At 54.4% G+C, this 56,305-nt stretch carries 55 protein-coding genes and 1 other RNA gene (2 of these 56 cut by a window edge); 25 read left to right on the top strand and 31 right to left on the bottom strand.

Annotation, left to right across the window (positions count from 1 at the left end):
- Positions 1-389, bottom strand: the beginning of a protein-coding gene (gene mscK / locus K5E19_RS17390) for a mechanosensitive channel MscK (protein ID WP_221552293.1). Its footprint begins 2,959 nt before the window's first position; the window shows 389 of its 3,348 coding nt (coding positions 1-389); its start codon is at positions 387-389; its stop codon lies off the left edge, out of view.
- 113 nt (positions 390-502) lie between these two features.
- Positions 503-1,156 (bottom strand): multidrug efflux transporter transcriptional repressor AcrR, encoded by a 654-nt coding sequence (gene acrR, locus K5E19_RS17395; RefSeq protein WP_221552294.1) that lies wholly within the window; start codon positions 1,154-1,156, stop codon positions 503-505.
- Positions 1,157-1,297: 141 nt separating this feature from the next.
- Between acrR and acrA the strand changes: the two genes are divergently transcribed.
- The 6 genes from acrA to K5E19_RS17425 all read left to right on the top strand — a co-directional run bounded on the left by acrA (position 1,298) and on the right by K5E19_RS17425 (position 8,136).
- On the top strand, positions 1,298-2,491 hold the full coding sequence (acrA, locus tag K5E19_RS17400) for a multidrug efflux RND transporter periplasmic adaptor subunit AcrA (RefSeq protein WP_221552295.1): 1,194 nt from the start codon (positions 1,298-1,300) through the stop codon (positions 2,489-2,491).
- Positions 2,492-2,513: 22 nt separating this feature from the next.
- The gene (gene acrB, locus K5E19_RS17405) at positions 2,514-5,660 is read left to right on the top strand and encodes a multidrug efflux RND transporter permease subunit AcrB (protein WP_172701375.1); all 3,147 of its coding nucleotides are present in this window, start codon (positions 2,514-2,516) and stop codon (positions 5,658-5,660) included.
- Between the two features lie 509 nt (positions 5,661-6,169).
- On the top strand, positions 6,170-6,544 hold the full coding sequence (gene tomB, locus K5E19_RS17410) for an Hha toxicity modulator TomB (protein ID WP_008499288.1): 375 nt from the start codon (positions 6,170-6,172) through the stop codon (positions 6,542-6,544).
- Positions 6,545-6,571: 27 nt separating this feature from the next.
- Positions 6,572-6,790, top strand: coding sequence for an HHA domain-containing protein (locus tag K5E19_RS17415; RefSeq protein ID WP_010428174.1), 219 nt, complete (start codon positions 6,572-6,574; stop codon positions 6,788-6,790).
- A gap of 209 nt (positions 6,791-6,999) precedes the next feature.
- Entirely contained in the window at positions 7,000-7,551 is a 552-nt protein-coding gene (maa, locus tag K5E19_RS17420) for a maltose O-acetyltransferase (protein WP_221552296.1), read from the top strand.
- Between the two features lie 117 nt (positions 7,552-7,668).
- A complete protein-coding gene (locus tag K5E19_RS17425) occupies positions 7,669-8,136 on the top strand; it encodes a YlaC family protein (protein WP_221552297.1) in 468 nt (155 codons plus the stop codon).
- On the opposite strand, the gene K5E19_RS17430 is transcribed toward K5E19_RS17425, so the two are convergent.
- Positions 8,108-9,568, bottom strand: coding sequence for a PLP-dependent aminotransferase family protein (locus K5E19_RS17430; RefSeq protein ID WP_221552298.1), 1,461 nt, complete (start codon positions 9,566-9,568; stop codon positions 8,108-8,110). The genes K5E19_RS17425 and K5E19_RS17430 overlap by 29 nt on opposite strands.
- Positions 9,569-9,671: 103 nt before the next feature.
- Between K5E19_RS17430 and K5E19_RS17435 the strand changes: the two genes are divergently transcribed.
- The gene (locus K5E19_RS17435) at positions 9,672-10,382 is read left to right on the top strand and encodes a GNAT family N-acetyltransferase (RefSeq protein ID WP_221552300.1); all 711 of its coding nucleotides are present in this window, start codon (positions 9,672-9,674) and stop codon (positions 10,380-10,382) included.
- Here the strand turns inward: K5E19_RS17435 and ykgO are convergent.
- The gene (gene ykgO / locus K5E19_RS17440) at positions 10,379-10,519 is read right to left on the bottom strand and encodes a type B 50S ribosomal protein L36 (protein WP_003859006.1); all 141 of its coding nucleotides are present in this window, start codon (positions 10,517-10,519) and stop codon (positions 10,379-10,381) included. The two genes, K5E19_RS17435 and ykgO, sit on opposite strands and share 4 nt — an antisense overlap.
- A gap of 2 nt (positions 10,520-10,521) precedes the next feature.
- Positions 10,522-10,782, bottom strand: coding sequence for a type B 50S ribosomal protein L31 (locus K5E19_RS17445; RefSeq protein ID WP_010428154.1), 261 nt, complete (start codon positions 10,780-10,782; stop codon positions 10,522-10,524).
- 231 nt (positions 10,783-11,013) lie between these two features.
- Between K5E19_RS17445 and K5E19_RS17450 the strand changes: the two genes are divergently transcribed.
- Complete coding sequence (locus K5E19_RS17450) at positions 11,014-12,579, top strand: EAL domain-containing protein (protein ID WP_221552301.1); 1,566 nt, start codon at positions 11,014-11,016, stop codon at positions 12,577-12,579.
- Here the strand turns inward: K5E19_RS17450 and K5E19_RS17455 are convergent.
- The gene (locus K5E19_RS17455) at positions 12,572-12,844 is read right to left on the bottom strand and encodes a metal-sensing transcriptional repressor (RefSeq protein ID WP_221552302.1); all 273 of its coding nucleotides are present in this window, start codon (positions 12,842-12,844) and stop codon (positions 12,572-12,574) included. The genes K5E19_RS17450 and K5E19_RS17455 overlap by 8 nt on opposite strands.
- A 130-nt stretch (positions 12,845-12,974) precedes the next feature.
- Here K5E19_RS17455 and K5E19_RS17460 point away from each other — a divergent pair, with 130 nt between their 5' ends.
- Positions 12,975-13,796: a nickel/cobalt efflux protein RcnA gene (locus K5E19_RS17460; protein WP_221552303.1), complete on the top strand. Its 822-nt coding sequence runs from the start codon at positions 12,975-12,977 to the stop codon at positions 13,794-13,796.
- Between the two features lie 36 nt (positions 13,797-13,832).
- On the opposite strand, the gene K5E19_RS17465 is transcribed toward K5E19_RS17460, so the two are convergent.
- The 3 genes from K5E19_RS17465 to K5E19_RS17475 form a co-directional block, all read right to left on the bottom strand.
- Positions 13,833-16,925, bottom strand: a complete 3,093-nt coding sequence (locus K5E19_RS17465) for a beta-galactosidase (RefSeq protein WP_221552304.1) — start codon at positions 16,923-16,925, stop codon at positions 13,833-13,835.
- Between the two features lie 103 nt (positions 16,926-17,028).
- Positions 17,029-18,099: a LacI family DNA-binding transcriptional regulator gene (locus K5E19_RS17470; RefSeq protein WP_221552305.1), complete on the bottom strand. Its 1,071-nt coding sequence runs from the start codon at positions 18,097-18,099 to the stop codon at positions 17,029-17,031.
- Between the two features lie 77 nt (positions 18,100-18,176).
- On the bottom strand, positions 18,177-18,788 hold the full coding sequence (locus K5E19_RS17475) for a YitT family protein (protein ID WP_221552306.1): 612 nt from the start codon (positions 18,786-18,788) through the stop codon (positions 18,177-18,179).
- A gap of 87 nt (positions 18,789-18,875) precedes the next feature.
- On the opposite strand from K5E19_RS17475, the gene K5E19_RS17480 reads away from it, so the two are divergent.
- Entirely contained in the window at positions 18,876-20,297 is a 1,422-nt protein-coding gene (locus K5E19_RS17480; RefSeq protein WP_221552307.1) for a PLP-dependent aminotransferase family protein, read from the top strand.
- Between the two features lie 69 nt (positions 20,298-20,366).
- On the opposite strand, the gene K5E19_RS17485 is transcribed toward K5E19_RS17480, so the two are convergent.
- The 3 genes from K5E19_RS17485 to ffs form a co-directional block, all read right to left on the bottom strand.
- The gene (locus tag K5E19_RS17485; protein WP_010428144.1) at positions 20,367-20,582 is read right to left on the bottom strand and encodes a hypothetical protein; all 216 of its coding nucleotides are present in this window, start codon (positions 20,580-20,582) and stop codon (positions 20,367-20,369) included.
- The gene (locus K5E19_RS17490; RefSeq protein WP_006176926.1) at positions 20,579-20,830 is read right to left on the bottom strand and encodes a hypothetical protein; all 252 of its coding nucleotides are present in this window, start codon (positions 20,828-20,830) and stop codon (positions 20,579-20,581) included. Before K5E19_RS17490 ends, K5E19_RS17485 begins: the two co-directional genes overlap by 4 nt.
- A gap of 266 nt (positions 20,831-21,096) precedes the next feature.
- Positions 21,097-21,193: signal recognition particle sRNA small type (gene ffs / locus K5E19_RS17495), an RNA gene on the bottom strand.
- A 170-nt stretch (positions 21,194-21,363) separates the two neighbouring features.
- Here ffs and K5E19_RS17500 point away from each other — a divergent pair.
- Positions 21,364-21,675 carry an MGMT family protein gene (locus tag K5E19_RS17500; RefSeq protein WP_221552308.1) on the top strand — a complete coding sequence of 104 codons (312 nt, stop codon included), beginning with the start codon at positions 21,364-21,366 and terminating at the stop codon, positions 21,673-21,675.
- Positions 21,676-21,708: 33 nt separating this feature from the next.
- On the opposite strand, the gene K5E19_RS17505 is transcribed toward K5E19_RS17500, so the two are convergent.
- Positions 21,709-22,236 carry a YbaY family lipoprotein gene (locus K5E19_RS17505; protein ID WP_010428141.1) on the bottom strand — a complete coding sequence of 176 codons (528 nt, stop codon included), beginning with the start codon at positions 22,234-22,236 and terminating at the stop codon, positions 21,709-21,711.
- Between the two features lie 203 nt (positions 22,237-22,439).
- Between K5E19_RS17505 and tesB the strand changes: the two genes are divergently transcribed.
- Positions 22,440-23,300 carry an acyl-CoA thioesterase II gene (tesB, locus tag K5E19_RS17510; protein WP_221552309.1) on the top strand — a complete coding sequence of 287 codons (861 nt, stop codon included), beginning with the start codon at positions 22,440-22,442 and terminating at the stop codon, positions 23,298-23,300.
- 190 nt (positions 23,301-23,490) lie between these two features.
- Here the strand turns inward: tesB and amtB are convergent, their stop codons facing one another.
- From amtB to K5E19_RS17535, 5 genes are all read right to left on the bottom strand, one after another.
- The gene (amtB, locus tag K5E19_RS17515) at positions 23,491-24,777 is read right to left on the bottom strand and encodes an ammonium transporter AmtB (RefSeq protein ID WP_221552311.1); all 1,287 of its coding nucleotides are present in this window, start codon (positions 24,775-24,777) and stop codon (positions 23,491-23,493) included.
- Between the two features lie 35 nt (positions 24,778-24,812).
- Positions 24,813-25,151 carry a P-II family nitrogen regulator gene (gene glnK / locus K5E19_RS17520; RefSeq protein WP_008503304.1) on the bottom strand — a complete coding sequence of 113 codons (339 nt, stop codon included), beginning with the start codon at positions 25,149-25,151 and terminating at the stop codon, positions 24,813-24,815.
- A gap of 222 nt (positions 25,152-25,373) precedes the next feature.
- The gene (locus K5E19_RS17525; RefSeq protein WP_221552313.1) at positions 25,374-27,155 is read right to left on the bottom strand and encodes a SmdB family multidrug efflux ABC transporter permease/ATP-binding protein; all 1,782 of its coding nucleotides are present in this window, start codon (positions 27,153-27,155) and stop codon (positions 25,374-25,376) included.
- Complete coding sequence (locus tag K5E19_RS17530; protein WP_221552314.1) at positions 27,148-28,902, bottom strand: SmdA family multidrug ABC transporter permease/ATP-binding protein; 1,755 nt, start codon at positions 28,900-28,902, stop codon at positions 27,148-27,150. Before K5E19_RS17530 ends, K5E19_RS17525 begins: the two co-directional genes overlap by 8 nt.
- Positions 28,903-28,932: 30 nt before the next feature.
- A complete protein-coding gene (locus tag K5E19_RS17535; RefSeq protein ID WP_010428130.1) occupies positions 28,933-29,391 on the bottom strand; it encodes an Lrp/AsnC family transcriptional regulator in 459 nt (152 codons plus the stop codon).
- A gap of 116 nt (positions 29,392-29,507) precedes the next feature.
- Here K5E19_RS17535 and K5E19_RS17540 point away from each other — a divergent pair, with 116 nt between their 5' ends.
- On the top strand, positions 29,508-30,554 hold the full coding sequence (locus K5E19_RS17540) for a PLP-dependent cysteine synthase family protein (protein WP_221552315.1): 1,047 nt from the start codon (positions 29,508-29,510) through the stop codon (positions 30,552-30,554).
- Between the two features lie 40 nt (positions 30,555-30,594).
- Here the strand turns inward: K5E19_RS17540 and cof are convergent, their stop codons facing one another.
- On the bottom strand, positions 30,595-31,413 hold the full coding sequence (gene cof / locus K5E19_RS17545; RefSeq protein ID WP_221552316.1) for an HMP-PP phosphatase: 819 nt from the start codon (positions 31,411-31,413) through the stop codon (positions 30,595-30,597).
- A 102-nt stretch (positions 31,414-31,515) separates the two neighbouring features.
- Between cof and K5E19_RS17550 the strand changes: the two genes are divergently transcribed.
- Both K5E19_RS17550 and queC read left to right on the top strand, forming a co-directional pair.
- Positions 31,516-33,216 carry an SgrR family transcriptional regulator gene (locus K5E19_RS17550; protein WP_221552317.1) on the top strand — a complete coding sequence of 567 codons (1,701 nt, stop codon included), beginning with the start codon at positions 31,516-31,518 and terminating at the stop codon, positions 33,214-33,216.
- Between the two features lie 66 nt (positions 33,217-33,282).
- Entirely contained in the window at positions 33,283-33,978 is a 696-nt protein-coding gene (queC, locus tag K5E19_RS17555; protein WP_214594464.1) for a 7-cyano-7-deazaguanine synthase QueC, read from the top strand.
- 2 nt (positions 33,979-33,980) lie between these two features.
- Here queC and K5E19_RS17560 read toward each other — a convergent pair whose 3' ends face one another.
- From K5E19_RS17560 to bolA, 11 genes are all read right to left on the bottom strand, one after another.
- Positions 33,981-34,310: an addiction module antidote protein gene (locus K5E19_RS17560; protein WP_221552318.1), complete on the bottom strand. Its 330-nt coding sequence runs from the start codon at positions 34,308-34,310 to the stop codon at positions 33,981-33,983.
- Entirely contained in the window at positions 34,267-34,647 is a 381-nt protein-coding gene (locus K5E19_RS17565; protein ID WP_221552319.1) for a type II toxin-antitoxin system RelE/ParE family toxin, read from the bottom strand. Before K5E19_RS17565 ends, K5E19_RS17560 begins: the two co-directional genes overlap by 44 nt.
- Positions 34,648-34,695: 48 nt before the next feature.
- Complete coding sequence (locus K5E19_RS17570; protein WP_025756175.1) at positions 34,696-35,094, bottom strand: YbgC/FadM family acyl-CoA thioesterase; 399 nt, start codon at positions 35,092-35,094, stop codon at positions 34,696-34,698.
- A 99-nt stretch (positions 35,095-35,193) separates the two neighbouring features.
- Positions 35,194-35,574: a helix-hairpin-helix domain-containing protein gene (locus K5E19_RS17575; RefSeq protein ID WP_221552320.1), complete on the bottom strand. Its 381-nt coding sequence runs from the start codon at positions 35,572-35,574 to the stop codon at positions 35,194-35,196.
- 148 nt (positions 35,575-35,722) lie between these two features.
- The gene (gene ppiD, locus K5E19_RS17580; protein WP_221552321.1) at positions 35,723-37,594 is read right to left on the bottom strand and encodes a peptidylprolyl isomerase; all 1,872 of its coding nucleotides are present in this window, start codon (positions 37,592-37,594) and stop codon (positions 35,723-35,725) included.
- 212 nt (positions 37,595-37,806) lie between these two features.
- A complete protein-coding gene (hupB, locus tag K5E19_RS17585) occupies positions 37,807-38,079 on the bottom strand; it encodes a nucleoid-associated protein HU-beta (RefSeq protein ID WP_010428111.1) in 273 nt (90 codons plus the stop codon).
- 210 nt (positions 38,080-38,289) lie between these two features.
- Positions 38,290-40,644, bottom strand: a complete 2,355-nt coding sequence (gene lon / locus K5E19_RS17590) for an endopeptidase La (protein WP_089599338.1) — start codon at positions 40,642-40,644, stop codon at positions 38,290-38,292.
- A gap of 183 nt (positions 40,645-40,827) precedes the next feature.
- Positions 40,828-42,102 (bottom strand): ATP-dependent protease ATP-binding subunit ClpX, encoded by a 1,275-nt coding sequence (gene clpX / locus K5E19_RS17595; RefSeq protein ID WP_010428107.1) that lies wholly within the window; start codon positions 42,100-42,102, stop codon positions 40,828-40,830.
- A 126-nt stretch (positions 42,103-42,228) separates the two neighbouring features.
- Positions 42,229-42,852, bottom strand: a complete 624-nt coding sequence (clpP, locus tag K5E19_RS17600) for an ATP-dependent Clp endopeptidase proteolytic subunit ClpP (RefSeq protein WP_010428105.1) — start codon at positions 42,850-42,852, stop codon at positions 42,229-42,231.
- Between the two features lie 259 nt (positions 42,853-43,111).
- Complete coding sequence (gene tig / locus K5E19_RS17605) at positions 43,112-44,410, bottom strand: trigger factor (RefSeq protein ID WP_089599339.1); 1,299 nt, start codon at positions 44,408-44,410, stop codon at positions 43,112-43,114.
- A gap of 330 nt (positions 44,411-44,740) precedes the next feature.
- Complete coding sequence (gene bolA, locus K5E19_RS17610; RefSeq protein WP_010428102.1) at positions 44,741-45,058, bottom strand: transcriptional regulator BolA; 318 nt, start codon at positions 45,056-45,058, stop codon at positions 44,741-44,743.
- 305 nt (positions 45,059-45,363) lie between these two features.
- On the opposite strand from bolA, the gene K5E19_RS17615 reads away from it, so the two are divergent.
- The 8 genes from K5E19_RS17615 to K5E19_RS17650 all read left to right on the top strand — a co-directional run bounded on the left by K5E19_RS17615 (position 45,364) and on the right by K5E19_RS17650 (position 54,306).
- On the top strand, positions 45,364-45,942 hold the full coding sequence (locus K5E19_RS17615; RefSeq protein ID WP_010428101.1) for a lipoprotein: 579 nt from the start codon (positions 45,364-45,366) through the stop codon (positions 45,940-45,942).
- A 47-nt stretch (positions 45,943-45,989) separates the two neighbouring features.
- Positions 45,990-47,465, top strand: coding sequence for a muropeptide MFS transporter AmpG (ampG, locus tag K5E19_RS17620; RefSeq protein ID WP_221552322.1), 1,476 nt, complete (start codon positions 45,990-45,992; stop codon positions 47,463-47,465).
- A gap of 478 nt (positions 47,466-47,943) precedes the next feature.
- A complete protein-coding gene (gene cyoA / locus K5E19_RS17625) occupies positions 47,944-48,891 on the top strand; it encodes a cytochrome o ubiquinol oxidase subunit II (RefSeq protein WP_089600911.1) in 948 nt (315 codons plus the stop codon).
- A 16-nt stretch (positions 48,892-48,907) separates the two neighbouring features.
- Complete coding sequence (cyoB, locus tag K5E19_RS17630) at positions 48,908-50,899, top strand: cytochrome o ubiquinol oxidase subunit I (protein ID WP_089600909.1); 1,992 nt, start codon at positions 48,908-48,910, stop codon at positions 50,897-50,899.
- Positions 50,889-51,506, top strand: coding sequence for a cytochrome o ubiquinol oxidase subunit III (locus K5E19_RS17635; protein ID WP_100167123.1), 618 nt, complete (start codon positions 50,889-50,891; stop codon positions 51,504-51,506). The genes cyoB and K5E19_RS17635 overlap by 11 nt, the downstream gene beginning before the upstream one ends.
- Positions 51,506-51,832 carry a cytochrome o ubiquinol oxidase subunit IV gene (locus K5E19_RS17640; protein WP_006809888.1) on the top strand — a complete coding sequence of 109 codons (327 nt, stop codon included), beginning with the start codon at positions 51,506-51,508 and terminating at the stop codon, positions 51,830-51,832. The genes K5E19_RS17635 and K5E19_RS17640 overlap by 1 nt, the downstream gene beginning before the upstream one ends.
- 11 nt (positions 51,833-51,843) lie before the next feature.
- On the top strand, positions 51,844-52,731 hold the full coding sequence (gene cyoE / locus K5E19_RS17645) for a heme o synthase (protein WP_010428092.1): 888 nt from the start codon (positions 51,844-51,846) through the stop codon (positions 52,729-52,731).
- Positions 52,732-52,944: 213 nt separating this feature from the next.
- A complete protein-coding gene (locus tag K5E19_RS17650) occupies positions 52,945-54,306 on the top strand; it encodes an MFS transporter (RefSeq protein ID WP_221552323.1) in 1,362 nt (453 codons plus the stop codon).
- Positions 54,307-54,338: 32 nt separating this feature from the next.
- On the opposite strand, the gene K5E19_RS17655 is transcribed toward K5E19_RS17650, so the two are convergent.
- Positions 54,339-54,830: a YajQ family cyclic di-GMP-binding protein gene (locus K5E19_RS17655; protein WP_042320808.1), complete on the bottom strand. Its 492-nt coding sequence runs from the start codon at positions 54,828-54,830 to the stop codon at positions 54,339-54,341.
- 125 nt (positions 54,831-54,955) lie between these two features.
- Here K5E19_RS17655 and panE point away from each other — a divergent pair, with 125 nt between their 5' ends.
- Together panE and yajL are read left to right on the top strand one after the other, a co-directional pair.
- The gene (gene panE, locus K5E19_RS17660) at positions 54,956-55,867 is read left to right on the top strand and encodes a 2-dehydropantoate 2-reductase (protein WP_221552324.1); all 912 of its coding nucleotides are present in this window, start codon (positions 54,956-54,958) and stop codon (positions 55,865-55,867) included.
- On the top strand, positions 55,830-56,305 hold the 5' portion of the coding sequence (gene yajL / locus K5E19_RS17665) for a protein deglycase YajL (RefSeq protein ID WP_221552325.1). It continues 115 nt past the right edge of the window; the window shows 476 of its 591 coding nt (coding positions 1-476); the start codon lies at positions 55,830-55,832; its stop codon lies beyond the right edge, outside the window. Before panE ends, yajL begins: the two co-directional genes overlap by 38 nt.

A 56,305-nucleotide genomic window follows, 5' to 3' on the forward strand; every position in this document is an offset into this window, starting at 1 on the left:
AGCTGGCGCAGTGAGAGCGACGCCAGCGTTTTGCGGGTTTCGTCATCGTTATCGACGTCACTCAGCGCGTTCAGCGCCTCTGTCGCCTTGCGCATGTTGTCCGGGGCCTGCGCGACCTTCTGGCGAAGCTGAGCCGTTTCTGCTTTTACGCGTTCAATTTTATCCAGCGTTTCCAGCGTTTCCGTCAGATCCTGTTGGACGAGTTTCTCCTGAGGCGAGAGTTCTTTTTGTTTATTCAGCGTATCCAGCTGCGCCTGAACATCGGCACGCGAAGGGATATCGCTGGCATTATCTGCGCGAGCATACGAAAGCGGCGCGGAAGCCAGGAAAAACAGCATAGCAAAAAATAGTGCAAGAACAGGATGTTGCGAGCGTTTGGTGTGCAGCATAGTCGTGAGTATGATGTGAGAAATGACCGAAAATAGTCCGGCGTGAAGAATATCACGCCCGCTGAAAGCAGAATAGCAAGAACATGAACCTCCAGGATAAATCCTGGTTACGGTCAGGCAGTAACGGAGTGGGTTTCGTCACGCAGCGTCGGGCAAAATTGCAACATCTCCAGCAAAATGGCGACGTAGCTACGAGCTTCGTTTTTAAGATCAAAGGATTGTGGCGCAAATAGCCAGTTTTCCATCAGCCCGGAGACATAGCTGCGCAACAGAATGGCGGCGCGTCGCGTCAGCAGGTTAGCCGGTAATGTTTTTGCCTGAATACATTGCGTTAGCGTCTGTTCGATACGGTCATAGCTCTCCAGACACAGGCTACGCTGCGCCTGCTGGACGACCGCCATTTCGCCCACGAACTCGCATTTATGAAAAATAATTTCCATCATTAGCCTGCGACGTTCTTCAACTACCGTTGCTTCAAGGATATATACTAGAATTTCTCTTAATACTGAGAGTGGATCGTCGGGGAATTTTGCCCGATACTCAGTCTCTAGATCGCTAATGTTGGATTCTGAAAGCTCCCAGATTTCACCAAACAGATCTGACTTGTCTTTAAAATGCCAGTAAATCGCTCCCCGCGTGACGCCCGCGGCCTGAGCAATCTGCGCCAGCGAGGTTGACGAGACACCCTGCTGAGAGAACAAACGAATCGCCACATCCAGAATGTGTTGTCGGGTTTCCAGCGCTTGTTGTTTGGTTTTTCGTGCCATATGTCAGTGAATTTACAGGAGTCAGATTTACATACATTTATGAATGTATGTACCATAGCATGACGATAATATAAACGCAGCAATGGGTTTTTAGACTCAGGACCCTTGATCAATTTGAAATCGGACACTCGAGGTTTACATATGAACAAAAACAGAGGGTTAACGCCTCTGGCGGTCGTTCTGATGCTCTCAGGCAGCTTAGCGCTAACAGGATGTGACGACAAACCGGCTCAACAAGGAGCTCAGCAGGCGCCAGAAGTAGGCGTCGTGACGCTCAAATCTGAACCTCTACAAATCACCACAGAATTACCAGGCCGTACAAGTGCTTACCGCATTGCGGAAGTGCGTCCTCAGGTGAGCGGTATTATCCTGAAACGTAACTTCACGGAAGGCGGTGATGTGAAAGCCGGTGAGTCTCTGTATCAGATTGATCCAGCAACCTATCAGGCGTCTTATGAAAGCGCGAAAGGCGATCTGGCGAAAGCTGAAGCTGCTGCCAAAATCTCCCAGCTCACGCTGAGCCGCTATAAAAAACTGCTCGGTACGCAGTACATCAGTCAACAGGATTACGATACTGCACTGGCGGATGCACAGCAAACCAACGCTGCGGTCGTTGCCGCGAAAGCTGCCGTCGAAACCGCGCGTATTAACCTGGCCTACACCAAAGTGACCTCCCCTATCAGCGGTCGTATTGGTAAATCTTCCGTCACGGAAGGGGCGCTGGTGCAGAACGGTCAGGCCACAGCGATGGCGACCGTGCAGCAGCTTGATCCAATCTATGTTGACGTCACACAGTCCAGCAATGATTTCCTGCGTCTGAAGCAAGAGCTCGCAAGCGGCAAGCTGCAACAGGAAAACGGCAAAGCCAAAGTGGAGCTTGTTACCAATGACGGTATCAAATACCCACAGTCAGGCACACTGGAATTCTCTGATGTAACGGTCGACCAGACCACCGGTTCCATCACCTTACGTGCGATTTTCCCGAACCCGGACAACACGCTGTTGCCTGGTATGTTCGTTCGCGCGCGTCTGGAAGAAGGGACGAATCCAACCGCACTTCTGGTTCCACAGCAGGGTGTGACCCGTACGCCACGCGGCGATGCGAGCGCACTGGTTGTTGGGGCAGATAACAAAGTCGAAACGCGCAATATCACTGCTACGCAGGCGATTGGCGATAAATGGCTGGTGACGGAAGGTCTGAAAGATGGCGATCGCGTGATTATCACTGGTTTGCAAAAAGTTCGTCCTGGCGCGCAGGTAAAAGCACAGGAAGTGAAGTCTGACGATAAACAACAAGCTTCGGCCGCTGGCCAGTCAGAACAAACCAAGTCTTAACTTAAACAGGAGCCGTTAAGACATGCCTAATTTCTTTATCGATCGCCCCATATTTGCGTGGGTGATCGCCATAATCATCATGCTAGCTGGGGGACTTGCGATCCTGAAGCTGCCCGTCGCGCAATATCCAACGATTGCGCCACCGGCGGTGACGATCTCCGCAACCTACCCAGGGGCTGATGCCAAAACGGTGCAGGACACCGTGACTCAGGTTATCGAACAGAACATGAACGGTATCGATAACCTGATGTACATGTCCTCCAACAGTGACTCAACCGGTACGGTTCAGATCACCCTGACCTTCGAGTCAGGTACCGATGCTGACATCGCGCAGGTTCAGGTGCAGAACAAACTGCAGCTGGCGATGCCGCTGCTGCCGCAGGAAGTACAACAGCAGGGTGTGAGCGTCGAGAAATCGTCCAGTAGCTTCCTGATGGTTGTCGGCGTTATCAACACCAACGGCACCATGACGCAGGAGGATATTTCCGACTACGTGGGCGCCAACATGAAGGACGCCATCAGCCGTACTTCAGGTGTGGGTGACGTTCAGTTGTTTGGTTCCCAGTACGCGATGCGTATCTGGATGGATCCGAACAAGCTGAACAACTTCCAGCTGACGCCGGTTGACGTGATCAGCGCGATTAAAGCGCAGAACGCCCAGGTAGCAGCCGGTCAGCTCGGCGGTACGCCGCCGGTGAAAGGCCAGCAACTTAACGCCTCGATCATCGCACAGACGCGTCTGACCTCCGCCGATGAGTTCAGCAAAATTCTGCTGAAAGTGAATCAGGACGGTTCTCAGGTCCGCCTGCGCGACGTGGCGAAAGTGGAGCTGGGCGGTGAGAACTACGACATCATCGCGAAGTTCAACGGCAAACCGGCTTCCGGTCTGGGTATCAAACTGGCGACAGGCGCAAACGCCCTGGACACCGCCACGGCGATCCGCGCAGAGCTGAAGAAGATGGAACCCTTCTTCCCGTCAGGTCTGAAAATCGTTTACCCGTACGACACCACGCCGTTCGTAAAAATCTCGATTCACGAAGTGGTTAAGACGCTGGTTGAGGCGATCATCCTGGTATTCCTGGTGATGTACCTGTTCCTGCAAAACTTCCGTGCGACGCTGATCCCAACAATTGCCGTGCCGGTCGTACTGCTCGGGACCTTCGCGATCCTGTCGATATTCGGCTACTCGATAAACACCCTGACGATGTTCGGGATGGTGCTCGCCATCGGCCTGCTGGTGGATGACGCCATCGTTGTGGTAGAGAACGTCGAGCGTGTGATGGCGGAGGAAGGCCTGCCGCCGAAGGAAGCGACCCGTAAATCCATGGGGCAAATCCAGGGCGCGCTGGTCGGTATCGCGATGGTGCTGTCTGCGGTATTTATCCCGATGGCCTTCTTCGGGGGCTCAACCGGTGCGATTTACCGTCAGTTCTCTATTACCATCGTTTCCGCGATGGCGCTGTCCGTACTGGTGGCGTTGATCCTGACGCCTGCCCTGTGTGCCACCATGCTGAAGCCAATTCAGAAAGGCGGTCACGGCGAGCACAAAGGGTTCTTCGGCTGGTTTAACCGCATGTTTGATAAGAGCACGCACCATTACACCGACAGCGTGGGCAACATCCTGCGCAGCACCGGTCGTTATCTGCTGCTCTATATCATCATCGTGGTGGGCATGGCTTTCCTGTTCGTTCGTCTGCCAAGCTCGTTCCTGCCGGATGAAGACCAGGGCGTGTTCCTGACGATGGCGCAGCTCCCGGCGGGTGCATCGCAAGAGCGTACCCAGAAAGTGCTGGACGAAGTGACGGACTACTACCTCACCAAAGAGAAAGACAACGTTGAATCCGTGTTTGCGGTTAACGGCTTTGGCTTTGCGGGTCGTGGTCAGAACACCGGTATCGCCTTCGTTTCTCTGAAAGACTGGTCTGAACGTCCGGGCGAAGAGAACAAAGTTGAAGCGATCACCGGCCGCGCCATGGGCACCTTCTCGCAGATTAAAGATGCGATGGTCTTCGCCTTTAACCTGCCAGCGATTGTTGAACTGGGTACGGCGACCGGTTTCGACTTCCAGCTGATTGACCAGGGCGGTTTGGGTCACGAGAAACTGACTCAGGCGCGTAACCAGCTGTTTGGTGAAGTGGCTAAACACCCTGACCTGCTGGTCGGCGTGCGTCCAAACGGTCTGGAAGATACGCCGCAGTATAAAATCGACATCGACCAGGAAAAAGCCCAGGCGCTGGGCGTGTCCATCAGCGACATCAATACCACGCTGGGCGCAGCCTGGGGCGGTAGCTACGTCAACGACTTCATCGACCGTGGTCGTGTGAAGAAGGTGTACGTGATGTCCGAAGCGCAGTACCGCATGTTGCCGAACGACATCAACAACTGGTACGTTCGCGGCAGCGATGGGCAGATGGTGCCGTTCTCCGCCTTCTCAACCTCGCGCTGGGAATACGGTTCACCGCGTCTGGAACGCTATAACGGGTTGCCATCAATGGAAATCCTGGGTCAGGCTGCGCCGGGTCGAAGCACCGGTGAAGCGATGAACCTGATGGAAGAACTCGCCAGTAAATTGCCTGCAGGCATCGGCTATGACTGGACCGGCATGTCCTATCAGGAACGTCTGTCCGGGAACCAGGCCCCTGCCCTGTACGCCATTTCACTGATCGTGGTGTTCCTGTGTCTGGCGGCACTGTATGAGAGCTGGTCGATTCCGTTCTCCGTTATGCTGGTTGTTCCACTGGGGGTTATCGGTGCGCTGCTTGCCGCAACGTTCCGTGGATTGACCAACGACGTTTACTTCCAGGTGGGCCTGCTGACAACCATTGGCTTGTCGGCGAAGAACGCGATACTTATCGTGGAATTCGCCAAAGATCTGATGGAGAAAGAAGGCAAAGGTCTGATTGAGGCGACGCTCGAAGCCGTTCGTATGCGTCTGCGTCCAATCCTGATGACGTCTCTGGCATTTATCCTCGGCGTAATGCCGCTGGTTATCAGCTCCGGTGCGGGCTCCGGCGCGCAGAACGCAGTAGGGACCGGCGTAATGGGTGGGATGGTCACCGCGACCGTACTTGCGATCTTCTTCGTACCGGTGTTCTTCGTGGTGGTTCGCCGCCGCTTCAGCCGTAAGAATGAAGACGTTGAGCACAGTCATTCGGTAGAACCTCACTGATACCGGTTTCATATGATAAAAAGGCCGCATTTGCGGCCTTTTTCATTTCAAAAAAATCATAAATTACGCTTATTGTGGTGCTATTTATTTTCTGTCATCTTTATAAGGCATATCATAATTAACTGAAAACTTAATCGGCGAATTCATGATTTTTTTAATTTCATTTCGCCGCGTAAATTATTAGGAATATTCCTAGCGCTACTGTCGAGCAAAGAAAAGTCCGAATCAGGTTTTAGTCTGACTGTTTACGCTAAATCAATGAAACGTAAGGACGCGATAAAAAATCAGTGTTAATTCGGATAAAAACGTTCTGTTCAGGCCGGGCATTTGCGTAATCGCTCGCAGTATCAGGTTTTAATTGTAATTTTTCGTAATAGCGCGGTGAAATCTCGATCAGAGTGGCTTATAGTTAGAGTTATCAGGAACACAGCACCCGTGCGGCTAAGTATGTTGTATCCATCCCGACATGATGTTCGGTGAGTAAGAAATCACTCAGAAGGGGATGCGCTATGGACGAGTACTCGCCAAAAAGGCATGATATCGCGCAGTTGAAATTTCTCTGCGAATCCTTGTACCATGACTGCCTTGCCAATCTTGATGAAAGTAACCATGGCTGGGTGAATGACCCAACGTCTGCGATCAATTTACAGTTGAACGAGCTGATAGAGCATATTGCAACCTTCGCACTTAATTATAAAATTAAGTACAATGAAGATAATAAGCTCATTGAGCAAATTGACGAATACCTGGATGACACCTTTATGTTGTTCAGCAGCTACGGCATTAACGCCCAGGATTTGCAAAAATGGCGTAAATCGGGAAATCGGCTATTCCGCTGCTTCGTCAACGTGAGCAGAGCAAACCCGGTTAGTCTTTCCTGTTAAAATTATTACAATTACTAAGGTGAATTTATGTCTGATAAACCATTAACAAAAGTCGATTATTTGATGCGCTTGCGACGTTGTCAGTCAATAGACACGCTCGAACGTGTCATCGAAAAAAATAAATACGAGCTGTCTGATAATGAACTGGCTGTATTTTATTCAGCCGCTGACCATCGTCTTGCTGAGCTGACCATGAATAAGCTGTATGACAAAATCCCAACGTCCGTGTGGAAATTTGTTCGTTAATCTTTAGCGTGTATCTGTAGAGGTTCTACGTCACGTTCTGATTTGTATACACCTTTCGACTTACGCTCCCTGTGCGAAAGCAGGTCTCCGTGTAAAACGTGCTCATCAGCAACAATGTTGTGACTGTTATCACACAGGTTTTCCGGGAACGTTCCCTTACTGGCCTATCCCTATTACTCTGCAGTAATAATGTCCAGAGAGGTTCCTATATGAGCACAGAAAAACAGAAGATGATTGCAGGTGAACATTACTGCCCTGGTGATGAGACGTTACGGGGCGATCGACTGCGGGCCCGCCATCTTATTCATCGCTATAACCACACCGCCCCTGACGAGAAAACTGAACGCCAGAACATTCTGGCGGAACTTTTAGGACAAAGTGCAGGCGCGTATATCGAGCCGAGTTTCCGCTGTGACTACGGCTACAACATTTATCTGGGTAAAGAATTTTACGCTAACTTCGATTGCGTGATGCTGGATGTCTGCCCTATTCATATTGGCGACAACTGCATGCTGGCACCGGGCGTACATATTTACACGGCAACCCATCCGCTGGATCCCGATGAACGCAATAGCGGCGTCGAGTTTGGCAAGCCCGTGACCATTGGCAATAACGTCTGGATTGGCGGGCGTGCCGTCATTAATCCAGGCGTCACGCTGGGTGATAATGTGGTAGTAGCTTCCGGCGCGGTGGTGACAAAAGATGTGCCGGCCAATGCTGTTGTGGGCGGCAACCCGGCAAAAATCATCAAGATGCTCTAAGGTATCGGGGAGCCAACTGTTATGGTCTTTTAGCGCCTGACTGTTACTTTTTTCAGCCAGGCTGCTCCCCTAAAATAGGCAGATCCCCTGTATTTTCAACAATCATGAAGGCAGAAAATGACCGAGATACAGCGCCTGCTCACCGCCACCATCGACGATCTTAACCACCGTGAAAAGCGCGACAATCGCCCGCGTTTTAGCATTAGCTTTATCCGCAAACATCCGGGACTGTTTGTCGCCATGTACGCTGCCTGGCTGGCAACGCTTGTGGTGATGCTGACCTCCGAAACCCTGGTGGATTCCGTCTGGCTGCTCGTTGTGCTGTTTGTGGTGTTTAACGCCTTTTTCTTCTTCGACGTTAATCCACGCTACCGCTATGAAGATATCGACGTACTCGATTTCCGGGTTTGCTATAACGGCGAGTGGTACAACACGCGCTTTGTGCCGACAGAATTGATCGACAGCATTTTACACTCCCCCGCGGTGGAGTCCGGCCAGAAAGAGAAGCTGCAAAAAATGGTTTCAACCAAAGGCCAGCTCTCTTTCTATGACGTCTTTACGCTTTCCCGTCCTGCTGCTGTGTAATCAGCGTCTGTAGGCGTCGGATACCTGACGCAAACTGAGAAGCAGAGGTATTACCGTACCCCAGAACCAGACCGGTTTGCCCCTGCTTCGGCGTCAGGTAGTAACCGCTTAACGCCGCGGGGGCCAGCTGGAATGCCCTCGCCTGCTGAACAATCGCCTTGTCATTAATCCCGTCAATTGCCACCGTCAGGTGCATACCGCCCTCCGCCGCCAGCACACGATGCGCGACATGTAGCTCAGCGTTGAGCACGTCGCGCAGCTGCCGGTAGCGTTTCCGATAGAGACGACGCATGGCGGCAAGATGGCGAGCGTAATGGCCCTCTTCAATAAACAGCGCCAGCGTACGCTGTTCCGCACGATGCCCTCCGCGCAATAACGCCCCAATGGCCGGCCGCGTCGCGTTTGCCAGCGACGATGGGATGACCATAAACCCCATTCTCAGCGACGGAAACAGCGTTTTACTGAATGTTCCCAGATAAACGACCGGCGCGTTGTTGACCATTCCCAGCATTGCTGGCACCGGTTCCCCGGAATACCGAAACTCGCTGTCGTAGTCATCCTCGATAATCCAGGCCTTATTCTGAAGCGCCAGCGCCAGCAATGACAAACGCCGACGCGCGCTCAGCACGCTCCCGTAGGGAAACTGATGTGAAGGCGAAGTAAAGATGAGTGCAGGTCGCGCGGCATGTTGCCCTTCCCAGTTCATTCCCTCGTCGTCCACGGGCATGCCCACCATCGTTAATCCCGATTTCGCAAACGCGCTCTTTGCCCCCGCGTAGCCAGGATCTTCAATCCATGCGATATCCCCCGGCTCGCTCAAAAGCTGCGTGCAGAGATTCACCCCTTCCAGAGCGCCCTCGGTAATAACAATCTGGCTGGCATCGCAAACAATCCCCCGCGACAGGGCAAGATGACGGGCAATCGCCTCACGTAATGAGGGTTCCCCGGCCGGATCGCCATAGCCAAGCAATGCACTCCCTTCCTCGCGTAAAACGCGATCGTACAAGCGCCGCCAGAGCGGAAGCGGAAAATAATTGATGGAGGGCGTACCGGGCGTAAAAGCGAGTACCGGCGTCTCCCGCGGCGTCGGCTCTGGCAGCTGCGTCACCCGCTTAGCCAGCGTGACGCTCGGTTCGGGAAAGTCCTGTCGATTTCCACGCTGCGCCAGTTGCGCCACGCGCGTGCCCTGACGACTGCGCAGCAGATACCCTTCGAGCGAGAGTTGCTCAAGCGCTGCATTGACGGTGTTACGGGACACGGAAAGCTGCTGCGCAATCATGCGGGAGCCCGGTAAGCGGCTTTCAGCCTGCAGCCTTCCCTGCAGGATTGCTTCACGCATGGCAAGATACAGCGTGCGCTGCAACGTCTCTTCACCGCGCTTTTTCAGCGCAGCGTTGATCAGGGTATAAAACTCATCGCCAGGTATATTCATTTTTTCACGCTCCGTGGTACCACCAGAACATACCTCACTGGTACTTTTTAAGGAACCAGCATTTATTTACTCTGGGATCAATTACAGCAGAGCGGAAAATAATATGAGCACATTCAATCAGTTTGGACAACCTGTTGGCGATGAACTTATCGACTGGCAACCCCGCCCGCACCCTTCCCGGGTGAATCTTCATGGGCGCTACTGCCGGCTGGAGCCGCTGCGTGTGGAACATGCCGATGCCCTCTTTTCTGCCTATCTTCTTGCAGAAGATACCCGCAGCTGGACGTGGTTGCTGCGTGAGCCTGATGCCACCGCAGGCGAATTCGCCGCGTGGGTGGCAAGCGTGTGCGAATTACCGGATCCGATGCATTTCACCGTCATTGATCATCAGACTCAGGCACCGGTCGGTACGCTGGCGCTGATGCGTATCGATCCGACAAACGGTGTTATGGAGGTGGGACACGTTCATTTCTCCCCCCTTCTTAGCCGCACGCCGATGTCCACAGAAGCGCAATATCTTCTGATGCAGTATGCGTTCGACGTGCTGGGATACCGCCGCTATGAATGGAAATGTAACAGCCTGAACGAACCTTCCCGCAAGGCAGCGCTCCGTCTGGGATTTCAGTTTGAAGGACGCTTTCGTCAGGCTCTGGTGACAAAAGGTCATAACCGGGATACGGACTGGTTCTCAATCATCGACAGCGAGTGGCCGATGCTGGCGAAAGCGTTTGAAAACTGGCTTGCCACCGACAATTTTACCGCCGATGGCAAGCAGATCAGATCCCTGGAAAGTTGGCGTGATACGCGCGTTTAGCGTCTTTTTTTACGTCCCTGTACGGCTTTAAAGCGCGGGTTCGATTTGCAAATGACGTACAAGCGTCCCTTGCGTTTGACGATCTGGCAATCCGGGTGACGCTGTTTCGCACTGCGCAGCGAGTTAAGTACCTGCATGGTTAACCCCGCTTCGCATTAAGAAAGCCGCCAAAGCGTTTGCGGAAGCGCGCAGCGCTGCCATCCGTCGAGAACGTTTTCTGCTTACCGGTATAAAACGGGTGTGATTTTGAAGAGACTTCGATGGTGATGTACGGATACGTTTCACCGTCGAGCTCAATTTCACGGTCGGTCTTGATGGTCGATCCGACTTTAAAGTATTCGTTGGCACTGGTGTCGTGAAACACCACGGTGCGATAGGCTGGATGGATATCAGGTTTCATCTTACGCTCTTCATGTTTTGTTATAACATAACAAAATAATATCCAGGCTCAGTTGAAAAAACAACCCCTGAAAATTCCCCCCTTTCCTCGCAAAACTTTCTTAAAGGTCTGCGACAAAATGAAAATTATGACACCTGCGTGCTATAACTATATCATTTCGCGGTAAAATCTTTCGCCTCCGACAAGCGACTCTGTGCCCGTAAACGGGCATATGAGAAAGGAAACAGCAGCATGAAAACCCGACATCTGGTCAGCCTGGTCACAGGCATACTGATCTTTTCTGTGCTGGTACCGATTTGCCTCAGCATCTGGCTGGCGCATCGCCAGGCGGAGGAAAAATTTGTCGATGTGATTGATAGTTACGCTTCCCGCGTGCTGCTTCGTACAGACAGGGTTATTGATCAGGCAAAAGAAGCGCTGGCCCGGCTTCAGGCCTTTGAGGGGCCTCCCTGTAGTTATCTGCATTTACGGGAAATGCGTCGGGTTGCTTTCTCATGGCGCTATGTCCAGGAAGTGATCTACATCGACAACCTGCAGCCCCTCTGCTCCTCGCTGGAACAAGACAGCGACGCGGCCGCTTTCCCGCCCCCCATGCGTATTACTGAAGATGGTTACAGCGCCTGGCTGACCACGCAAAACGATCTTGGTTTTAACCGCTATATGGCCGCGCTGGGCAAAGGCCATTACCTTGTGCTGATCGATCCAGCCTCGTTGGTGGACGTGATCCCTTTCGGTGAAATCGCAATTGATGCCGCGCTGGTAGGCAGCTCAACGCACCTCGTTTTTGCCAGCAGCAACACGCTTGCTCCTTATATCCGCAACATGATTGTCGATGGGCAAATGACCCGCGTTCAGTACAACGGCTCAATGTATATTATTAAGCCTGTTCCTGAACTGGGGTTTAATATCGTCGCCTGGGCGGCGTTAAAACCGCTGGCTGAAACCTGGCATCGGCAACTTCTTTTCTGGCTGCCGTTTGGCGTGTTGATAAGCCTGCTTGCCGCGCTTTTTGTTCTGCGCATCCTGCGGCGTATACAATCCCCACGCTACAGGCTGCTTGATGCGATTAATAACCGCGAATTTGTGGTTAACTACCAGCCCATTGTGGCGCTCTGCAGTGGGAAAATTGTCGGTGCAGAGGCGCTTGCCCGCTGGCCTCAGCCTGACGGGAGCTATCTCTCACCGGATATTTTCGTTCCGCTAGCGGAACAGACGGGACTTATTTCGCAGCTGACGCAGTTAGTCATCGAAAAAGTGTTTGAGGATATGGGTCACTGGCTTCATCTGCATGGCGATCAGCATATTTCCATCAACCTTGCGCCCGCCGATTTACTCTCGGGCAAGTTGCCGCCTCTGCTGAGCCAGTTGCTCAATAAGTGGAAAATCCATCCCAGACAGATCGCCCTTGAGTTAACCGAGCGCGGCTTTGCCGATCCTAAAATCAGCGCACCGGCCATCGCGGCATTCCGCCGTTCGGGTCATGCCATCTATATTGATGATTTTGGTACCGGTTATTCCAGCCTGAGCTATCTCCAGGATCTGGACGTCGACACGTTAAAGATTGATAAGTCGTTTGTGGACGCGCTGGAGTATAAAAACGTCACCCCGCATATTATTGAAATGGCGAAATCGCTGAATCTCGCCATGGTGGCAGAGGGTATCGAGACCGACGGGCAACTTCGCTGGCTGCACCTTCACGGGGTACAGTATGGACAGGGGTGGTACTACAGCAAGGCGCTGCCAAAGGAGGAATTTATTCTCTGGGCGGAAATCAACCTCAAGACGCATTCTACTTAAGATAGGATTTCATCACCTTTAAAACCACGCCAAGATCGGCTTCACGCTGCTCTTCTTCAGGCTCTTTCACCACGTGATCGGTTAAATGGCCTTCGATCACCTGCATCATCATGCCGTTGACCGCTCCACGGATCGCCGCCAGCTGCTGGAGAACATCGGCGCATTCGTGGTCGCTATTGAGCATTTTTTCCAGCGCGTTGCTCTGCCCCTGAATTTTTTTCAGGCGGGTTAATAACATCTTCTTGTCGCGAACCGTATGTGACATCTCTTTCCCCTTTTTTGACGTTTGAAGCATATCACGCCCTACTCCCCCTGAGTATTTTTCTACTGGGGGGTAGTATTGAACTACTGGGGGGGAGTAGTATCACCACACGCTTTTTCTCCCGGAATATTCAATGAACGATTTTGCTTCTCTTCTGCAACAGGGCAACGCCTGGCTATTTGTGCCCAGCGCTATTTTGCTCGGTGCGCTGCATGGCCTTGAACCGGGCCACTCAAAAACGATGATGGCCGCTTTTATCGTGGCGATACGCGGGACTCTTAAGCAGGCGATCCTTCTGGGGCTTGCCGCAACCCTGTCTCATACGGCGGTGGTGTGGATCATTGCGATGGCGGGATTATGGTTTGGGCGGGGCTGGGATGCTCATACCTCTGAGCCCTGGTTCCAGCTGATCTCCGGCGTGCTGATCATTGCGATCGCGCTCTGGATGGCCTGGCGCACCTGGAAAGAGAGCCAGCCGCACGAGCATCATCATCATGATCATGACCATCACCACGACCACGACCATCATCATGATCATCATCACGACCATGGTCACCAACTGGTTGAGGAAGAGTGGCAAGACGCCCACCAGCGCGCGCATGCTCAGGATATTAACCGTCGATTCAACGGGCAAAACGTCACTACCGGGCAGATCGCCCTGTTTGGCCTCACGGGCGGGCTTATTCCCTGCCCGGCGTCCATCACGGTGCTGCTGATTTGCCTGCAGCTCAAACATTTCGCACTCGGCGCAACGCTGGTGTTCAGCTTCAGTATTGGTCTCGCACTGACGCTGGTGGCTTCAGGCGCGATTGCCGCCTTAAGCCTTAAGCACGCGACGAAGCGCTGGCCGGGTTTCAGCGAGTTTTCGCGAAAAGCGCCCTGGATATCTGCGGCACTGATTACCCTCGTCGGGATCTACATGAGTCTTCACGGGCTGAGCGGGATTTTATCCTGAGCGACGCGGCCACCCATAGTGGCCGCGACTGGCGCGCTACAGTGCGTTCTGATGCCAGCTAAAGCTATAGCGGAGATGACGGTTTTGCAGGATGAATTCAGGTGAAACGCTTGGGCTCCAGGAATCATCACCGCCAACGCCCATATGGAATGCATCCAGATTGAGCCAGCAGCCCGGCTCATCCCGCAGTAAGTGCTGATGCGTTGTCTCACGAAGCTGCTGTTGGCTGTGGCGACTGACAGAGAAATGGAAATTTCCCTGAAGCACGTGCGAGCCGCAGGCGAGTTCTCGGGTGTCACAGCGCAGACCATTTTCTGTCGGGAAAATGTAGGGTGTCTGCATCGCATCAAGTGGCAACGTCCAGCGCCCCTGCTGCGCCGCCAGCTTCCTGTCCGGATAGTTCTCGAACGGGCCCAGCCCCAGCCAGCGCACCGTATCCGGTACCTGAGCCAGCTGGACGCTCAGGCCGATGCGTGCGGGTTCGGGAATATCTGAAGCCACCTGAACCTGCACATCTCCGTGCAGTACGCCGGAATCGTCAATCCGCCAGACCTTATGGCTTAAAAACAGTGCCTTCCCCCGATACTCCCAGACATGTCGCGTGGTCACGACCACGTCATTGGCATGCCGTTCCGCTTCACACTGCAGCAGCCGCGCCGACATCTCCACCATTCCGGCCGCTTTCCAGCGTTCAACCCAGGCATTCGGATCGATTTGCGTGGCTTCGCTCACGCCGATGTCATTATCCAGCGGCGCACGGGTAAAGTTATCCGTCAGCGGCGAGCGCAGCGTTTCAACGCCCTTGTTCCACCACTGCGTCAGGTTTCCCGAGGCGCGATCGAACTGCCAGCGTTGCTCTCCATGGGTAATCTCCAGCACATCATCCCGCTCTGTTAATACCGGCGGGATCCCGACTGCCCGCTGCGGCGTAACGTACAGCGGCGTCGGAAGCGGCCACTGATCCCACGCGCAGCGATGATTCGCCGGTGACCAGGCTGTTGCCTGCGGCTGGATAACCTCCACATTAAGCCAGACCTCCCCCGGCCCGGTCGTCAGCGTCGGCAGCGTGATTTCCAGACGCTGCCGCCCCTGAGGGGCAATCGAAAGCGCAACCTCACCCTGAGCCAGCACCTCCCCGTCGCGGGTAACCGACCATCTCGCCACGTCGTTGACGGTATGGCGGAACAGATAATCACTTTTCACCTCAACCACCAGCGGAGCGGTACTCACGCACATAAAGGTGAAAAACTGCTGCGCGCGCTGCGCTTCATACAGCGCCGGATGCGGCGTGCGATCCGGGAATACCAGACCATTCAGGCAGAACTGTCGGTCATTCGGTTTATCGCCGAAGTCACCGCCGTAAGCCCAGAAGGGTTTGCCGTTTTCGTCTTTCTTCGTCAGCGCCTGGTCGACCCAGTCCCAGACGAACCCGCCCTGAAGGCGCGGATGGCTGCGAAATGCCTGCCAGTATTTGGCGAACCCGCCAAAGCTGTTGCCCATTGCGTGGGCATATTCACAGAGGATCAGCGGACGCGTTTCGTCCGGCATGCCGATCCATTTCTTGATTGACCATTTAGGCACCGCCGGGAACGGCTGATCCTGATCGACCCGGGCGTACATAGGACAGACAATGTCGGTTGCCGCCGTATTTGCCCCACCGCCTTCGTACTGCACAGGGCGCGTCGGATCGGTGGTTTTCAGCCAGCGGTAAAGCGCATCATGGTTTGCACCGTGTCCGGATTCATTCCCCAGAGACCAGATGATAATGGACGGATGGTTACGGTCGCGCTGCACCATGCGGGTCACGCGTTCACTCATGGCAGGCAGCCAGCGGGGATCGTCAGCAAGACGGCTCATTGGCACCATGCCGTGGGTTTCGATATTGGCCTCGTCCACAACGTACAGACCGTAGCGATCGCAAAGCCTGTACCACAGCGGATGATTCGGGTAATGCGAGCAGCGGACGGCGTTAAAGTTGTGTTGTTTCATCAGCTCGATATCGCGGCGCATCGTTGCTTCATCCATCACCTGCCCGTTTTCCGGATGATGCTCATGGCGGTTCACACCCCGAATCAGCAGCGGTTTTCCGTTGAGCTTCAGCAAACCATTGCTGATTTCAACCCGGCGGAAGCCGACGTCGCACGCCTCAGCTTCCAGCACATTACCCTGTGCATCCAGCAGCGTAATTGTCAGGCGGTAAAGTTCAGGCGTTTCCGCACTCCACAGCGCAGGCTCTTTGACGGGGATCGCCACCGCTAACCGCTCCGCCCAACACCCTCTCTCGTCAACCACCGCAGAGCCGGGGCGCTGCGTGACGCTCGCGCATTTTTCGCCGTTTCGCCACAGGGTGATGGCCACTTCGCAGGCTGCATAGCAGGAACCGGCCAGCACGACGTCGACGTTAAGCATTGCGCGGTCACACTCCGCGTGGAGATCGGTCACAACGTGGTAATCCGCAATCTGCGTCTCAGGCTTATGCAGCAGCGATACGTCACGGAAAATACCGCTCATGCGCCACATATCCTGATCTTCAAGATAGCTCCCGTCGCACCAGCGCAGCACCATAACCGCCAGACGGTTCTGGCCTGAATGCAGCGCGTCAGTGAGATCAAACTCGGCCGGCAGGCGGCTGTCCTGGGAATAGCCAATCCACTGGCCGTTGCACCAGAGGTGGAACGCTGAGTTCACCCCGTCGAAGATAATGCGGGTTTGCCCGCCGTGCAGCCAGGCGTCATCCATCTCGAATGTGAGCGAGTAACAACCGGTAGGATTCTCTGTCGGAACGCAGGGCGGATTGACGGGGATCGGATAGGTCACATTGGTGTAGATTGGCGTATCAAAGCCCTGCATCTGCCAGTTCGAAGGAACGGGCATCGCGACGGCATCGGTATAATCCTCTTCTACCCATGCCTGCGTAACCTGTTCTGGCGCAGCAAAAAAGCTAAACTGCCACATCCCGTTGAGAAAACGTTTGTTTGGGGTTTTCGCCTCTTCTCTGGCCGAGACTTCGTCACGCCAGCTGTGAAACGGCGCATGGGCCGCCAGGCGATTCCACTGCGTCACCCCGGGGTTTTCCCAGTCCCGACGAGCCAGAAGTGCGCTGAGGGTCAGCGATGATGTGTCAGACATAATAACCTCTTTGCGAAGCGCTCACAATTTCAGTCAACATGCCCTGGCAACAGAGAAGGGTAAAGTGTCCGATCCTCACGTAGCGAGCCGGATCACAAAAGATTTATCCCCGCGCGATTTTTTCAGCCAGCAATGCCAGATGTCTCAGTTGATGGGCAAGCTCTTCCCGATCAACCCGATCGGCTGCGCGAGGAGCGCTCGAATGACGCGCGACCAGGGTGACGGGAAGCTGCACTTGCCAGCATTTTTCTCCCCTCGTTGGCGTCAGCAGCCATTCCACGCTGCGCTCGCCCGCCTCGCGAAAGGCCTGCCGAACGGTGGTCAGCGGCGGTGAAAACCAGGCGCTGTCAGCCGTATCATCAAACCCGACAATCGATATCTGGCCCGGTACAGCAATGCCCTTCTCGGCGCAGGCGCGCATCACGCCCAGCGCCATTTGATCGTTCGCCACCAGAATGGCGTCAGGTAACTGCGCCCCGGATAAAAGCTGGTGGCCTTTTTCATATCCGGAGGCGGCGCTCCAGTCGCCATGAACCTCGTCAGCGGCTTCAAGGCCGGCTTGCGCCAGGGACGTTTTCCATCCCGCCAGACGCGCACGCGCAGAAACGGAGCTGTCTGGTCCACTGAGCAGGGCGATGCGCTGATGCCCAAGCGTTATCAGATGTTCCGCGCCCAGCGTGGCCCCCTGCCCGGCGTTAAAGACCAGACTGTTGACCTGCGCTGAAGGGGAAACATCGAGGAACAGGACGGGCACCGGCGAAGCCATTTTTTGAAGTTGCTCTGCGTCAGGATCGTCCAGCGGGACATTGACCAGCAAGGCTTCTACACGCTGAGCCAGCAGTTCCTGTACCGCAGCCTGGCATTGCTGAGCGTGTTCCACCATTGAAATTAAGACGCTTGCCCCCTGCTCTGCCGCCCGGGATTTTACCGCTGAGACAATTTGCGAGGGCGCATGCAGGGCCAGATCGGTGGTAATCAGACCCAGCGTGCGGGTCCGTTTCCCCGCCAGCTGCTGTGCGCCCCGATTAGGCACGTAATGCAGTTCTGCCATCGCCTGCTGCACCTTTTCCCGCGTTCGCGCGGAGACGTGCTCCGCGTCATTAATCACGCGGGACACGGTCTGGTAAGACACCCCCGCGAGGAGGGCAACGTCATAGAGTGTGATCGCTTTCATGCTGTCCAGCATCGCTTGAGAACAAGCCGCTATTCTGGCACAGCAACGCCATTAAAACATGTGAGCGCTTCGCAAAATTAAACAACCCGCTCCGGCTGTGGAACCGTCTCGATACGCGGCTTTTGACGGAACCACGGCAAACAGAGCTGGATAAGCGGGCCGATGGTCAGGGCGTAAATCACTGTCCCCACACCAAATGACCCGCCAAGCAGGCAACCGATGATCAGGACGGAGACTTCGATTGAGGTGCGCACGCTGCGGATTGACCAGCCTAACCGGGCGTGGATCCCGGTCATCAGGCCGTCGCGCGGACCTGACCCAAAACCTGCACCGATATACATCCCGGTTGCTATGGCGTTCGCGACAATCCCGGATACCAGCAGCGCGATACGGGCAGGCAGCGAGCTCAACTCAGGGATCAAGGCCATTGAAGCATCTGCCGCCAGGCCAATACAGATAACGTTACTGAGGGTGCCCAGCCCGGGCATCTGACGCAGCGGGATCCACAGCAGAAGCACCGCCGCACCGGTCACAATGATGACCGTGCCAATGGTCATCCCCGTTTGTAAGGCCACCCCAAGGTGAAACACGTCCCACGGATCGACGCCCAGATCCGCACGAATAAACATCGCGGTGGAAAGGCCATAAAGCCCTAAACCGACATAAAGCTGTAGCAGACGACGTACCATTTTTTATCTTCTCCAGTGAACCAGAGTTTTATATTGGGTGAAAATGGCTCTATGATTAATGTCCAGTTTCTAAATAGTGGACTGCATATGTCATCTCGTCGTTTCGGAAGCCAGTCTCTGGCACGCCTTTTAGGTCACTGGCAACAATCCTCGTCGCGTACGCCGCTCTGGCGTCAGCTGGCCGATGCGTTACGTCTGCTTATTCTGGATGGCAGACTGGCGCTGAATACGCGTCTACCGGGTGAGAGGGAATTAGCCAGTACGCTAAACGTCAGCCGCACCACCGTTGGCAGCGCGCTCGCCCATCTTCGGGAAGAGGGCTACCTGGAAAGCCGCCACGGCAGCGGCTCACGCGTGATCCTGCCGGATACCCGCGCGGTACCCACGCTTTCCGCGGCCAGCGCGGCGCTGGACCTGTCCACCGCCGCACTCAATGCCGGGCCCGAAATCCATCAGGCGTATACCCATGCGCTGACGGCGATTACCCAGCACCTTGCGCTGACGGGCTATGACCAGCTTGGGTTGCCCGCGCTGCGGGAAGCCATTGCCGCACGCTATACCGCGCGCGGTCTGCCAACGCGGGCAGACGAAGTGATGATAGTAAATGGCGCGGTCAGCGGCTTTGCGCTGGTATTGCGCATGATGACGGGGCCAGGCGACCGCATCGTCGTCGACCATCCAACCTACCCGCTGGCGATCGCCGCAATTCAGGGGGCACTCTGCCGGCCAGTAGGCGTATCACTGCCTGAAAGCGGCTGGGATACCGACGGTTTCGCGGCAACGGTTGCCCAAACGGCTCCGCGCCTGGCCTACCTGATGCCGGATTTTCATAATCCAACGGGACGCTGTATGGACGCCGCCACTCGTCAGACGATAACCGACATCGCCGCGCAGACTCGTACCACGCTGGTCGTAGACGAAACCATGCTCGATCTCTGGTTTGATGCACCGCCACCGCCCCCTCTGGCATCATTCAACCCCGGGGCGGCGGTGATTACGCTGGGCTCTGCCGGGAAAAGCTTCTGGGGTGGATTACGCCTGGGCTGGATCCGCGCCTCTTCACGCACCATTGCGGCGCTCGCTCAGGCGCGCGATACGCTGGACCTCGGCTCCCCTCTGCTGGAGCAGCTGGCAACGCTGTGGCTTATCGACAACAGCGACACCTTTTTGCCCGCTCGCCGGAAAATGCTGGTGGAACGACGGAACCGATGTGGGGAACTCCTGCGCGAACATTTCCCGGACTGGACCTTCCATGAAGCCGAAGGCGGGCTTTCATACTGGATTGAACTGCCGGGGATGCTGGCAACGCAGCTTGCCGCACGGGCGGAGACGATTGGGATCAATATGGGGACCGGCACGCGGTTCGGTCTTTCAGGGGCATTTGATCGCTATTTGCGTATGCCTTTCTCGCTCGACCCGGAAGAACTCGAGCAAGCGTTATTGAGGATCAAGCCGTTGTGGCTCGCCCTGAACAAAACCACGCCCTCAATTAAACGGAGCCTGGTGTAAACTTTTTTTGTAAATAATAAAAACAGCTGACTGTCATAGAGGCAGTCAGCTGTTTTCACCAATCAGGAATCAGTGCTGAGGAGGAATGGGGAAACCTTTCAGTGAAATAACAAAATCTTCACCCTCTTTCTTTATTTTTGCGCCGGTATCACACCAGTCAGACGCAATACGAAAGAACTCATCACTTCCTACATTCCAGCCAAGACGTACATGTTTTACATAGCCTGAACGCAACAGATCGCAGGCCTCTTTGTAGTCATGGGCGGTCGACAGTTGTTGTTTCATTTTCTCTTCTTCAGAAGTTTACGTAGTGCCTTGATTTCTTTAGGAGTAAATGGAGAAACGCTCTCTTCTTCCGTATGCTGATTATCAATATCCTCTTCCGATACTCCCGCCTCTTCTACTGCTTCAAACGCCAGCAGCAGCAGTTTCTCTGTGGTCACGCTTAAATTCTCATTATTTACTTCGGCATAATGGCGAAGTCTTTCTTTTAGCGCTTCATCAATTTTAACGTTTAAAACCGCAGTAGCCATGATTGTCACTTCCCTTCGGAATACGTGTTTAATTTAATACACGAAGTTAACTTTCTAATCCAGATATATATTTTTTGCTTATGACGGAAAAAAGACACCCGATAATAAAATGACAGTCTATTATTACAGGTTTATGACAATATTATTTCAGTAAAATGAAGAATATATTTCCGGGCTAATAAAACCACTTTATCTATACGGATTAATAGCCTGAGAGCAAGGATATCTAAAGCAGAAGATTTTTCGGAGGCAGAAATGGGTGGGGGCCCTGCCAGCTACATCCCGGCACACACGTCGTCTGCCCTGGCTGCTTCCTTCCGGACCTGACCTGGTGAACAGAGTAGCGTTGCGGGAGAACCAACAGAGCCCCCATTGAGAGCGTTGTTAACCAACGCGCTGGCGCATTATCCCTATGCCGCCCGGCAATTGCAAGCCATGGGCATCTGGATGCTGGTTTATTGCGCAAACTTAAGCGGCAATCGCCTTCATCTTCGTTTACCATCACACTTCATTACGGCCCACTGGAGTGATAAATGGACGAACATGACTCTTTCCCGCAACGCGTGTGGCAAATCGTGGCCTCCATCCCGGAAGGGGTTGTCACCACCTACGGTGAGGTAGCGCGTCTTGCAGGCTCTCCGCGAGCGGCACGTCAGGTGGGTGGCGTTCTGAAGCGGCTCCCGGAAGGAAGTACTTTGCCTTGGCATCGCGTGGTGAATCGTCACGGTGCCATTTCGTTAACCGGGCCGGATTTGCAGCGCCAGCGTCAGGCGTTATTGTCAGAAGGTGTGCAGGTGTCAGGTTCGGGACAGATCGATTTGCAGAAATACCGTTGGGTGTACTGAACCCTCTCCCGCAGGAGAGGGTAAAGGCAGTAATTACAGCTGCGTAGGCGGGGTTGCGACAGCCGGCTGGTTAGTCTGAGGCGCAAGCGGAACTTCCGTTTGCTGCACCGGAACCAGATTCAGGTCAACTTTGGTTCCACCGTTGTTGATCGCTTCGTGCACCGTGTCGGTAATAAAGACCAGCTTATCGTTGATCGTTACCGCCGCACTCAGCAGGATACGCGCGTTTGGCTGCACGTCTGCTGGGTTATAAGGCAGTACGAAGCTAAATGGCGCCTGTTTCCCCTCGGTACGAACCGCACGCTGCGCCAGCACCTTCGACGGTGCATCAGCCAGTGAAGCATCAGACAGCGTTACCGTTAATACCGCATCCGGCGGCAGGGCGACTCTTTGCTTGATCCAGATCGTACCGGATACATTTGGCTGCTGAATTGACTGCTGTGAAAGTGTATTAATCCCGTTCGGGTCAGCTGCTGGCACCGGCACCTGGGCGCTCTTACCTGCACAGGCGGACAATGCCACCGCAATCGCTATACCACTTAGCATAGGCACGAGTTTCATTGAAGTCTCCTTATCATCAATGCACCAGCGGGATCGATCCCATCCGATGTCGTTTCATTCACATAACGTATTCAAGTGTGGCACAAATCAATGATTAACGCCTGAATTCTCCCCGATATTCAGACTAATCTACCCATCGGACCACTTTCATTTCTGCGTTATACTCTGCGTATCTTTCGCCACGGCGTTTATTGAGGACGACTATGAGTCAGGCACTGAACAACCTGCTGACATTACTGAATCTGGAAAAAATTGAGGAAGGACTCTTTCGCGGACAGAGTGAAGATTTGGGTTTACGCCAGGTCTTCGGTGGGCAAGTTGTGGGACAAGCGCTGTACGCAGCCAAGGAAACCGTCCCGACCGAGCGTCTGGTGCACTCCTTTCACAGTTACTTCCTGCGCCCTGGCGATAGCGCAAAACCCATAGTCTACGACGTTGAAGTGCTGAGAGATGGCAACAGTTTTAGTGCTCGCCGCGTGGCAGCCATTCAAAATGGCAAACCGATCTTTTACATGACCGCCTCTTTCCAGGCGCCTGAACCGGGCTATGAGCATCAGAAAGTGATGCCGCCAGCCCCCTCGCCTGACGATCTCAAATCGGAAACCGATATCGCCCGCGCGCTGGCGCATCTGCTTCCGCCTCAGGTAAAGGAGAAGTTCCTTTGCGATAAGCCGCTTGAGATCCGCCCCGTTGAATTCCATAACCCGATGAAAGGCCATACAGCAGAACCAAAACGTCAGGTCTGGATGCGTGCCAACGGCACAATGCCGGAAGATCTCCGCGTTCATCAGTACCTGCTGGGCTATGCGTCTGACTTCAACTTCCTGCCGGTGGCGCTGCAGCCGCACGGCGTGGGATTCCTGGAAAAAGGGATGCAGGTAGCAACCATCGACCACTCGATGTGGTTCCACCGTCCATTCAACATGAATGAGTGGTTGCTCTACAGCGTGGAAAGTACGTCGGCATCAAGTGCGCGCGGGTTTGTGCGCGGGGAGTTTTATACTCAGGATGGCGTGCTGGTGGCTTCTACGGTGCAGGAAGGGGTGATGCGTAACAGAGGGTGACATTGTGCGGCCTGATGCCCTCACCCTGCCCCTCTCCCACGGGGAGAGGGAATACACACTAAAAACGGCAACCTAAGTTGCCGTTTTGCTTTAACCTTGTGCGGCCTGATGCCCTCACCCTGACCCTCTCCCACGGGGAGAGGGAATAAACACTAAAAACGGCAACCTAAGGTTGCCGTTTTGCTGTTTATCAGGCGTTATACGCATTTTCGCCGTGGCTGTTGACGTCCAGACCTTCGCGTTCCTGCTCTTCCGGTACGCGCAGTCCGACAGTCATGTCCGCCAGCTTATAGCCAATAAAGGCCACTACAGCAGACCACACTACGGTGATAGCAATACTTTCCAGCTGTACCAGCACCTGGTGAACCATGGTGACGCCTTCCGCATAACCTACGCCGCCCAGTGATTTGGCAGCAAAGATCCCGGTCATGATACAGCCGACGATACCGCAGACGCCGTGGACACCAAACACATCGCAAGGGTCGTCAACGCGCAGAACACGTTTCAGAGCGGTAACGCCCCACAGACCCGCAAGGCCCGCAACCAAACCTACCAGCAGCGCACCACCTACACCTACGTAACCACAGGCTGGCGTGATACCGACCAGACCAGCAATGGCACCCGAACAGGCACCCAGCAGAGACGGTTTACCGCGAACGGCCCACTCGCCAAACACCCAGGAGAGGATTGCACCCGCCGTTGCGACAACGGTGTTCACGAAGGCCAGCGCGGCGATTTCGTTAGCGGCACTTGCAGAGCCTGCGTTGAAGCCAAACCAGCCAAAGTAGAGGATTGCCGTACCGGTAAACACCATCGGCAGGTTGTGCGGCTTAAACGCTTCTTTCCCGAAGCCCACGCGTTTGCCAATCAGGTAGGCACCCACCAGGCCCGCGACTGCGGCGTTGATGTGTACAACGGTGCCGCCCGCAAAGTCCAGCGCACCATGGCTCGCCAGCAGACCACCGCCCCATACCATATGTGCGATAGGCACATAGGAGAGCGTCAGCCAGACCACCACGAAGATCAGGACGGCAGAGAAACGAATACGCTCAGCAAGCGCACCCACAATCAGCCCGACGGTGATGCAGGCGAACGACCCCTGGAAAGCAACGTGGATGTACTGATAGAAGCTGCCCATCAGCGCGGTCAGCTCAATGTTTTTCAGCATCACCCAGTCGAAGTTACCAAAGAACGCGTTGCCCGTGCCGAACGCCAGCGAGTATCCGTAAACTACCCACAGCACGCAGACCAGCGCGAACGTTACCGCGACCTGCGTCAGCATGGAGAGCACGTTCTTGCCGCGGATCAGGCCGCCGTAGAACAAGGCAATGCCCGGAATAGACATGAACAGCACCAGCGCGGTGCTAATCATCATAAAGGCGTTATCGGCTTTGTCTGCCACGGCAGGCGCAGCCAGTGCCAGGCCCGGCAGCAGTGCCAGCGACCCCAGACCCGTTTTGAGTGTTGCTATCTTCATTTTCTCGATCCCTATCACTGTGTGCCAGGAGTTACTTACAGAGCCGCTTCGTCAGATTCGCCGGTACGGATGCGAATGACGCGCTGCAGTTCGGCAACGAAAATTTTGCCGTCGCCAATTTTGCCGGTGTAGGCCGCTTTGCTGATGACATCAATGACCTCATCAAGCTGGTCATCCGCAATCGCGACATCGATTTTTACTTTTGGCAGGAAATTCACGCTGTATTCCGCACCGCGATAAAGCTCGGCATGACCCTTCTGACGACCAAAGCCTTTCACTTCGGTGACAGTCAGTCCCTGAATACCCATTGAAGACAACGCTTCACGTACGTCTTCGAGTTTGAATGGTTTGATTACAACCGTAACCAGCTTCATAAATCCCCTCCAGTCAGAATTCGGTAATGGCCGCAGCTAACACGTAAGAGACTTTGCAAGGGATGTGCCAGAATTGAAAACCGCGAGAAAACGGCGGGCGATGAGCCAGGAATGGGGTTCGATACCGAACGGGTGAAAAAAAACGCACCATGGCAGTGCACGGCGCGTTTCAGTTTTGCACCAACAGGAATGACTGTTAGCAGCTTGCCTTTTTTTGGTGCATCAGGCGCTCAGCGACTCTTCTTCGCGCGCGCTGGCTGCCAGCTCTTCACCCGCCAGCTGCAGCTGGTACATCTGCCAGTAGCGTCCTTTCTCCTCCAGCAGTTGTCTGTGCGTACCTCGTTCAACCGCCTGTCCACGATGCAGCACCAGAATGGTATCGGCATCGACAATGGTTGAGAGGCGATGCGCGATAACCACCAGCGTGGTGTGATCCCGGACAGCAGCCAGCGCCTGCTGGATGGCCTGTTCGGTACCGGAGTCAATACTGGCCGTCGCCTCATCGAGGATCAGCACCTGCGGCGTTTCAATCAGCACGCGCGCCAGGGCCAGCAGCTGTTTCTGCCCTACGGAGAGGTTATTCCCCTGCTCGCCTAGTTTAGTGTTGATACCCTCACTGAACCCGCGCGCCAGATCGGCCAGCTGCACTTTCTCCAGCACCTCCCAGACCTGTTCCTGGGTAAAAGGCCGACCCAGCGTGACGTTAGCGTAGAAGGTATCGGCCAGTACGACCGGGTCCTGTTGCACCATGGCGACGCCTTTACGCAGCACATTGTGGCTAAGTGATGCAAGCGGGCGTCCATCGAGGCGGATCTCACCTTGCGTTAATGGGTAGTAGCCCATTAGCAGACTGGCGAGCGTACTCTTGCCGCTGCCGGTATGCCCCACCAGCGCCACGAAGCCGCGCGACGGTACCTCAAGATTGATGTCCTGTAAGACAAGCTGGTCATCGCGGTAGGCAAACGAGACCTTATCAAAGGCAATCGAACCGCTTTGCAGAGGACGTTCATCATCGCCATAGGTCTGACGCGGTCTGTCCATCAGTTCGAACACGCGCTCACCGGCGACCACCGCCTGTTGCAGCATCGATTGCTGGGTAGTGAGCTCAATCAGGGGTTCGTTAAGACGCCCCAGATAGCTGATGAAGGCGTATAGCACCCCAACCTCAATGGTTCCGCGCGTCGTCAGCCCAAACAGCATCAGCAGGCCACAGAGGACCAGGGCCGAGAACAGGCTGAGCAGCGGGCGCAGCAGGAAGCCGTCCAGGCGTAACGTCTGCATACGCGCCATATAGTGCGAACGGCTGGCTTCGCCCATTCGCTCGCCAAAGCGCGCCTGTTGGCGGAACTGCTGGATGACGCTCATGCCGTTGATCACTTCGTTGAAGCCATCGTTAATATCGGCCAGGTAAGCGCGCACCCGGCGAACAATCGGCGTGCTGTAGCGCTGGTAGATCACCATCACGATCAGCACCGCCGGGAAAATAGTGATCGCCACCAGCGCCATGCGCCAGTCGAGGCTGAACATGGCGACGAGCATCGCACCGATCAGCGCGGCACTGCGCAACACGGTTGCCACTACGGTGACGTAGAGATCGCGGATCACTTCAGTATCGTTGGTCACGCGCGAAATCACCTGCCCGACCGGCTGGGTGTCAAACTCGCTCAGCGGCTGGCGCAGCGCAGCATCCATGACATCCGTACGCAGCTGCTGTACCACGCCCACGGCTGCCCGGTTAAAGAGCAGCGACTGGGCATAGTGCAGCCCTGCCGCCGTTAACTGTAGCCCAACGTAGGCCACGCCTAAGCCTGTGACCAGCCCCCACGGCAGATAGCTTTTCGCCACCATATTGTCGATGAAATAGCTGATAAGCAGTGGGCCACTGACTTCGGCAATCGCCGCAATCCATAGCAGAAGCACGGCAACCGACAGCGGTTTACGCCACGGCGAGCCGTAGGCCAGAAGACGTTTGAGCGTCGGCCACATTGTTCCGAGCTTACGCATGGGTCGCCTCCTCATCCAGCGCCGCTTCCAGCTGCTGATAACGATACATATCGCGATACCAACCCGGCTGTTCCGCCAGCTGCTCGTGCTGCCCGCGCTGGGCAATATGCCCGTGCTGCAACACCAGAATTTCACTGGCTTCCGTCAGCGCCGACAGGCGGTGGGCGCTGATGATCACCGTGCGTCCTTCTCCCCACTGACGAAGATTGTGCAGGATCTGATGCTCAGTGCGGCCATCAACGGCGGAAAGCGCATCGTCCAGGATCAGGATTTCAGCATTCAGCAGCAGCGCACGCGCGATCGAAATGCGCTGCTTTTGTCCGCCGGAGAGCATCACCCCGCGCTCGCCGACTTCCGTTTCATAGCCCTGCGGCAGACGCAAAATATCGTCGTGGACGCTTGCCAGGCGCGCCACATGTTCAATCTCTTTCTGTGTTGCCGAAGGATGACCGAGGGCGATATTGTTCGCGATGGTATCGGAGAATAAAAACGGCGTCTGGCTCACCACCGCCAGGCGGCTACGCCAGCCGTCCAGCAGCAGGTTCGACAAGGGAATGTCATGAAAACGGATGTCGCCCTGCGTCACGTCAAAGTGGCGCTGCAGCAGAGAGAGAACGGTACTTTTTCCGGCCCCCGTTGGCCCGCAAATTCCCAGCATCTGTCCAGGCAGCAGCGTGAAGCTGACGTTTTCGAGCACCGGGTGTGCCGTCTGCGGATAGCTAAACGACTGAATATCGGCTTTCACGATCCCGCGCCCCTCGGGAACGGCTTCGCTGCCGTCCACCACCACCGGCGCTTCCGCCAGCATCGCGCGAATACGGCTGTACGCGGCGCTGCCGCGCTCAACGATGTTAAACATCCAGGCCAGCGCCAGCATCGGCCAAATCATCAGCCCCAGGTACATGGCAAAGCTGGTCAACTGACCGAGGGTCATGGAACCCTGCACCACCATCCAGCTTCCGCCGCCAATCGCCAGCATATTCGCCATGCCGATGGCGATATAGATCGTCGGGTCAAACCGGGCGTCAATACGCGCCACGCGCATGTTCTTCGCCCCGGTATCCGCCGCATCGGCGGCAAACAGCGCGGATTGCCTGTCCTCCAGGCCGAAGGCTTTGATCATGCGAATGCTGGTCATGCTCTCCTGAGTGCGATCGTTGAGCGATGAAAACGCCGCCTGCGCCAGCTTGAAACGCTCGTGAAGCTTTTCACCGTAGCGGTTGATCGCCAGCGCCATCAGCGGCATTGGCAGCAGCGCCAGCAGGGTCAGTTGCCAGCTAATCTGGGTCGACATCACAATCAACACCGCGCAGCCCATTACCAGCGAATCCACCAGCGTCAGCACGCCCTCCCCGGCGGCAAAGACCACGCGGTCCACGTCGTTGGTGGCGCGGGCGATAAGATCGCCAGTGCGGTGGCGCAGATAAAATTCAGGATGCTGGCGGCTCAGCTGGCGGTAAAAATCTTCACGCAGCTCAACGGCCAGCTGATAGGAGGCACCGAATAAGAGCACGCGCCAGACGTAGCGCAGCAGGTAAACAATCACCGCGGTCAGCACCAGCGTGCCGACCCACATCAACACCCGTGCGGTGGTGTAATGCTGTTCAGTGACGCCATCCACGACGTATCCCACCACTTTCGGCGGGATCAACTGCAGTATGGCAATGATAATAAGCAGGCATACCGCGCCGAGGTAGCGTTGCCACTCCCGACGAAAGTACCAGCTTAATTGGGCAAATAATCGCACGCGGTTTGTTCCTGAAGGTATTTTTCGAAGTTATTCAATGGGTAATGCTGTGGTGTATTTAATCTGTTCCATGGCGAAGCTTGAGGTGACGTCCGACAAACCCGGTACGCTGTTCACCAGCCGCTTGTAGAAATCATCATAGCGCTTCATGTCGGCCACCTGGACGCGCATCAGGTAATCGTATTCTCCCGCCATACGCCAGAAGCCGAGCACCTCGGGCATCTCAGAAACCTGAGTAACGAAGCGGCAATACCATTCGCTGCTGTGGTGCTGCGTTTTTATCAGGACAAAGGCCGTCAGTCCAAGCCCCAGTTTTTCGGGATCTAATAACGCCACACGGCCCAGCAGCACGCCGTCATCTTCCAGCTTCTTGAGGCGTTTCCAGCACGGTGTGGTGGTCAGATTAACGGCATCTGCTAACGCCTGCAAAGAGAGGGTGCAGTCCGTTTGCAACAATGAAAGCAGCTTGCGGTCAATTTTATCTAGCATACCCAACCTCGCAGAGAAAATTTTTCTCCCTACATTCTATTTTAAAGGCCAGATAGCAACAATTTTTTCTGTGCTTTTCGCTATGCTAGGCACAAAATGACAAATGGATAACTACGATGAATAGCACCTGGGTTAAACATGCGATCAGCGAAATCAATGCCGACTATCAGCGCTCGGCGGATACGCACCTGATTCGCCTTTCCCTGCCGGGATTTGACGGCATTCAGCTCTATCTGAAAGACGAAAGCACCCATCCAACCGGCAGCCTTAAGCATCGTCTGGCACGTTCCCTGTTCTTATACGGCTTATGTAACGGCTGGATTAAAGAAGGCACGACGATTATTGAATCCTCGTCCGGTTCCACAGCGGTGTCCGAAGCCTATTTCGCCCGCCTGCTGGGCCTGCCGTTTATCGCCGTCATGCCGTCCTGCACCGCAAAACGCAAAATCGAACAGATCGAATTTTACGGCGGTCGCTGCCACTTTGTGGAAAGCGCCTGCGAAATCTACGCTGCCTCCGAAATGCTGGCGCGCGAGCTGAACGGCCACTATATGGACCAGTTCACCTTCGCCGAGCGAGCTACCGACTGGCGCGGCAATAACAACATTGCCGACAGTATTTTCCGCCAGATGACGCACGAGCCGCATCCGGTTCCGTCCTACATTGTGATGAGCGCCGGTACGGGCGGCACGTCTGCCACTATCGGGCGCTATATCCGCTGTCAGGGCTACGATACCCAACTGATGGTGGTAGACCCGCAGAACTCCGTGTTCCTCGACTACTGGCAAAACCGCGATGCCGGTCTGCGCAGCCCGGTGGGCAGTAAAATTGAAGGGATTGGCCGCCCGCGCGTGGAGCCCTCTTTCATCCCCGACGTTGTGGATGAGATGATGCGCGTGCCGGATGCCGCCAGCGTGGCAACGGCGCACTGGCTGGAGACGCAGCTTGGCCGCAAAGTGGGCGCCTCGACGGGCACTAACATGTGGGGCGCACTGCAGCTTGCCGCACGCATGCGCGAAGAGGGCCGCGCCGGTTCCATCGTCACGCTGCTGTGCGACAGCGGCGAGCGTTATCTTGAGACCTACTACAACGCGGAGTGGGTACAGGCCAACATCGGCGATATCGCCCCGTGGAAAGCGCAGATTGCACAGCTGGTGAAATAAAAAAAGCCAGACCGAAGTCTGGCTTGCTGGAAGGGTCTCACTATTCGGGGGAATATGGGAGGTTGTTGTTGTCCAGCCAATGCGTCAAAAAATGGGACACTGCTTCATTGCGGCAGTGGCCAATAACCGGCAGATGAGGAAGTTCAGCTTTCAGCTGCGCCATCGCATTCCCCATAATCAGACCGCGACCGACGCTGCCCAGCATCTCGCGGTCGTTCATGGCGTCGCCAAACGCCATACAATCCTGCAGCGTTAAGCCCAGGTGGTCGCTCAGAACCGCAAGGGCTGACCCTTTGTTACAGCCCACCGGCAGCACTTCCAGACAATCCACCGCCGAGAAGGTCAGATGCGCCCGGTCGCCCAGCGCCTCATTCAGTTGAATGCGTAAGCGACAGAGATCGTCATGATCGCCACAAAAGCAGATCTTGGTGACCGCATGGGCGGGGATCCGACGCAGATCGATTAGCTGGTATTTAAAGCCGCTGTAAACATGCGCGTGCAGTAATTCCGGGATTTCGCTGCCGGTAAACCAGCCCCCATCGTTAAAGACGTGGATGCTGGCCTGCGTATCCCAGGTACCGTGCAGCACGATATCCGCCACTTCCGGGTTGAGATCCTGTCGGTGCAGTACATCCCCTTCTACGGAGTGAATTCGCGTCCCGTTACCGGTGATCAGAAAGGCGTCGAGGGAAAAAGCCCCCAGCAAATGGCGCATCTCCAGCACATGACGACCGGTAGCAAACGTCAGGGTGACATCACGCTCGCTCAGGCGCTTCAGGGTACTGAGCGTTTTCTCCCCCAGACGGTGATCCGGCATTAACAGCGTGCCGTCCATATCAAATGCCGCAAGCCTGGCCATGATGACTCCTGAAAATGTGATGCGGTTAACTTGTGAATCAGTATCGTGTGAGATATACGGAAGTAATAGTGAATAGATGATAATTATTGTTCCGGGTTTATTATGCGCCAGCTCAATCGTCTTAATCAGTATCAGCGGCTGTGGCAACCGTCCGAGGGTGCAACGCAACAGGTCACCATCAGCGAGCTGGCCGCCCGCTGCTTTTGTAGCGAGCGGCATGTCCGAACGCTGCTGCGTCAGGCTCAGGAGGCGGGGTGGCTCAGCTGGCTCGCGCAGTCTGGCCGCGGAAAGCGCGGTGAGCTGACGTTTCATGTCACCCCGGAATCGCTGCGCAACCTAATGATGGAAGAGGCGCTGAAAAGCGGGCAGCAGCATAACGCTCTCGAACTGGCACAACTCGCGCCTGAGGATTTACGTGCGCTGCTGCATCCATTTCTGGGTGGACACTGGCAAAACGATACGCCGACGCTGCGTATTCCCTACTACCGCTCGCTGGATCCCCTTCATCCCGGTTTTTTACCCGGCCGGGCGGAGCAGCATCTGGCCGGGCACGTTTTCTCCGGACTGACGCGTTTTCACGGCAGCAACAGCGAACCGACGGGGGATCTGGCACACCACTGGGAGGTCTCGGCGGACGGTCTGCGGTGGCACTTTTACATCCGTTCCACCCTGCACTGGCATAGCGGCGATAAAATCGAGACGGCACAGCTTCAGCGAAGCCTGACGGCGCTGCTGGCGCTGCCTGCCCTGCGTAAGCTGTTCCAGAGCGTATTACGCATTGACGTCACCCACCCTCAGTGTCTGACATTTACCCTGCATCAGCCTGATCACTGGCTTGCGCACCGCCTGGCGACATACTGCAGTCGCCTCGCCCATCCCGACCAGCCCATGACGGGCAGCGGTCCTTTCAAACTGAGCGTGTTCGATCCTGAACTGGTTCGTCTGGAAAGCCACGAGCAGTACCATCTTAGCCACCCGCTGCTGAAAGCGATTGAGTACTGGATCACGCCGACGCTGTTTGACTACGGGCTTGGCACCAGCTGTCGTCATCCGGTACAAATCGCCATTGGCGAGCTTGATGAACTGGAAAACCTGCGGCTGGTGAGCAGCAGTACCAGCCTGGGGTTTTGTTATCTCACGCTGAAGCACAGCCCACGACTGAACAAAATGCAGGCACGACGGCTGATCAATATCATCCATCTCTCGACGCTATTGCACACACTGCCGTTGAATGAGGGGTTGATCACGCCAACGGAAGAACTTCTGCCCGGCTGGGATATACCGCAGTGGCCTGATTTAACGGACGTTCGTCTGCCTGAAACATTGACGCTGATTTATCATCTGCCGGTTGAACTCCACACCATGGCAAACCAGCTGAAACATTACCTTGCACAGCAAGGCTGTGAGCTAAGGGTCATTTTTCACGACGCCAAAACATGGGACGGATGCCAGCAACTGGCTGAGGCGGATATCATGATGGGTGACAGGCTGATTGGGGAAGCGCCAGAGTATACGCTTGAGCAGTGGCTACGCTGTGATGCGCTTTGGCCGCACCTGTTAAGCGCGCCGCAGTTTGCTCATCTACAGGCCACGCTGGATGCGGTTCAGGCCCAGGCCCACGAACAGGCGCGGCATGCTGGCCTGAAAGCCATTTTTAGTCAGCTTATGGAAAATGCGGTAATTACACCGCTATTTAACTACCAGTATCAAATCAGCGCCCCACCAGGCGTTAACGGTATCCGGCTTAATACCCGTGGCTGGTTTGATTTCACCGAAGCCTGGCTTCCTGCCCCCAAATCGTGAAGAAGCTGGTCGGCGCTGTAGTCAGGCGGTAACATAATGTTTTTACCGTAACTGTCGAGATGATTTATGAAACGTGCCGTCGTCGTGTTCAGCGGAGGACAAGATTCCACTACCTGCCTGGTTCAGGCTCTTCATCAGTACGATGAAGTTCACTGCGTGACTTTCGATTATGGTCAGCGCCACCGCGCTGAAATCGATGTGGCCCGTGAACTGGCTCTGAAACTGGGCGCACGCGCGCATAAGGTGCTGGACGTTACGCTGTTAAATGAACTGGCCGTCAGTAGCCTCACCCGGGACAGTATCCCGGTACCTGACTACGAACCCGATGCCAGCGGTATTCCGAATACCTTTGTGCCGGGCCGCAATATTCTTTTCCTGACGCTGACCGCAATCTACGCCTATCAGGTGCAAGCCGAAGCGGTGATCACGGGCGTGTGCGAGACCGACTTCTCCGGTTATCCGGACTGTCGTGATGAGTTCGTGAAAGCACTCAATCACGCAGTCAATCTGGGCATGGCAAAAGAGACGCGCTTTGAAACGCCGCTGATGTGGCTGGATAAGGCCGAAACCTGGGCGCTGGCCGACTACTGGGGCAAGCTGGACCTGGTTCGCAGCGAGACGCTCACCTGCTATAACGGCATCAAGGGCGACGGTTGTGGCCAGTGCGCGGCCTGTAATCTGCGTGCGAATGGGCTGAACCATTATCTTGCCGATAAAGTCGGCGTGATGGCCGCGATGCAGAAAAAGACCGGGCTTAAATAAGGCTACTTGACCGTGCTGTCGAACAGTTTCACACCGGCAGCACGGGTGACTTTCATCAGCGTTGTCAGCGTTGGGTTGCCGTTGTCTGATAGGGTTCGGTATAGCTGCTGACGTGACAGACCTGCTTTGGCAGCTATTTCACCTATGCCGCCGCGGGATTCGATAACACGTCTTAACGCGATTAAGTATGCTGGGATCCCCTGGTCTTCATAAATCTCATCCAATGCAACCTGCAGATATAGCTGAGCGTAGGAAGGGTTTTCACGAAGCATTTTTACGACGGCTTCATCATGGCTGACGGAACTGGGAAATTTTCGTTGGCTCTTGCTCATCCGGTTTATCCTTTTGATGTTCTTTCCAGTAATCTATTGCCAGTTTCACATCAGTCTTTTGACTCTTTTTGTCACCGCCGATCAGCAACAACAAGATCTTCCGATGTTGTACCGCAAAATAGATTCGATAGCCGGGACCACAATCAATTTTCAATTCCCAGATCCCCTCTCTGAGATATCGGTAATCACCGAAATTCCCTTTCTCAGCACGGTCAATTCGCAGAAGGATCCGAAACGCTAACTCCGGATCCTTTCGCTTCATCTTCGCCACCCACTCCTCAAACGGTACTTTCCCGTCACGGGTCCGGTAACGTTCAACAACGTAGTCCCTGTCCATTATTCTATCCCTGAAAAATCCGTTTGTCTTTTATAAAAGACAAACTTTCTACGCGATCATCAACTCCAGCTTTTCCCGCAGTTCCCCTTCCAGCGGCAGCGCTTTCTGCGTTTTCAGATCGATACAGACAAAGGTAATCAGCGCATCGGCTACCACCTGCCCTTCAGGATCCAGCGTCACCACCTGGCTCAATACTCCGCTTTTACCGTTTAGCTGCTGAACCTGACTGGTGACGGTCAGCACATCCCCCAGCACGGCCGGACGGCGGTAGTTGATGTTGATATTGACGACCACGAACGCGATGTTGTGCGCGGTCAGCCACTGAAAGCTTTCGCTGTTTTCCAGCCCGTCCCAGCGCGCCTCTTCAAGAAACTCAAGATAGCGGGCGTTGTTCACGTGCTGGTAAACGTCGAGATGGAAACCGCGTACTTTGATTTTTGTCTGCATAGCGCAATAGCCTTTACTGTTATTGTAGGTTGAGAGGTCATAACTGGTATGACCTCTTTATCCTGGCAAACTTTTGCCGCAGTGCAAGAAATTGCGTAATTACAACGTCAGGTGTGAGAGGTTGCGCTCAACCAGCGCGCTTCCCATTCCTGGTACCTGAGTGAGATCGTCGACCGTTTTGAAAGGACCATACTCTTCGCGATAGCTGACGATGGCCTGCGCTTTTTTTAAGCCGACGCCATTCATGACGCGGGCGAGCTCTTCCGCAGAGGCCGAATTGATGCTGACCCGCGTACCGTCATCATCGGTATTTTTACCGGCGTCAGTCGCTTTGGTTTGCCCCTGCACCGGCGCTGCCGCGTCAGACTTGCTCTGCGTAGCCTGTGGTTTAGCGGCGGGCGTCACCGCCAGCGCGCCCGCGCTCATCCCGGTGGTGGCAATAGCCAGCGTAATTAACAGTGCTTTGATTCCACGTTTCATGCTGTTATCTCCTTGTTTGTTGACAGCCACGTCACGATAGCCGCCGGGAAAAACAGGCACAAACAGCAGATTGCAGAAATGGAAAAGGCCGCGAAAGCGGCCTTTAGTTTTTGCAGAGCGTTACGAAAATCTGCGAGCAGACTCGTAATTACTGCTGCTGAGTCATCACATCACCCAGCTTGATTTTAGCTTCTTTACGCAGGTTGCTCATCATGGCTTCGAAAGCAATCTGGGCGTTGTTCTGGGTAATTCCCTGAACCATCGCTTTCTTCTGTGCTTCAGGCAGGGTACCCGCTTTCACTTCATCCAGCGCCAGCAGTACGACGTTACCCTGCATATCGGTTGTGGTGCCGAAGCTTGGTTTATCCTTCGCTGGCAGCGTCAGACCAAACGCGGCCTGGCTGATTGGGTCCTGACCGGTACGGCTCAGCGTTTTAGCCTCACCGAAGCTCAGACCAGCGGCTTTCAGCGCGTCCTCTTTACCTGCTTTCAGGTCAACCAGGATCTTCTCAGCATCCAGTTTGGCCTGCTGCTCAGCTTTGTTGTGCTTAACCTGCGCAACAACCTGATCTTTCACTTCCGCCAGCGGCTTAACGGCTTCCGCTTTGTGCTCACTGACGCGCAGAACGAATGCACGGTCACCGTCAACGGTAATGATGTCAGAGTTGCTGCCCGGCGTGCCGTTTTCGCCTACCAGACCGCCGTTGAAGATGGCGTCAGAAACCGGCTTGAAGTTCAGCTCTTCCGGCAGGTTGTCGCGTCCAAACCAGCCAGTTTCAACCGCTTTAACACCCGCAGCCTGCTCTGCACCCGCCAGAGATTCGTTGTCGTTGCTCGCCGCATCGCTCACTTTCTGCTGCAGTGCGTAATAAGCATCCAGCGCTTTTTCCTGTTTCACTTTCGCCGCGATATCTTCGCGAACGTCAGCCAGCGGCTTGGTTTTTGCCGCGGTGATATCGTCCAGACGCACGACCAGGAAACCAACGGAAGACTTAACGACGCCTGACAGCTGGCCTTTCTCTTTCAGACCGGCATTTTTCAGCTCGTCCGGCGTGGTCGCGTCTTCCAGCCAGCCCATATCACCGCCGTTTTTCGCAGAGATAATGTCGGTGGATTTTGCTTTCGCGACGGTCGCGAAATCAGCGCCTTTGTTCAGCTCGTCCAGCACGGCTTTGGCATCTGCCTCGGTCTTGGTCTGAATCACGCTGTAGCGGTTACGCTGCGGCTGAGTGAACTGATCCTGATGCTGGTCGTAGTAAGACTGGATTTCCGCGTCAGACGCAGTTTCCTGCAGCGCAGCTGCATCCAGTTTGATGTAGCTGACGCGGAACTGCTCAGGCGCAACGAAGCTGTTCTTGTTCTGCTCGTAGTAAGCGTTAACTTCTGCGTCGCTCACCTGCTGCTTTGCCGCCAGTGCATTCACATCGATTGTCGCTTCACGCACGACACGCTGCTGAGCCACCAGCGCAGCCAGTTCGTCGGTTTCACCTTTGAGCATGAAATCGGTGCCCACAACGGCATTGATGAGCTGCTGAGTCGTCAGCTGGTTACGCAGTGCCTGCGCGTACTGATCGGCGGTCATGCCCATCTGGTTTACGATGCTGTTGTAACGGGCGTTGTCGAATTTGCCGTTAGACTGGAATGCCGGAGTTGAGAAGATGGCTTTTTTAACCTGCTCATCGCTAATGCCCAGACCCAGCCCTTTCGCATACTGGTCCAGCAACGCTTCATCGATAAGGCGATTAAGCGTCTGCTGACGCAAGGTTTTCATATAGCCTTCGTTCGCTGCCAGTTCGGAGAATTGATCGCCCAGCTGTTGCTGCATACGGTTACGTTCACCGGCGAAAGCGTTCTCGAACTGCCCACGGCTGATCTCCTGGCCGTTCACTTTTGCGGCATAGTTTGCGCCACCGCCGATAAGGTAACTGCTCACGCCGGTCAAAATGAACGACACGATAATGATACCGAAAATAATCTTGAGCACGAGACTGTTAGCAGCCGTGCGTAAGCTGTCCATCATGGTGTAACAACACTCCGCTGTAGGTGACTGGTTACCTGACGCTGACGGAAAATCCTTACCGTCGCGCGTAAAGGCGTATTGTGACAAGAAAACGGGGCGATTGTCAGCCCACAACTCGCATAAACTCGCACAAATCAGGTCTGGACAAACAAAAAAGGCACATCAAATGATGCGCCCTTGTACTTTTCGGCTTCCCTGAAGCGGGAAAGCAATCAGTTTACTGCGTCTTTCAGCGCTTTACCTGCACGGAAACCCGGCACTTTAGCGGCAGCAATGGTGATCTCTTTACCGGTTTGAGGGTTGCGGCCAGTACGGGCAGCACGCTCTTTAACAGCAAAAGTACCGAAGCCTACCAGCGCAACGTCGTCCCCAGACTGCAGAGATTCAGTAACAGAAGCAATTAATGCATCTAACGCACGTCCAGCTGCAGCTTTAGAAATATCAGCACCAGCAGCAATTTTGTCAATCAGTTGAGATTTATTCACTGTTCTCTTCCTCTCTTTATAATTTATATCGCACCTGAATCCTTCACAGCGCGACCGCGCAGCAGTTATATCAGGCCTGCCATGACCTTACAACACCCGTTGTTGATGGCTAACCCAATCAGCAATCTAAATTAGCTATACAAAAAAAGGCTGGCAAGTGCGAAATGACTTACCAGCCTTGTTTTTATTGACGCTCTTTGCGCGAGGTCACTATTTTGCGGTTACAACCTGCATTCCTGAGGGTTCATTCTGCAGTGCGAGACTAAGAACTTCCTCAATGCGTTTCACCGGATGGATCTGCAGATCGGCAATCACGTTGTCCGGAATCTCTTCCAGATCGCGTTTATTTTCGTAAGGAATCAATACGGTTTTGATCCCACCACGGTGTGCCGCCAGCAGTTTTTCTTTCAATCCACCGATTGGCAGTACCTGACCACGCAGGGTAATTTCACCGGTCATCGCCACGTCGGCACGCACCGGGTTGCCCGTCAGACAGGAGACCAGCGCGGTGCACATAGCAATACCTGCGCTTGGGCCATCTTTCGGCGTCGCCCCTTCCGGAACGTGAACGTGGATGTCGCGTTTTTCGTAGAAATCCGCGTTGATACCCAGTTTCTCCGCGCGCGCGCGCACCACGGTCAATGCCGCCTGAATGGACTCCTGCATCACTTCACCCAGCGAGCCAGTGTAGGTCAGCTTGCCTTTACCCGGCACGCAGGCGGTTTCGATGGTCAGCAGATCGCCGCCCACTTCCGTCCATGCCAGACCGGTCACCTGACCGACGCGGTTTTCGTTATCCGCGCGCCCGTAATCAAAGCGCTGTACGCCCAGGTAGGCATGCAGATTGTCGCCGTTAATCACGATGTGCTTCAGGCTCTTATCCAGCAGCAGCTGTTTCACCGCCTTACGGCACAGCTTAGAGATTTCACGCTCAAGGCTACGCACGCCCGCTTCACGGGTGTAGTAGCGAATGATGCCAACAATCGCGCTGTCCTCTACGGTCAGCTCGTTCGCTTTCAGCGCGTTACGCTCAATCTGCTTCGGCAACAGGTGCTGTTTCGCAATGTTAAGCTTCTCGTCTTCGGTATAGCCGGAGAGACGGATCACTTCCATACGGTCCAGCAGCGGGGCCGGAATGTTCATGGAGTTGGAGGTCGCCACGAACATTACATCGCTCAGGTCGTAGTCCACTTCCAGGTAGTGATCGCTGAACGCCACGTTCTGTTCTGGATCAAGTACTTCCAGCAGCGCAGACGCTGGATCGCCACGCATGTCTGAGGACATTTTGTCGATCTCATCGAGCAGGAACAGCGGGTTTTTAACGCCCACTTTCGCCATCTTCTGGATCAGTTTACCCGGCATAGAACCGATGTAGGTACGGCGGTGACCGCGGATTTCCGCTTCATCGCGTACGCCACCCAGCGCCATGCGGATATACTTACGTCCGGTCGCTTTGGCGATGGACTGACCCAGAGAGGTTTTACCTACCCCTGGAGGCCCTACCAAACACAGGATTGGGCCTTTGATTTTGTTCACACGGCTTTGTACCGCGAGGTACTCAAGAATGCGGTCTTTCACGCGCTCCAGGCCGTAGTGGTCGGTATCCAGGATCTCCTGCGCCTGACGCAGGTCTTTTTTGACCTTGCTGCGGGCGTTCCACGGAACCTGCACCATCCACTCAATGTAGCCGCGTACAACGGTCGCTTCAGCCGACATTGGAGACATCATTTTCAACTTCTGCAGCTCTGCTTCGGCTTTCTCTTTCGCCTCTTTCGGCATCTTCGCCGCGTCGATCTTACGCTTCAGCGCTTCGTTTTCGTCCGGCGCGTCGTCCATCTCGCCCAGCTCTTTCTGAATGGCCTTCATTTGCTCATTCAGATAGTACTCACGCTGAGATTTCTCCATCTGCTTTTTAACGCGGTTGCGAATGCGCTTCTCAACCTGCAGCAGATCGATTTCAGATTCCATCATCGCCATCAGGTATTCCAGACGTTCGTTGACGTCGGACATTTCCAGCACGGACTGTTTATCAGCCAGCTTCAACGGCATATGTGCAGCGATGGTGTCCGCCAGACGCGCAGGATCGTCGATGCTGTTCAGCGACGTCAGCACTTCTGGTGGAATTTTCTTATTCAGCTTGATATAGCCTTCAAACTGGCTAATCGCGGTGCGCACCAGCACTTCCTGCTCGCGCTCATCAAGCTCAGGCGAATCAAGGTACTCTGCCTTGGCAGAGAAGTGTTCGCCATCGTCTGACAAAGTGGTAATACGCGCACGCTGCAGGCCTTCTACCAGCACCTTCACGGTGCCGTCAGGCAGCTTCAGCATCTGCAAAATAGAGGCCACGGTCCCGACGGTGAAAAGATCGTTTACACCCGGCTCATCCGTTGATGCTTCTTTCTGCGCAACCAGCATGATTTTTTTATCATGATCCATGGCGGCTTCGAGGCAACGGATAGATTTTTCCCGCCCTACAAATAAGGGTATGACCATGTGCGGATAAACCACCACATCGCGCAACGGCAATACGGGGATTTCAATGCGTTCAGAACGCTCAGGATTCATAGAGCTCTCTCTTAGTTTAGTGTCCGCCAGGTAAACTGGTTATGTCACTGTGCTTCACACAACCATTAACATGTAACCAGTATATGGGGATGTTTCCCACACATTCAACGCCATGAATACGGAAAAAGTAAAGGGGAGATAAAATCCCCCCTTTTTGAATAACTGCTTGTATGATTTGGTGAATTATTCGCCAGATGCCTGTTGAGCTTCCGGTTTACCGTAAATCAACAGCGGCTTGGTCTGTCCGCCGATGACAGACTCGTCGATAACCACTTTTTCGACATCTTCCATAGACGGCAGATCGTACATGGTGTCGAGCAGTGCTGCTTCAACGATAGAACGCAGGCCACGCGCGCCGGTTTTACGGACCATTGCTTTCTTGGCGATCGCGTCCAGCGCTTCATCACGGAATTCCAGCTCAACGCCTTCCAGATTGAACAGCGCCTGATACTGCTTGGTCAGCGCGTTTTTCGGCTCTTTCAGGATCTGAATCAGCGCGTCTTCGCTCAGCTCATTCAGCGTTGCCACAACCGGCAGACGACCAATGAACTCAGGGATCAGACCAAATTTGATCAGATCTTCCGGCTCAACCTGTGACAGCAATTCGCCTTCGTTTGGTTTTTCGGAGGTCGATTTCACCGTTGCGCCAAAACCAATGCCGGAGCCGGTTTCAACACGGTGAGAGATCACTTTATCGAGGCCAGCAAACGCACCGCCACAGATGAACAGGATCTTGGAGGTATCAACCTGCAGGAACTCCTGCTGCGGATGTTTACGACCACCCTGCGGCGGAACGGCGGCCACCGTACCTTCGATCAATTTCAACAGCGCCTGCTGTACGCCTTCGCCCGATACGTCACGGGTGATGGACGGGTTGTCAGACTTACGAGAGATCTTGTCGATCTCATCGATATAGACAATCCCGCGCTGCGCTTTCTGTACGTCGTAGTCGCACTTCTGCAGCAGTTTCTGGATGATGTTTTCAACGTCTTCACCCACATAACCGGCTTCGGTAAGGGTGGTGGCATCAGCCATGGTGAACGGAACATCCAGCAGACGCGCCAGCGTTTCGGCCAGCAGCGTTTTACCGGAGCCGGTTGGGCCAATCAGCAGAATGTTACTTTTGCCCAGCTCCACGCCGTTACTGGTATCGCCGTTACGCAGACGTTTGTAGTGGTTGTATACCGCCACTGCCAGCACTTTCTTGGCCTGCTCCTGGCCGATGACATAGTCGTCAAGGTGATGACGAATTTCATGCGGCGTTGGCAACGCGCTACGCTCACGGTGTGGCGCAACTTCTTTAATCTCTTCGCGAATGATGTCGTTACATAAATCGACACATTCATCGCAGATATACACGGACGGCCCGGCAATCAGTTTACGCACTTCATGCTGGCTTTTGCCGCAAAAAGAGCAGTACAGCAGTTTGCCCGAACCATCTTTGCGTTTATCTGTCATGAGTCCAAACCTCTTTTTAAGTTCTTTGTGCCGCACATGACGACGCAAATGCCAATCTCAGACGCAAGCTGCTTAAAGCAGCGTGCCGCCCTACTTTAGTATAGCGGCACACTCGCGTCGCGGGCATCAATTACGATGGGTTAACACGGAGTCGACTAAGCCGTACTCAACTGCCTCTGGAGCAGAGAGGAAGCGATCGCGCTCGGTATCACGCTCGATCTGCTCAAGGGGTTGACCCGTATGCTGCGCCATAAGTTCATTCATGCGCGCTTTAACTTTCAGAATTTCTCGGGCGTGGATTTCGATATCCGTCGCCTGGCCCTGGTAACCACCCAGCGGCTGGTGAATCATCACGCGGGAATTAGGCAGGCAGAAACGCTTACCCTTCGCCCCTGCAGTTAACAGGAACGCACCCATAGACGCAGCCTGACCCATACAGATAGTGCTTACATCAGGCTTGATGAATTGCATGGTGTCATAAATGGACATACCTGCGGTAATCACGCCGCCAGGGGAGTTAATGTACAGGTAAATGTCTTTTTCCGGGTTTTCCGCTTCCAGAAACAGCATCTGCGCCACGATCAGGTTAGCCATATGGTCTTCCACCTGGCCGGTCAGAAAGATAACGCGTTCCTTGAGCAGACGGGAATAGATATCAAAAGAACGCTCACCACGTGAGGTCTGTTCAATAACCATTGGCACCAGAGCCATATGGGGTGCAAAGTTATCTCGTTCGCCACTGTATGACATTTCCGTCTCCTGGATCTAAATTGAAAACACCTGCTCTACTGATTGTAACCTTATGGACGGATTATCAGCCAGTCTCATTCATCGTGATTCCATACTTATGGGGTTTACATTGCCCTATTTCAAGCATAACAACCTTTTGTTGTTACGCTAACACTGAAAGGGCGTTTTAGCACTCTTCCTGGGCTATTGGTGTGATAAAAAAAACCCGTCGCCAAAAGGCAACGGGTTTTTGTTCAAACTTTAAACCGTTGGGGCGAAATTACGCCTGCTGGTTCATCAGTTCGTTGAAAGAGGTCGCTTTTTCGGACACTTTAGCTTTCGCCAGTACCGCTTCAACAGCCTGCTCTTCCAGTGCGACGTTGCGCATGTTGTCCATCAGCTCTTTGTTCTTACCGTAGAACTCGATCACTTCTGATGGATCTTCGTATGCAGAAGCCATCTCTTCGATCAGGCCTTTCACACGCTCTTCGTCAGCTTTCAGCTCGTGGGTACGAATCACTTCGCCCAGCAGCAAGCCAACAACAACGCGGCGTTTCGCTTGCTCTTCGAACAGCTCGCGTGGCAGTTCCATCGCTTGCTGCTGGTTGCCACCGAAACGCTGTGCAGCCTGACGGCGCAGTACGTCGATTTCGCTGTCGATCAGGGCTGCAGGAACGTCGATGTCGTTCGCTTTCACCAGACCGTCAATCGCCTGAGATTTCACACGGTTACGCACAGCGCCGTTCAACTCGCGTTCCATGTTCTTACGCACTTCGGTACGCAGGCCAGCTACAGAACCATCTTCCACGCCGAAACGCTTGATGAATTCTTCAGTCAGTTCTGGCAGTTCGCGCTCTTCCACTTTCTTCAGGTTGATGACGAACTTCGCTGCTTTACCTTTCAGATTTTCAGCGTGGTACTCTTCCGGGAAGGTCACGTCGATGGTGAACTCTTCGCCAGCCTTGTGGCCTTTGATACCGTCTTCAAAGCCTGGGATCATACGACCCTGGCCCATTGCCAGTACGAAGTCAGACGCTTTGCCGCCTTCGAACTCTTCGCCGTCTACAGAACCGGTGAAGTCGATGGTAACGCGGTCTTCAGCGTCAACAGCGCCTTCTTTCTCTTTCCAGTTCGCCTGCTGCTTGCGCAGGGTGTCCAGCATGCCGTCAACGTCTTCGTCAGTCACGGAAACAACGGGTTTCTCAACTTCGATTGACTCCAGACCTTTCAGCTCAACTTCTGGGTACACTTCGAACTCTACGGAGTAGGTGAAGTCTTCGCCCAGTTTGTATTCGCCTGGAACGTAGTTCGGCGCGCCGGCCGGATTGATTTTTTCTTTGATGATCGCATCAATAAAGTTACGACTCATCAGTTCACCCAGCACATCCTGACGCACGGAGGCGCCATAACGCTGAGCAACAACATTCATTGGTACTTTGCCCTTGCGGAAGCCGTCAATACGTACTTTTTTTGCTACGTTGACCAGCTCGCTTTTCACAGCAGTTTCGATGCTGTCAGCAGCGATAGTAATCGTTACACGGCGGCCAAGGCCTTGAGTGGTTTCAACTGAAACTTGCATCTTGTTACCTCAAAAAAATCACAGTGCTCGGTCAACTCTGAATCTGTCTGTTTTACCGGGATGCTCTCTTAGTGCAGATTCACATTCCCTGTCGCCAGAATCATCCCGAAGACATTCAATAAGACGCGGCATTATAGCGGCATCACTTAGGTGAGTCGAGAACGGTTGGGGCATGTTGCTGCGGCTTTTTTCACACTTTAAGGCTATTTTTAGCCTTAAAATCGCACCATCCGCTCAAAACTCAGACAAAACAAAACGGCCCGAAGGCCGTTTTGAGGAAATCTGTATGCAACATACTGGAAAAACTCCGGCCGTTGCAAATCCGATTTATCAGGCTATGGTGCCTGCGCCGCGACAAGGCGGTGATGCGAATACCGTATCCTGCAGGCCTTCCCATTCCTTAATGGTGTAGGTATGCAGCGCCAGCGCATGTACGGTTGTGGAGAGTTCTTCCGTCAGGGTACTGTAGATCAAGCGATGTCGGTTCAGGAAACGCTCTCCCAGGAAACGATCGCTGACCAGAACCACTTTAAAGTGGCTTTCAGAACCCGCCGGTACGTTATGACGATAGCTTTCGTCGACAACTTCGAGAAACACAGGGTTGAACGCTGCCCTTAATTTATCTTCTATCTGCTCACGTATCATCATGAAATTACTCCTCCGACAACGCCAGGATGTCACCCATCCCTTTAAATGTTAGCCGCTTTTACCGTTTCCATTACACGTTGACAACAAATATTTAGCTTTCGTCTGATTTTCTCATTCAAACGAATGAAGTTCACTGTGAGGCTCATACGTTTTGTCATACACGGATTGAGAAAAACGGTGAACTGGTCAGTTTTCGGACAAGGCGATGAATTTACATGCGTTGACCACTTCCCCTCGCCGTTAGCGATGTTATGATGACGACAATTTTTCTCTTTATATGCTTACGATTCGTTGAGAACCTGAAAATGTTAAAAAAACTCTTCTTTCCGTTGGTAGCACTTTTTATGCTGGCAGGCTGCGCAACCCCGCCAACAACTATTGATGTGTCACCAAAAATTACCCTGCCTCAGCAGGATCCAAGCCTGATGGGCGTGACCGTGAGCATTAACGGTGCCGATCAGCGTCAGGACCAGGCGCTGGCAAAAGTGACCCGCGATAACCAGCAGGTTACGCTGACCGCCTCCCGCGACCTGCGCTTCCTGCTGCAGGAAGTGCTTGAGAAGCAGATGACCTCCCGCGGTTATATGATTGGGCCAAGCGGCGCGGTTGATCTGCAGATCATCGTGAACAACCTGTACGCTGACGTCTCCCAGGGTAACGTGCGCTACAACATTGCGACCAAAGCGGATATCGCCATCATCGCTACCGCGAAAAACGGCAACAAGATGACCAAAAACTACCGCGCCAGCTACTCTGTTGAAGGTGCGTTCCAGGCATCCAACCAGAACATTGCTAACGCGGTAAACAGCGTGCTGACTGATACCATCGCCGATATGGCGCAGGACACCAGCATTCATGACTTCATCAAGCAGAACGCTCGTTAATTCTGCGCACTGACCCGGCGCTTAGCCGGGTCAGTTTCCATAAAAACATGTCCAGTCACTATTTACGCATTTTCCAGCAACCGAAATCAGCCATTCTGCTGATCCTCGGTTTCGCCTCCGGTTTACCCCTCGCGCTCACCTCCGGCACGTTACAGGCGTGGATGACCGTCGAGAATATCGATCTCAAAACCATTGGCTTCTTCTCTCTCGTGGGCCAGGCCTACGTCTTTAAGTTCCTCTGGTCGCCGGTGATGGATCGTTATACCCCGCCGTTCCTCGGACGGCGTCGCGGTTGGCTGGTCATGACGCAGGTGCTGTTACTGCTGGCCATTGCCGCCATGGGCTTCCTCGAACCTTCCACGCAATTGCGCTGGATGGCGGCGCTTGCGGTGGTGATTGCCTTCTGTTCCGCGTCGCAGGATATCGTGTTCGATGCCTGGAAAACGGACGTGTTGCCTGCGGAAGAGCGTGGTGCGGGTGCCGCCATCAGCGTGCTGGGCTATCGACTGGGCATGCTGGTTTCCGGTGGACTCGCACTGTGGCTTGCTGATCGCTATCTCGGCTGGCAGGGCATGTACTGGCTGATGGCCGCACTGCTGATCCCCTGCATTATTGCTACCCTGTTCGCGCCTGAACCGAGCGATGTGATCCCGGTTCCTCGGTCGCTGGAGCAGGCTGTCGCTGAACCACTGCGCGATTTCTTTGGCCGCAACAATGCCTGGCTGATTCTGCTGCTGATTGTCCTGTATAAGCTCGGCGATGCCTTTGCCATGAGCCTGACCACGACCTTCCTGATCCGCGGCGTGGGATTTGATGCCGGTGAAGTCGGCGTGGTGAATAAAACGCTGGGACTGTTTGCAACTATCGTCGGCGCCTTGTACGGCGGCGTGTTGATGCAGCGGCTGACGCTGTTCCGCGCCCTGCTGATCTTCGGCATCCTGCAAGGGGCGTCGAACGCGGGCTACTGGCTGCTGTCGATTTCCGATAAACATATGATCAGCATGGCTGCCGCAGTATTCTTTGAAAACCTCTGCGGCGGAATGGGAACGGCAGCCTTTGTCGCCCTGCTGATGACCCTGTGCAACAAATCATTTTCCGCCACGCAGTTTGCCCTGCTTTCAGCCCTTTCAGCCGTGGGCCGCGTATACGTCGGCCCCATTGCAGGCTGGTTCGTTGAAGCCCACGGCTGGCCAACATTTTATCTCTTTTCGGTGGTTGCCGCCGTGCCGGGGATTTTATTGCTGCTGGTGTGTCGTCAGACGCTGGAATATACCCAGCGTACTGAACACTTTATGCCGCGTACCGAGTATCACCGCGCCTACCGTTTTGCCTTACGGTTGTTAACGGTGGGGTGCCTTGCGCTGGGATTGTGGCTTGTCGTACTCATCATTAATGCAACCACCGCTCTGACGCTCCCGCTCGAAACGCTTCTGCTGGACGTGGGTGCCCTGCTCGCCATCGCCGGGATCCTGATCGGGGGACTTCTCGATTTTCTGGCATTGCGTAAAACGCAGATGAGCTGAAGAAAAAAACGAAAGGTTATTTCCCGTTGTAATCACGAAGTGAAATTATAACGGTGAAATAACCGCCAATCGCAAAAAAAAATATTTGTTGTTTTGTGCGGGATAGCTTCTGGAAATTATTGGAGTCAATTCCAAACTCTATTTTCTCATTAAACGATTCAGCATTTGAAACATTGAATTTTCGTTTTTTAGTTGTCTTTTTATTGATAATTAATTGTTAATTTTTTGTTTGTTTTTAACAATGGTTATACCAATTGCCCCTTTTAGGGTATGCTTGGGGGTCCTTTCGTTATAAAGCCCGCGCCATGCGGCTTATGTCTTAAAAAGCGACATAATTTGCAACACTTGTGACATGTGCGGCAGAACCCAGTAACACCTTCCTGACACAGGCCTAATGATGTTTACAGTAATGTAACCTTCCCGTAAAATGCCCCCACACTTTAAACGCCACCAGACTCCGTGGAATTGAGGTCGTTAAATGAGACTCGGGAAATACAATAAAAGTTTGGGATGGTTGTCGTTATTCGCGGGCACTGTATTACTCAGTGGCTGCGATTCTGCACTACTAGACCCCAAAGGACAGATTGGACTGGAACAACGTTCATTGATTCTGACGGCATTTGGCCTGATGATGATTGTGGTTATTCCAGCCATTTTGATGGCAGTTGGTTTCGCCTGGAAGTATCGTGCGAGCAATAAAGATGCGAAGTATAGCCCTAACTGGTCACACTCCAATAAAGTGGAAGCTGTGGTCTGGACGGTACCTATTCTGATCATCCTGTTCCTTGCCGTTCTGACCTGGAAAACCACTCACGCACTTGAGCCAAGCAAACCGCTGGTTCACGATGAGAAACCTATTACCATCGAAGTGGTCTCCATGGACTGGAAATGGTTCTTCATCTATCCAGAGCAGGGCATTGCTACCGTGAATGAAATCGCCTTCCCGGCGAACACTCCGGTTCAGTTCAAAGTGACCTCCAACTCCGTAATGAACTCCTTCTTCATCCCGCGTCTGGGCAGCCAGATTTACGCGATGGCCGGTATGCAGACTAACCTGCACCTGATCGCGAATGAAGCAGGCACCTATGATGGTATCTCCGCCAGCTATAGCGGCCCGGGCTTCTCAGGTATGAAGTTCAAAGCTATCGCAACGCCAGACCGTGCCGCTTTCGACCAGTGGGTTGAAAAAGCGAAGCAGTCTACTAACACCATGTCTGACATGGCGGCGTTCGAAAAAGTGGCTACGCCTAGCGAATACAACAAGGTGGAGTACTTCTCTAACGTGAAACCTGATTTGTTTAAAGATGTCATTGGCAAATTTATGGATCACGGCAAGAGCATGGACATGACCCAGCCTGAAGGCGAGCACAGCGCGCACGAAGGTATGGAAGGCATGGACATGAGCCACGCGGAAACCGCTCACTAAGGGGCCGAGGAAGAAAATGTTCGGAAAATTGACACTGGATGCAGTGCCCTACCATGAACCCATTATCGTGGTTACGGTGGCTGCAATTATCATCGGTGGCGCAGCCTTACTGGGCTTGATCACTTACTTCGGTAAGTGGAGCTACCTGTGGAATGAGTGGCTGACTTCGGTTGACCACAAAAAACTCGGTATCATGTACTGCATCGTCGGTATCGTCATGTTAATTCGTGGCTTTGCGGATGCGATCATGATGCGTAGCCAGCAGGCACTCGCCTCGGCGGGCGAAGCCGGCTTCCTGCCGCCGCACCACTACGATCAGATCTTTACCGCCCACGGCGTAATCATGATCTTCTTCGTGGCGATGCCGCTGGTTATCGGTCTGATGAACGTTGTCGTTCCGCTGCAAATCGGCGCGCGCGACGTGGCGTTCCCGTTCCTGAACAACCTGAGCTTCTGGTTCACGGTTGTCGGCGTTATCCTGGTTAACCTGTCACTGGGTGTGGGCGAATTTGCTCAGACCGGCTGGCTGGCTTACCCGCCGCTGTCAGGAATTGAGTACAGTCCGGGCGTTGGCGTCGACTACTGGATTTGGGCGCTTCAGCTCTCCGGTGTCGGTACGACCCTGACCGGTATCAACTTCTTCGTGACCATTATCAAGATGCGTGCCCCTGGCATGACCATGTTCAAGATGCCGGTATTTACCTGGGCATCTCTGTGCGCCAACATCCTGATTATTGCTTCATTCCCAATCCTGACCGTCACCATCGCGCTGCTGACCCTGGACCGCTACCTGGGCACCCATTTCTTCACGAATGATATGGGTGGCAACATGATGATGTACATCAACCTGATTTGGGCCTGGGGTCACCCGGAAGTGTACATCCTGGTTTTGCCTGTCTTCGGTGTGTTCTCCGAAATCGCGGCAACCTTCTCGCGTAAACGTCTGTTTGGTTACACCTCTCTGGTGTGGGCAACCGTCTGTATTACCGTTCTGTCGTTCATCGTTTGGCTGCACCACTTCTTCACCATGGGTGCGGGCGCGAACGTAAACGCCTTCTTCGGTATTACGACCATGATTATCGCCATCCCTACCGGGGTGAAGATCTTCAACTGGCTGTTCACCATGTACCAGGGCCGTATCGTGTTCCACTCAGCGATGCTGTGGACCATCGGCTTCATCGTGACCTTCTCCGTAGGTGGGATGACCGGCGTACTGCTGGCGGTACCGGGTGCTGACTTCGTGCTGCACAACAGTCTGTTCCTGATTGCGCACTTCCATAACGTTATCATCGGTGGCGTAGTCTTCGGCTGCTTCGCTGGCGTAACCTACTGGTGGCCAAAAGCGTTCGGCTTCACGCTGAACGAAAAATGGGGTAAACGCGCGTTCTGGTTCTGGATCATCGGCTTCTTCGTCGCATTTATGCCGCTGTACGTGCTGGGCTTCATGGGTATGACCCGTCGTCTGAGCCAGCAGATCGATCCGCAGTTCCACCCAATGCTGATGGTTGCAGCGGGCGGCGCAGTGCTGATTGCCTGTGGTATCGCATCTCAGCTGATTCAGTTCTACGTGTCTATTCGCGACCGCGACCAGAACCGTGACCTGACCGGTGACCCATGGGGTGGCCGTACGCTGGAGTGGGCGACCTCTTCTCCACCGCCGTTCTATAACTTCGCCGTTGTGCCGCAGATCCATGAACGCGACGCATTCTGGGAAATGAAAGAAAAAGGTGAAGCGTACAAGCAACCTGCTCATTACGAAGAGATCCACATGCCGAAAAACAGCGGCGCGGGCATCGTTATTGCCGCATTCGCAACGGTATTTGGTTTCGCAATGATCTGGCACATCTGGTGGATGGCGATTGTTGGCTTCGCCGGCATCGTAATCAGCTGGATTGTGAAGAGCTTTGACGAGGACGTGGACTACTACGTACCAGTCCGTGAAGTTGAAAAGCTGGAAAATCAGCATTTCGACGAGATTTCTAAAGCGGGGCTGAAAAATGGCAACTGATACTCTGGCGCACTCAACTGCCCACGCGCATGCTGACCATGCGCACCACGATACAGGACCGATGAAAGTCTTCGGTTTCTGGATCTACCTGATGAGCGACTGCATTCTGTTCTGCTGTCTGTTCGCGACCTATGCCGTTCTGGTGAACGGCACAGCGGGCGGCCCGACCGGTAAGGACATCTTTGAACTGCCGTTCGTTCTGGTTGAAACCGCACTGCTGTTATTCAGCTCCATCACCTACGGCATGGCGGCTATCGCCATGTACAAAAACAACAAGAGCCAGGTTGTTTCCTGGCTGGCGTTGACCTGGCTGTTTGGTGCTGGATTTATCGGGATGGAAATCTATGAATTCCATCACCTGATCATGGAAGGTTTCGGTCCGGATCGCAGTGGCTTCCTGTCCGCGTTCTTCGCGCTGGTGGGTACTCACGGTCTGCACGTGACCTCTGGTCTGATCTGGATGGCGGTACTGATGTTCCAGGTATCCCGTCGCGGCCTGACCAGCACTAACCGTACCCGTATCATGTGCCTGAGCCTGTTCTGGCACTTCCTGGACGTGGTATGGATCTGTGTGTTCTCTGTTGTCTATCTGATGGGGGCGATGTAATGAGTCATTCAAACGATCATGGCGCTTCCCACGGCAGCGTAAAAACCTACATGACAGGTTTCATCCTGTCGATCATCCTGACGGTGATCCCGTTCTGGATGGTGATGAACGGTTCTGCGTCTAAGCCGGTTATCCTGGGCGCAATCCTGGTAACCGCGGTGATTCAGATTCTGGTGCATCTGGTTTGCTTCCTGCACATGAACACCAAGTCCGATGAAGGCTGGAATATGACCGCCTTTATCTTTACCGTGATTATCATCGCTATCCTGGTAGTCGGTTCCATCTGGATTATGTGGAACCTTAACTACAACATGATGGTTCACTAAGAGCGGCGAGTATGTTTAAGCAATACCTGCAAGTAACGAAACCAGGCATCATCTTTGGCAACCTGATCTCCGTGATTGGAGGGTTCCTGCTGGCCTCTAAGGGCAGCATTGATTACACCCTCTTTATCTACACGCTGGTCGGTGTGTCACTGGTTGTTGCGTCCGGTTGTGTATTTAACAACTACATCGACATGGATATCGACAAGAAGATGGAAAGGACCAAAAATCGGGTGCTGGTGAAAGGCCTGATCGCCCCTTCCGTCTCGCTGGTGTACGCCACCTTGCTGGGTATTGCTGGCTTTATGCTGCTGTGGTTTGGTGCTAACCCGCTGGCCTGCTGGCTGGGGGTGATGGGGTTCGTGGTGTATGTAGGCGTCTACAGCCTGTATATGAAACGCCACTCCGTCTACGGCACGCTGATTGGTTCTCTCTCCGGCGCGGCGCCGCCGGTGATTGGCTACTGCGCAGTCACGAACGAGTTCGACAGCGGTGCGCTGATCCTGCTGGCTATCTTTAGCCTGTGGCAGATGCCGCACTCCTATGCCATCGCGATTTTCCGCTTTAAGGATTATCAGGCAGCGAACATCCCGGTTCTGCCGGTCGTGAAAGGCATTTCGGTTGCCAAGAACCACATCACGCTCTACATCATCGCCTTTGCTGTGGCAACGCTGATGCTCTCTCTGGGCGGCTACGCCGGATATAAATATCTGGTGGTGGCGGCTGCGGTGAGCGTCTGGTGGCTCGGTATGGCGCTGCGCGGTTACAAAGTGGAAGATGACAAAGTCTGGGCGCGCAAGCTGTTTGTGTTCTCGATTGTCGCCATCACTTCGCTGTCCGTGATGATGTCCGTGGACTTCATGGTGCCAGATTCACACAACCTGCTGACTTACGTCTGGTAAGCGTGCTGAATTGAAAAAGCCAGGTTAATCACCTGGCTTTTTTTTTGCCCGGCGGCGCTACGCTTGCACGGGCCTACGGGATCGGTAGGTCGGGTAAGGCATCGCCGCCACCCGACGCGGTTTTGCACGATGGTAATATCTCTTAAACAAACACCTATTTACCGCAATTAACACCCCGCCTAAACTAGTGCCTGCTTTTGAACTGAGGTGGCAATGAACGATTATAAAATGACGCCGGGCGAGCTACGCGCGACCTGGGGTTTAGGGACTGTTTTCTCGCTACGGATGCTTGGCATGTTTATGGTCCTGCCTGTTCTGACCACGTACGGCATGGCGCTGCAGGGAGCCAGCGAAGCGCTGATTGGTCTGGCCATTGGCATCTACGGACTGGCACAGGCGGTATTTCAGATCCCCTTTGGTCTGCTTTCGGATCGCGTTGGCCGTAAGCCGCTGATTGTCGGTGGACTGCTGGTCTTTGTACTCGGCAGCATTATCGCCGCCCTCTCCCACTCCATCTGGGGAATTATTCTCGGCCGCGCCCTGCAGGGCTCCGGCGCGATTGCCGCCGCCGTGATGGCGCTGCTGTCAGATCTCACTCGCGAGCAGAACCGCACCAAAGCGATGGCGTTTATTGGCGTCAGCTTCGGCGTGACGTTTGCAATTGCGATGGTGCTCGGCCCCATCATTACCCACAAACTGGGACTGCACGCCCTGTTCTGGATGATTGCCGTGCTGGCGACCATCGGCATTGCGTTAACGCTGTGGGTGGTACCGGACAGTAAAAACCACGTTCTGAACCGTGAATCAGGAATGGTAAAAGGCTGCTTCAGCAAGGTGATTGTCGAGCCGCGCCTGCTCAAGCTGAACTTCGGTATTATGTGCCTGCACATTCTGCTGATGTCTACCTTCGTCGCCCTGCCCGGCCAGCTTGCCGCTGCGGGCTTCCCCGCTGCCGAGCACTGGAAAATCTATCTGGTGACGATGCTGATCTCATTTGTCTCCGTGGTGCCGTTTATCATCTACGCCGAAGTGAAGCGCAAGATGAAGCGCGTTTTCGTGGGCTGCGTGGCGTTGCTGCTGATTGCCGAGATCGTGCTCTGGGGCTCCGGCCCGCACTTCTGGGAACTGGTTGCTGGCGTGCAGCTGTTCTTCCTGGCCTTTAACCTGATGGAAGCGCTGCTGCCTTCCCTTATCAGCAAAGAGTCCCCTGCCGGTTACAAAGGCACGGCAATGGGCATTTACTCCACCAGCCAGTTCCTTGGGGTAGCCATTGGCGGCTCGCTCGGCGGCTGGGTGGACGGCCTGTTTGATTCGCAAACCGTCTTCCTCGCCGGCGCGCTGCTGGCAACGGTCTGGCTGCTGGTTGCCAGCACCATGAAAGAGCCACGCTACGTGAGCAGCCTGCGCGTGGAAATTCCGGAAGAGGTAGAAGTCAGTGATGCGCTCAAACAGCGTCTGGAAGCAAAAGAAGGCGTGACGGAAGTGCTGATTGTTCCGGAGGAACGTAGCGCTTACGTCAAAATAGACAGCAAGGTGACCAACCGCTTTGAGGTCGAGCAGGCCCTGAAAGCTTAAAAAAATGCCCGGTCAAACCGGGCATTTTTGTCTTAATCGCGGAAGTTTTTGAACTGGAACGGCTGTCCCAGATCGCCGCCGCGGATCAGCGCCATCACGCCCTGCAGATCGTCGCGAGATTTCCCGGTCACGCGAATCTCTTCGCCCTGGATCTGCGCCTGCACCTTCAGCTTGCTGTCTTTGATGAGCTTAACGATCTTCTTCTGCACCGCGCTCTCAATGCCCTGCTTCAGCTTCGCTTCCACGAACCAGGTTTTGCCGCTGTGGACAAACTCTTCCGGCACGTCCAGCGAAGTACCTTCAATACCGCGCTTCAGCAGCTTGGCGCGCAGAATATCGAGCAGCTGGTTAACCTGGAAATCTGACTCGCTCAGCACCTTAATGGTCTTATTTGCGTCGTTCAGCTCAAACGTCGCCTCAACGCCACGAAAATCAAAACGTGACTCAACTTCACGGCTTGCGTTATCTACGCCGTTGCGAACTTCCTGGATATCAACTTCGGAAACAATATCGAAAGATGGCATCTTTTCTTCTCCCTTCATTTTTGTTGCGTTGCATAATACCCGCAACAAGGCATAACTCAAAAGCATAGTCGACGGCGCTATACTTAGGCCGTAACACCTGGCGTAAGTGCAGGTGAGGAGGAACAATGAAAATTACAGTGCTCGGATGCGGCGCCCTGGGTCAGCTGTGGCTGACCGCGCTATGTAAGCACGGACACGAAGTACAGGGCTGGCTGCGCGTGCCTCAGCCCTATTGCAGTGTAAACCTGATTGATGAAGACGGAAGTATCTTTAACGAATCCCTTACCGCCAACGATCCTGATTTCCTCGCGCAAAGCGACATGCTGCTGGTGACGCTCAAGGCGTGGCAGGTTTCCGATGCGGTAAAAGCGCTGGCCGCGCAGCTCCCCCCCACGGCACCTATTTTGCTGCTGCATAACGGCATGGGAACCCTTGATGAACTCAAGAGCATCACGCAGCCGTTGCTGATGGCCACCACGACTCAGGCGGCGCGGCGCGATGGCAATATCATCGTGCATGTTGCGAGCGGCGTGACCCATATCGGCCCGGCCCGCGAGCAGGACGGCGACTACAGTTATCTGGCGGACGTGTTACAGAAAGTGCTGCCAGACGTCGCCTGGCACAACAACATCCGCCCTCAGCTGTGGCGCAAACTGGCGGTAAACTGCGCGATCAATACGCTGACGGCGCTGTGGGACTGCCCGAACGGTGAACTGAAAAACCATCCGCAGGAGATTGCCACGCTGTGTGAAGAAGTCGCCTCGGTGATTGAACGTGAAGGCCTGCATACCTCGGCCGATGATTTACGCTATTATGTGGAGCAGGTTATTGATAGTACGGCAGAAAACATCTCCTCGATGCTGCAGGATATTCGGGCACAACGCCACACGGAGATCGACTACATCACCGGCTATCTGCTAAAGCGCGCCCGCGCGCACGGCATCGCCGTCCCGGAAAACGCCCGTCTGTATGACCTGGTTAAACGTAAGGAGAGTGAATATGAGCGCGTCGGCACTGATCTGCCTCGCCCCTGGTAGCGAAGAGATGGAAGCCGTCACCACTATCGACCTGATGGTGCGTGGCGGCATTAAGGTCACCACCGCCAGCGTCGCCAGCGATGGTAATCTGGCTATCACCTGTTCACGCGGGGTGAAAATCCTGGCGGACGCGCCGCTGGTACAGGTGGCTGACGGAGATTACGACATCATCGTGCTGCCCGGCGGCCTGAAAGGTGCGGAATGTTTTCGCGACAGCCCGCTGCTGGTTGAAACCGTGCGCCAGTTCCATCTGTCGGGCCGCATCGTCGCGGCCATATGTGCCTCGGCAGGAACGGTTCTGGTGCCGCACGATATCTTCCCCATCGGCAACATGACCGGCTTCCCGGGGCTTAAGGATACGATCCCGGAAGAGCACTGGGTGGATAAACGCGTCGTCTGGGACCCGCGCGTCAACCTGCTGACCAGCCAGGGGCCCGG

The organism is Enterobacter sp. RIT637, assembly GCF_019718755.1.
Lineage (GTDB): Bacteria > Pseudomonadota > Gammaproteobacteria > Enterobacterales > Enterobacteriaceae > Enterobacter.

Bases quoted from the DNA above. Each gene is read 5' to 3' on its own strand.
- acrR (WP_221552294.1), bottom strand. From the start codon at position 1,156: ATGGCACGAAAAACCAAACAACAAGCGCTGGAAACCCGACAACACATT.
- acrA (WP_221552295.1), top strand. From the start codon at position 1,298: ATGAACAAAAACAGAGGGTTAACGCCTCTGGCGGTCGTTCTGATGCTC.
- acrB (WP_172701375.1), top strand. From the start codon at position 2,514: ATGCCTAATTTCTTTATCGATCGCCCCATATTTGCGTGGGTGATCGCC.
- tomB (WP_008499288.1), top strand. From the start codon at position 6,170: ATGGACGAGTACTCGCCAAAAAGGCATGATATCGCGCAGTTGAAATTT.
- K5E19_RS17415 (WP_010428174.1), top strand. From the start codon at position 6,572: ATGTCTGATAAACCATTAACAAAAGTCGATTATTTGATGCGCTTGCGA.
- maa (WP_221552296.1), top strand. From the start codon at position 7,000: ATGAGCACAGAAAAACAGAAGATGATTGCAGGTGAACATTACTGCCCT.
- K5E19_RS17425 (WP_221552297.1), top strand. From the start codon at position 7,669: ATGACCGAGATACAGCGCCTGCTCACCGCCACCATCGACGATCTTAAC.
- K5E19_RS17430 (WP_221552298.1), bottom strand. From the start codon at position 9,568: ATGAATATACCTGGCGATGAGTTTTATACCCTGATCAACGCTGCGCTG.
- K5E19_RS17435 (WP_221552300.1), top strand. From the start codon at position 9,672: ATGAGCACATTCAATCAGTTTGGACAACCTGTTGGCGATGAACTTATC.
- ykgO (WP_003859006.1), bottom strand. From the start codon at position 10,519: ATGCAGGTACTTAACTCGCTGCGCAGTGCGAAACAGCGTCACCCGGAT.
- K5E19_RS17445 (WP_010428154.1), bottom strand. From the start codon at position 10,782: ATGAAACCTGATATCCATCCAGCCTATCGCACCGTGGTGTTTCACGAC.
- K5E19_RS17450 (WP_221552301.1), top strand. From the start codon at position 11,014: ATGAAAACCCGACATCTGGTCAGCCTGGTCACAGGCATACTGATCTTT.
- K5E19_RS17455 (WP_221552302.1), bottom strand. From the start codon at position 12,844: ATGTCACATACGGTTCGCGACAAGAAGATGTTATTAACCCGCCTGAAA.
- K5E19_RS17460 (WP_221552303.1), top strand. From the start codon at position 12,975: ATGAACGATTTTGCTTCTCTTCTGCAACAGGGCAACGCCTGGCTATTT.
- K5E19_RS17465 (WP_221552304.1), bottom strand. From the start codon at position 16,925: ATGTCTGACACATCATCGCTGACCCTCAGCGCACTTCTGGCTCGTCGG.
- K5E19_RS17470 (WP_221552305.1), bottom strand. From the start codon at position 18,099: ATGAAAGCGATCACACTCTATGACGTTGCCCTCCTCGCGGGGGTGTCT.
- K5E19_RS17475 (WP_221552306.1), bottom strand. From the start codon at position 18,788: ATGGTACGTCGTCTGCTACAGCTTTATGTCGGTTTAGGGCTTTATGGC.
- K5E19_RS17480 (WP_221552307.1), top strand. From the start codon at position 18,876: ATGTCATCTCGTCGTTTCGGAAGCCAGTCTCTGGCACGCCTTTTAGGT.
- K5E19_RS17485 (WP_010428144.1), bottom strand. From the start codon at position 20,582: ATGAAACAACAACTGTCGACCGCCCATGACTACAAAGAGGCCTGCGAT.
- K5E19_RS17490 (WP_006176926.1), bottom strand. From the start codon at position 20,830: ATGGCTACTGCGGTTTTAAACGTTAAAATTGATGAAGCGCTAAAAGAA.
- K5E19_RS17500 (WP_221552308.1), top strand. From the start codon at position 21,364: ATGGACGAACATGACTCTTTCCCGCAACGCGTGTGGCAAATCGTGGCC.
- K5E19_RS17505 (WP_010428141.1), bottom strand. From the start codon at position 22,236: ATGAAACTCGTGCCTATGCTAAGTGGTATAGCGATTGCGGTGGCATTG.
- tesB (WP_221552309.1), top strand. From the start codon at position 22,440: ATGAGTCAGGCACTGAACAACCTGCTGACATTACTGAATCTGGAAAAA.
- amtB (WP_221552311.1), bottom strand. From the start codon at position 24,777: ATGAAGATAGCAACACTCAAAACGGGTCTGGGGTCGCTGGCACTGCTG.
- glnK (WP_008503304.1), bottom strand. From the start codon at position 25,151: ATGAAGCTGGTTACGGTTGTAATCAAACCATTCAAACTCGAAGACGTA.
- K5E19_RS17525 (WP_221552313.1), bottom strand. From the start codon at position 27,155: ATGCGTAAGCTCGGAACAATGTGGCCGACGCTCAAACGTCTTCTGGCC.
- K5E19_RS17535 (WP_010428130.1), bottom strand. From the start codon at position 29,391: ATGCTAGATAAAATTGACCGCAAGCTGCTTTCATTGTTGCAAACGGAC.
- K5E19_RS17540 (WP_221552315.1), top strand. From the start codon at position 29,508: ATGAATAGCACCTGGGTTAAACATGCGATCAGCGAAATCAATGCCGAC.
- cof (WP_221552316.1), bottom strand. From the start codon at position 31,413: ATGGCCAGGCTTGCGGCATTTGATATGGACGGCACGCTGTTAATGCCG.
- K5E19_RS17550 (WP_221552317.1), top strand. From the start codon at position 31,516: ATGCGCCAGCTCAATCGTCTTAATCAGTATCAGCGGCTGTGGCAACCG.
- queC (WP_214594464.1), top strand. From the start codon at position 33,283: ATGAAACGTGCCGTCGTCGTGTTCAGCGGAGGACAAGATTCCACTACC.
- K5E19_RS17560 (WP_221552318.1), bottom strand. From the start codon at position 34,310: ATGAGCAAGAGCCAACGAAAATTTCCCAGTTCCGTCAGCCATGATGAA.
- K5E19_RS17565 (WP_221552319.1), bottom strand. From the start codon at position 34,647: ATGGACAGGGACTACGTTGTTGAACGTTACCGGACCCGTGACGGGAAA.
- K5E19_RS17570 (WP_025756175.1), bottom strand. From the start codon at position 35,094: ATGCAGACAAAAATCAAAGTACGCGGTTTCCATCTCGACGTTTACCAG.
- K5E19_RS17575 (WP_221552320.1), bottom strand. From the start codon at position 35,574: ATGAAACGTGGAATCAAAGCACTGTTAATTACGCTGGCTATTGCCACC.
- ppiD (WP_221552321.1), bottom strand. From the start codon at position 37,594: ATGATGGACAGCTTACGCACGGCTGCTAACAGTCTCGTGCTCAAGATT.
- lon (WP_089599338.1), bottom strand. From the start codon at position 40,644: ATGAATCCTGAGCGTTCTGAACGCATTGAAATCCCCGTATTGCCGTTG.
- clpX (WP_010428107.1), bottom strand. From the start codon at position 42,102: ATGACAGATAAACGCAAAGATGGTTCGGGCAAACTGCTGTACTGCTCT.
- clpP (WP_010428105.1), bottom strand. From the start codon at position 42,852: ATGTCATACAGTGGCGAACGAGATAACTTTGCACCCCATATGGCTCTG.
- tig (WP_089599339.1), bottom strand. From the start codon at position 44,410: ATGCAAGTTTCAGTTGAAACCACTCAAGGCCTTGGCCGCCGTGTAACG.
- bolA (WP_010428102.1), bottom strand. From the start codon at position 45,058: ATGATGATACGTGAGCAGATAGAAGATAAATTAAGGGCAGCGTTCAAC.
- K5E19_RS17615 (WP_010428101.1), top strand. From the start codon at position 45,364: ATGTTAAAAAAACTCTTCTTTCCGTTGGTAGCACTTTTTATGCTGGCA.
- ampG (WP_221552322.1), top strand. From the start codon at position 45,990: ATGTCCAGTCACTATTTACGCATTTTCCAGCAACCGAAATCAGCCATT.
- cyoA (WP_089600911.1), top strand. From the start codon at position 47,944: ATGAGACTCGGGAAATACAATAAAAGTTTGGGATGGTTGTCGTTATTC.
- cyoB (WP_089600909.1), top strand. From the start codon at position 48,908: ATGTTCGGAAAATTGACACTGGATGCAGTGCCCTACCATGAACCCATT.
- K5E19_RS17635 (WP_100167123.1), top strand. From the start codon at position 50,889: ATGGCAACTGATACTCTGGCGCACTCAACTGCCCACGCGCATGCTGAC.
- K5E19_RS17640 (WP_006809888.1), top strand. From the start codon at position 51,506: ATGAGTCATTCAAACGATCATGGCGCTTCCCACGGCAGCGTAAAAACC.
- cyoE (WP_010428092.1), top strand. From the start codon at position 51,844: ATGTTTAAGCAATACCTGCAAGTAACGAAACCAGGCATCATCTTTGGC.
- K5E19_RS17650 (WP_221552323.1), top strand. From the start codon at position 52,945: ATGAACGATTATAAAATGACGCCGGGCGAGCTACGCGCGACCTGGGGT.
- K5E19_RS17655 (WP_042320808.1), bottom strand. From the start codon at position 54,830: ATGCCATCTTTCGATATTGTTTCCGAAGTTGATATCCAGGAAGTTCGC.
- panE (WP_221552324.1), top strand. From the start codon at position 54,956: ATGAAAATTACAGTGCTCGGATGCGGCGCCCTGGGTCAGCTGTGGCTG.